We start from the raw sequence: 55,595 nt of genomic DNA, 5'->3' as shown, positions 1-55,595 counted from the left end.
CGTCACGTATGGGGTAAAAGAAAATGGCGGCTATACAGAAGAACAGTTTGACACCTTCTGGTTTGATCAAAAGGACACGATCGAAAAAACGTATTTATACAACGCAATTGCACTTTTTATTCTTGTCGATAATGTAGAGCAAGTGACACTCAAGATGAACTCTAACGACGAACCGTCCGTCACGTTTAAAAGAAAACAGCTAGAAAAAGAGCTCCCTCACCCTTTTAAAAAGTACAAAGATGATACAGCGGTTTGGCAAAAGGAACTGGTTGATGGAGTTGTGAAGTCAAAAGAGAAACGCCAAGATGTATACAAAGCGTTTCCAATGCAGAAATAAACAAACAGAGGGCGATATCCCTCTGTTTGTTTATAATTATGTAGTGAAAGCCTGAATCAAACGTTGTCGAAAGTTTTGATCCACTGCTGCAGTAAGCATAAATTCGTTGAATACTACAGATGGATTATAAAAAATGACTAATAGTCATTTCAAATTAGATCACTACTCTTTTCTAAAAAAACTGTTTCTTCATATTTATCTCATGTTCTATTTGCTCAAAGTTATTTATTTCATTTTTCAAATTTTGCGCATACTTTTCCTTTCCAGTTCTCATAAGTGAATAATACAAAATGAATTTGTCTTCATCGCTTAATATATACGAAATTTCATTTAACAGTTGGATTATTTTATCGTATTCTTCTGTCTCATAAAAAATAACCCAACTATATTCGATATAAATTTGTTGTAGTTCAACTTCACTTTTTTCCATCTCAAAAATCCGACTCAAATATTTGTATTTTTCCTTGATATTTTTCGTTGAGTATAAAGCAAAATACTTAATTTGCTCTACAAAACGAATGTTACTCCCATAACTTTCGCTATATTTCTTTGTTAATATTAACAAGTCGTCTTTTTCATCTAAATAAAAATGAATAATTATTTGCTTTAATAATAAAGACTCTGAAAAATCTCCGTTTCTTTGAATACTAAAGTTAAGTTTATTTTCCACTAACCAATCTAAATCATCTTTTTTCTTCTCAATTATGTAGAGTAAGCTGTTATCTTGTATCTCTTTTTTTAAATCTTTGAAAGAAGATAAGAGTCGTTCAAAAGAAAAAAAGATAGCTAAAATTGACAGAATAAACCCTATAACATTACCTTCGAACTTTTGTTGGCTAATGGTAATAATTATTATTAAAGAGAACACAACTATTTTTCTTAAATTCCCCTCAAATTTATCTTTATACGTATTCATAAAAATAAAGAGCAATATTGCTATATAAATTAATATGACCAAATAAACTGTCACTTGAGGAATTAATATCTTAAAGAATAGAGCGAATGGAGCCATGGGCAAAATAGCTCTTAATATAAACTTATAGATGTTAAAATTTAAAGATACTGGTTTATATGCACTTTCTAAAAAACTTCCATATTCAATTAAACTAAAATATCTACCACTCCCCAAAGGTATGAAATAGAATAAGATAGTCATGATTACAGCTACAAGTAAAATAACTGGGATGGTTTCACTGAAAAATATAAAACTTAAAGTTACCTGAAATAGCATAGAAAGAATAAGGTGAGTCATTCTTTTTAGAGAAAATAAATCACTAATAAATTTTAAAAAAAAGATTAAAGAAACAGTAAAAATTGCATAAATGAGAATTTTGAATTCCGTAAACAAATCAAAGTTCAAATACGGTAAACTTGTAATAATTATTACATCACTACTGTTACCCTGCAAATACTCACTAATACTAAATATACTTTCTAATAGTATAGAAATTATTTTGAATAAATAATTGAAAATATCGCTATTTTTAATTATTGATAACAATCCAGCTATAACTATTGAAGCATAGAGTAAAAATATCACAGCCATTAAGTCTTTATTTTTATTTTTACCTTCACTATAGAAATCAATACCTAAACGGATTTTATTAAAAATAACTTTTCACCTTCTTTAAGAACTCTTTCATTCATCTTTTACTCCTAGTTATACTGCGATTTAAATCTTCTGCAGTTAAAAAGTGTTTTCAAAAATTCTTAGTAATAAACAACCCCCACAATCAACAGGATTGTGGGGGTTGAATTTTGAACAAAATTAACGTTTTGAGAACTGAGGTGCGCGACGTGCGCCTTTAAGACCGTATTTCTTACGCTCTTTCATACGAGAGTCACGAGTAAGAAGTCCAGCACGTTTAAGTGGTGTACGGTACTCAGGATCTACTTCTAGAAGAGCACGAGAGATACCGTGACGAATTGCTCCAGCTTGACCAGAGAATCCACCACCGTGAACATTTACAAGAACATCGTAGCTGTTAGCTGTTTCTGTGATGTTCAAAGGCTGTTTCACGTCTTCGATTAAAGCAGCGAATGGAATGTATTCAGTAATTTCACGATTATTAACGACGATACGGCCTTCACCTGGAACTAAGCGAACGCGCGCTACAGAACTTTTACGACGACCTGTACCGTAATATTGAACCTGTGCCAAATTGTTAACCTCCCTTATAATTAACCGCGAAGTTCGTAAACTTCAGGTTGTTGTGCTTGATGTGGATGCTCAGAACCACGGTACACATTTAATTTTTTGAACATTTGACGACCTAGTGGACCCTTTGGAAGCATACCTTTGATAGCAAGCTCCAACATTTTTTCAGGGTAGTTTGTACGCATCTCAAGAGCAGTTCTTTGTTTCAAACCACCTGGGTGCATAGTGTGACGGTAGTAAATTTTGTCCGTCAATTTCTTACCAGTTAATTCGATTTTCTCAGCATTGATGATGATGACGTGATCACCTGTATCAACGTGTGGTGTATAAGTTGGTTTGTGCTTACCGCGCAAAAGTGATGCTACTTCAGTAGAAAGACGACCTAGAGTCTTGCCTGCCGCATCAACAACTAGCCATTTGCGCTCAATTGTGCTTGCGTTCGCCATTGGTGTTGTACGCATGAGTTTCCCTCCTAAATAAATCAATGAATTTTCCTTGAATCAAATGCTACGTTCTATTTCAAAACACAGATAAGTCTTCCGGGGCTTATTTGTGGGGTTGAAATACATACCATATGATATCTTATAACTTTCTGCTTCCTGTGTCAAGAACATGTTACACCTGGTTTAGTTGTCATAGAAAACTTCCCATAAATACAGTCCGTGACTAGGCGCAGTCTTGCCTGCCGCTTCGCGATTTCGGGCGGCAAGCATGGCTTTTATCTCCTCAGGGTGAAATTTACCAGAACCGATTTCAAGTAACGTTCCAGCGATAATCCGCACCATGTTGTATAAAAAGCCATTCCCTCTCACGCGCATTTCAAGCCCGTCTGAGACGTTTTTCCACTCGAGGGCGTAAATAACCCTCACCTTGTCCTGAACCTCTGTATTGGCCGCACAAAAGCTTGTAAAGTCATGTGTCCCAATCAGGTGCTCAGCGGCTTCTCTCATTTTTTCGATATTCAGCCGGTAAGGATAGTGGCAGGCATACTGTCTCGTGAACACATTTTGGTGTGTTTCCGTTGAGACCTTGTAACGGTACTCCTTCGAAACAACACCAAATCTGGCATGAAACGAATCATCAACTTCCTCGGCCTTTAGAACACGGATATCATCCGGCAGCAGGCTGTTGAGGGCAAAAGGCCATCTCTCCATCGGAATCGAGAGCGGAGTGTCAAAATGGATGACCTGTCCCTTTGCATGAACACCGCTGTCTGTCCGGCCGGAAGCCACAATCGGAATCAGTTCATCCTGTTTGTGCATTCTTGCAAGGGCAGACTCAATCTCCGTCTGAACGGTTCGCTGCCCTGGCTGCACCTGATAGCCTTTAAAATGTGTTCCATCATAGGATACGGTACATTTGACCTTCATCTAGAAATCACCTAATTTCTAAAAAGCACAAGGAGTGCTGTTAACAGGATGAATAGAAGCAGCGTGAACGTGTCCTTCATGCCCCAGACAAGCTGACGGTATTTCGTCCGCCCTTCTCCCCCGCGGTAGCCTCTCGCTTCCATCGCGGTCGCCAGTTCCTCTGCACGCTTAAACGCACTGACGAAAAGCGGAACAAGCAAAGGAACGATGGCTTTCATGCGATCCTTTAGAGGTCCGCTTGTAAAATCAACGCCTCGTGCCATTTGAGCCTTCATGATTTTGTCCGTCTCTTCTAATAAAGTCGGAATAAACCGAAGAGAGATAGACATCATGAGAGCAAGCTCATGAACAGGCAGTTTGATTTTACGGAATGGGTGCAGCAGTTTCTCCATCCCGTCTGTCACTTCTATAGGCGTTGTAGTTAACGTAAGAAGTGTCGTCATCATAATGAGATAGACAAAACGGAGTGATATGAATATCCCCTGCTTTAAACCTTCTTCATAAATATTCAGAAAACCAAAGTGGAGTAGCAAGGCGCCTTCCTTTGTCATGAAAATATGAAGAATAAAGGTAAACAGGACAATCCATAGGATCGGCTTCATTCCTTTGAGAATAAAGTATAGAGGCACCTGAGAAACCATTAACACAAGGATGGTAAAGACACCCAAAAGCCCGTAAGTGATGTAATTATTAGCAAAAAAGACAATAAAGACAAAAAAGAAAATTGATAACAGCTTTGTCCTTGGATCAAGACGATGGACAAAGGATGAACCTGGCACATACTTGCCGATAATCATACTATCCATCATGATGTCGTGTCCTCCTGATAAAGAGCTGTTAAGGCTTCTGCCATTTCATCCATGGTCAGAAGCGGCCTTGGAAACGTAATACCCAGTTTTTCTTCTACAGTCTGCTGGAATTTAATCGTTTCTGGGAGGTCGAGACCAAATGAAGACATGTCTGTACGATTGGCAAACAATTCTCTCGGCGTACCTGTCGCCTTCACTGTTCCTTTATGCATCACAATCATTTGATCCGCATAATGAGCGGCATCCTCCATACTGTGAGTGACAAGGATCGTGGTGAGGTTTGCCTTTTCGTGAAGCTCATAGAACATGTCCATGATTTCCTTCCGCCCGCGTGGATCCAGCCCAGCAGTCGGCTCATCCAGCACAAGCACTTCTGGCTCCATCGCTAGAACACCTGCAATCGCCACACGTCTCATTTGACCGCCGCTTAGTTCAAAGGGAGATCGAGATAATAGGGATTCAGGAAGACCAACCAGCTTCAGCATCTCCTTCGCCTTCGCTTCTGCCTTCTCTTGAGGAACGCCGAAATTCATCGGACCAAAACAGATATCCTTGAGGATCGTTTCCTCAAAGAGCTGATGCTCAGGAAACTGAAACACGATGCCTACCTTTTTCCGGAGGGATTTCAAATCCTTCTGCTTTTTATTGGCTTGTAATACTGTCTCTCCAAGCGCAATGCTCCCCTTCGTTGGTTTGAGCAATCCATTTAAATGCTGCAGCAATGTAGACTTGCCAGAGCCCGTATGACCAATGACAGCGACATAGCTGCCCTCTTTGATGGAAGCATTGACATCATACAAAGCAAGACGTTCAAACGGCGTTTTCATTTGATAACGATGCTCTAATTCTTTGATCGTAATGTCCATAGCTCTTTCACCAATCCTTCTTGTGTCAAATGGGCATTTGCAAGCGGCACACCTTGCTGCTTCAATTGCTTGCTCAACCGATAGGAGAATGGCAGATCAAGTCCAATCTGAACCAGCTGTTCATCTAGTTCAAATACTTCCTCTGGCGTTCCCTCAGCAAATTTCTTCCCGCCATTCATCACAATGACGCGGTCTGCCTTGGCCGCCTCGTCTAAATCATGTGTGATGGAAATGACTGTGACCGTTCCTTGTTCCTTCAGTAGTCTAACAGTCTCTAACACTTCTTCTCGGCCAATCGGATCAAGCATCGATGTTGCTTCATCCAAGATCATGATGTCAGGGCTTGCGGCAAGCACACCTGCAATGGCGACTCTCTGCTTCTGCCCGCCTGATAGATGGTGCGGCTCTTGATCAAGAAATTCCTGCATATTGACCTGTTTGACAGCCCAATCTACACGTTCTATCATCAATTCCCGCTCAACCCCGTTATTTTCTAAACCAAAAGCCACATCATCACGAACCGTTGAGCCAACAAATTGGTTATCTGGGTTTTGAAAGACCATTCCAACCTTTTTGCGAATATCCCAAACAGTCTCTTCTTTAAGCTCAATCTCTCCAACCTTGACCGTTCCAGCATCCGGTAAAATGAGCCCATTCAGCACACGGGCAAGTGTGGATTTACCTGAACCGTTATGACCAACAATGGCGAGCCATTCATTTTGATTCACATGCAATGACACTTGATCTAAAGCGGGCTTGTCCGCATCCTTGTGATAACGAAATACAATGTCTTTTACGTCAATTAAAGTCTTCCCCATCTCTACCGGACCTCCTCTCAGCTCAACCTCTTCTTTGCTTATTACTAAAAAGCCGTAGTATCTAAAAAAGGGCATAGATCCAGTTATGAACTGTCCCGCCCTTTCTTAGATACACGCTATGTGATTAAACTAATTCAATGACAGCCATTGGTGCGCCATCGCCGCGACGAGGTCCAAGCTTCATGATACGAGTGTATCCACCTTGGCGATCTTCGTAGCGAGTTGCAACGTCAGCGAATAATTTTTGAAGTGCATCTTGGTTTGTTTCAGCGTTAGCTACTTCATTACGAATGTAAGCTGCAGCTTGACGGCGAGCATGAAGATCTCCGCGTTTGCCAAGAGTGATCATTTTTTCAACTACAGAGCGAAGTTCTTTCGCACGTGTTTCAGTTGTTTCGATGCGTTCGTTGATGATCAAATCAGTCGTTAGGTCACGAAGCATTGCTTTACGTTGTGCACTAGTGCGTCCTAGCTTTCTGTATGCCATGTGATGTCCCCTCCTTAATTAGAGATGCTGTATGAATAAAAAACACACGAAAATCCTAGTTCACAATGAAACTAGTCAATCGTCTTTACGAAGACCCAGTCCAAGTTCTTCTAGTTTCGCTTTCACTTCTTCAAGAGATTTACGTCCAAGGTTACGAACTTTCATCATATCCTCTTCTGTCTTGTTAGCAAGCTCTTGAACAGTGTTAATACCCGCACGCTTCAAACAGTTGTAAGAACGAACAGAAAGATCAAGCTCTTCAATTGTCATTTCAAGCACTTTTTCTTTTTGGTCTTCTTCTTTCTCAACCATGATTTCAGCATGCTGAGCTTCGTCAGTTAACCCAACGAAAATATTTAGGTGTTCAGTTAAAATCTTAGAACCTAGAGCGATCGCTTCTTTCGGTCCTGTGCTTCCATCAGTCCATACATCTAGTGTTAGTTTATCATAGTTTGTGATTTGCCCAACACGGGTGTTCTCCACTTGATAAGTCACACGAGATACAGGTGTATAGATTGAGTCGATCGGAATCACACCGATTGGCTGATCGTCTCTTTTGTTTGCATCAGCAGGATTATACCCGCGACCTCTTTGTGCAGTTAAGCGAACACGGAAGCTCGCATTCTTGCCAAGAGTTGCGATGTGAAGATCTGGATTTAAGATTTCAATATCGCTGTCGTGTGTAATATCAGCAGCTGTTACAGTACCTTCATCTTGTACATCAATTTCAAGCGTCTTCTCTTCTTCAGAGTAGATTTTGAGTGCAAGCTTTTTAATGTTTAAGATAATCGTTGTAACATCTTCAACCACGCCTTCGATCGTTGAGAATTCGTGTAAGACACCATCTATCTGGATCGATGTTACAGCTGCACCAGGAAGTGAGGATAAAAGGATACGACGAAGGGAGTTCCCTAAAGTGGTACCATATCCACGCTCAAGTGGCTCTACGACAAACTTGCCATACTTGGCATCGTCGCTGATTTCAACCGTTTCGATTTTTGGTTTTTCAATTTCGATCATCTAATAAAACCCTCCTTCAAAACGTCGAAACCTCGAATAGAATCATATGAGATTCCATCCGAAATTCCTCATTGTTTAGTCCCGTATGTGCTCAGGCAACGAGTCGTGTATTCGTCTCATAAATAACTGTATCATAACCCATTATTGACAGGGACACAAAATCTATACAAACAAATTACACGCGGCGACGTTTTGGTGGACGGCATCCGTTATGAGGAACTGGAGTTACGTCTCTGATTGCAGTAACTTCAAGACCTGCAGCTTGAAGCGCACGAATTGCAGCTTCACGACCAGAACCAGGACCTTTAACAGTTACTTCAAGTGTTTTAAGACCATGTTCGATAGAACCTTTAGCAGCAGTTTCAGCAGCCATTTGTGCAGCGAAAGGAGTAGATTTACGAGAACCTCTGAATCCTAATGCACCAGCACTTGACCAAGAAATTGCGTTTCCATGAACATCAGTAATCGTTACAATCGTGTTGTTGAAAGTGGAACGGATATGAGCGATTCCAGCTTCAATATTCTTTTTCACGCGACGTTTACGCGTATTTGATTTACGAGCAGCAGCCATTCTTTAACTACCTCCTTTACTTATTTTTTCTTGTTAGCTACAGTACGACGCGGACCTTTACGAGTACGCGCGTTGTTTTTTGTGTTTTGTCCACGAACAGGAAGTCCTCTACGATGACGGATTCCGCGGTAGCTTCCGATTTCAATTAGACGCTTAATGTTAAGTGAAACTTCACGACGAAGGTCACCTTCTACTTTAAGTTTGTCAATGATATCACGGATTTTACCAAGTTCGTCTTCAGTTAGATCGCGAACGCGAGTGTCTTCAGAAACACCTGCTTCTTTAAGGACTTGTTGCGCAGTCGTACGACCAATTCCAAAAACATATGTTAAAGAAATGACAACACGCTTATCACGTGGAATATCTACACCAGCAATACGAGCCATGATTTGGGCACCTCCTTGTTATTAGCCTTGTTTTTGTTTATGTTTTGGGTTTTCACAGATCACCATTACTTTTCCTTTTCTGCGAATAACTTTACATTTTTCACAGATAGGTTTAACAGATGGTCTCACTTTCATGTGTTTCCAACCTCCTTCTTCCGGAGTTGCTTTATTTGTAACGGTACGTAATTCTACCACGAGTTAAGTCATATGGAGATAATTCTACCGTAACTTTGTCTCCAGGTAAAATGCGAATGAAGTGCATACGGATTTTTCCTGATACATGAGCCAAAACTGTATGACCATTCTCTAGTTCAACTTTGAACATTGCATTTGGCAAAGTTTCTGCTACAGTACCTTCCACTTCAATTACATCGTCTTTCGCCATTCAAGTGTTCTCCCTTCTTCAAATCAGTAACTTGCTCTCTGACAAATGTTCAAATGAGAATCTCTCAATTGTTCATCTATCACCCGACCTGTTTTGAATATACTGTTCTGAACTTCCGGAGATACGCAATCATAAAAGGTTATATGATTGATATTTTTTCTTAGGAGAATGAAATTTACGCTTTTCTCCGTCTGCGATTAGTACATGGCAGCCAACGGACATGCCGATGACACCTGTATACTGATCTTGTTCTTTCTTTGGACTATACAGACAACCTGCCCGATTTGGGCCTGAAAGGCTTCAGTGAAGACCTAAATCTTAGTCAGTATATCAAAACCTGTATCTGTAATCGCAATCGTATGCTCATAATGAGCACACTTTTTCCCATCAACCGTTACAACCGTCCAGTTATCAGCCAATGTTTTCACATATCGGCTGCCTGCGTTCACCATCGGTTCGATGGCCAACACCATTCCAGGTTTTAGCCGCGGGCCTTTGTTGGGCGGACCATAATGAGGAATTTGAGGGTCCTCATGAAGATCCTGTCCGACCCCATGTCCAACATATTCTCTAACAACTGAAAAATTCTCATTTTCAACATACGTTTGTATGGCATGGGAAATGTTCGACAGACGTTCGCCTGGCTTTGCTTCCTGTAAGCCTTTATATAGAGATTCCTCTGTGACTTCCAGTAGTTTGCGGTCTTCATCACTGATTACCCCAACTGGATAAGTCCAAGCAGAGTCACCATGATAGCCATTTAACTTTGCGCCAATATCGATACTAATGATGTCACCATCACGTAAAACCCGTTTACCAGGAATACCGTGAACGAGTTCTTCATTCACCGAAACGCAAATGCTCCCGCGAAAACCATTATACCCTTTAAAAGATGGGATTGCACCCTGCTTTGTAATAAAACGTTCGGCAATTTGATCCAATTCTTTTGTCGAAATACCTGGTTTTATATGTTTCTTCAGCTCTTCATGAGTCAGTGCGACAATACGTCCAGCTTCTCTCATAATCTCAAGCTCGCGAGGAGTTTTACAGATAATCATTTATTTAATCCTCCAAGCAGGTCCTTGATATCTGCATATACATCGTTAATGTGCTTTGCACCATCAATGTTTGCGAGATATCCTTTTTCTGAATAGAAGTTCAGTAAAGGTTCAGTCTGCTTTAAGTTTACTTCAAGTCTAGTCGAAACGGTTTCTGCATTATCATCTGCACGTTGATAAAGCTCGCCTCCACACTTGTCGCAAACATTTTCTTTCGCAGGTGGATTGAATACTAAATGATATGTTGCTCCGCAATTTTTGCAAATTCTTCGGCCAGTCAGACGCTCCATCAAAGCATCTTTATCGACTTTAATATTAATGACATAATCAATCGTTCTGCCAAGGTCCTTTAGAATTTCTTCTAAAGCTTCAGCCTGAGCGACTGTTCGCGGAAATCCGTCCAGAAGAAAACCTTGTTCACAATCATTTTTGCCAAGTCTCTCTCTAACAATACCGATTGTGACCTCATCAGGAACAAGCTCTCCTTTATCGATAAAGGATTTTGCTTCGAGCCCAAGTTGTGTCTCCTCTTTCATAGCAGCGCGGAACATATCTCCTGTTGAGATATGAGGGATCCCATAATCATCAACAATTCGTTCTGCCTGAGTGCCTTTACCAGCACCCGGAAGCCCCATTAAGACTAAGTTCATTTCGGATTTCCCCTTCCTTACTTAGAGAGGTTGGGCAGCTGCCCAGCCCTCTGTTTTATTTCATAAATCCACGGTAATTTCGTTTCACTAATTGGCTTTCAAGCTGTTTCATCGTTTCAAGTGCAACACCTACAACAATGAGAAGACTTGTGCCGCCAATTTGTGCAGCGGAAGGTAATCCAGCGAATTGAATGAAAAAGATAGGAAGTATTGAAATCACGGCTAAGAAAATGGCGCCCACAAACGTGAGTCGGTACAAAATGCTCGTAATTCTATCTTGAGTCATTTTCCCTGGACGAACTCCCGGGATATAGCCACCCTGCTTTTGCAGATTTTCAGCCATTTGTTCAGGATTGACTTGGACAAAGGCATAAAAATATGTGAAAGCAACAATCAGTGCTACATAAATCGTCATACCGATTGGCTTAGTATAGTCAAAGTTGTTGGTTATCCAAGTTGTCACATTATTGGTTCCGAAGAACGATGCGATCGTCTGCGGAGTAATAATGAAAGAAACGGCAAAGATGACTGGAATCACCCCTGCTGGATTCACTTTCAATGGAAGGTGCGTTGCTTGACTAGCAGACATTTGTGCACGGCCAGTTCCTTTTGAATATTGAATTGCAATCTTTCTCACTGCCATTTGAATGTAAATAACACCGATAACAATGACAAGAATGGCAATTACAATAAGGGCAATTTTAAGGATTTGCATGAACAGCTGTCCATCTCCACCTACAAATTGTTGAGCGTACACTTGTTTTAATGTTTGAGGGATACCAGCGATGATACCAGAAAAGATAATAATCGAAATCCCGTTACCAACACCGTGAGCAGTAATCTGCTCACCCAGCCACATTAAAAATGCTGTTCCCGCAGTGAGTACGACCGCAATTAAGAGGTACGTTGATACACCAGGGTTTTCAATCAGCATGCCTCCTGCCATATTGTTGAATCCATATGACATTCCTAACGCCTGGATAAATCCTAGAACAATTGTAAAATACCTTGTGAATTGTGCTAATTTTCGGCGGCCAACCTCTCCTTGCTTTGACCACTCAGTAAACTTCGGAACAACATCCATCTGCAAGAGCTGAATGATGATCGAAGCAGTGATATACGGCATAATCCCCATTGCTAGAATGGAGAATTGGAAAAGTGCCCCGCCCCCAAACGTGTTGAGGATTCCGAAAACACTCATTTGATCCTGTGCCTGGAGAACTTCGGCGTTCACATTAGGCACAGGGATGAAAGCACCTATACGAAAGACGACTAACATTAAAAGTGTGAATATAATCTTATTCCGTATATCTTTCACGCGCATAAAATTGGAGATTGTCTTAAACAAGTTAGATCACCTCGGCTGTACCGCCAGCAGCTTCAATCGCTTCTTTCGCAGAAGCAGAGAATTTATTGGCTTTTACAGTTAATTTTTTTTCTAATTTACCGTTGCCAAGAATTTTTACTCCTGCTTTTAACTTGCTTATTGCACCAGTCTCTAGAAGAAGTTCAGGAGTTACTTCCGTTCCTTCGTCAAAACTGTTTAATCTGTCTAAGTTGATTACCGCGTAATCTTTACGGTTGATGTTTGTAAAACCACGTTTTGGAAGGCGTTGGAATAAAGGCATCTGACCACCTTCGAAACCAGGGCGTACACCGCCGCCAGAACGAGCGTTTTGACCTTTATGACCTTTACCAGAAGTTTTACCGTTACCTGATCCGATACCACGACCAACACGGTTGCGTACTTTACGTGAACCTTCTGAAGGCTTCAATTCATGAAGTTTCATTTGGGCACCTCCTTATCGATTAAAAATGTTTTATTGTTCTTTAACAGAAACTAAATGAGACACCTTGTTAATCATGCCGCGGATCGCTGCATTGTCTTCATGTACGACTGTTTGGTTTGTTTTCTTAAGACCAAGAGTACGAACAGTGACACGCTGATCTTCAGGGCGACCGATTACACTGCGTTTGAGGGTAATTTCTAATTTATTTGCCATTATTGTTCCCTCCTTATCCTAACAGGTCTTCTACAGATTTTCCACGAAGCTTCGCTACGTCTTCAGCACGTTTAAGTTCACTTAAACCTTGAAGTGTTGCGCGGATCATGTTGATCGGTGTATTAGAACCTAGAGATTTAGAAAGGATATCAGCTAGACCAGCAAGCTCAAGTACCGCACGCACTGGGCCTCCAGCGATAACTCCTGTACCTTCTGAAGCAGGCTTCAATAGAACGTTTCCTGCACCGAATCGACCGATGATTTCATGTGGAATTGTAGTTCCAACCATTGGTACTTCAATTAAATTCTTTTTCGCATCTTCAACAGCTTTGCGGATCGCTTCTGGTACTTCTTGTGCTTTACCAGTACCGAAACCTACATGACCGTTTTTGTCACCGACAACAACTAAAGCTGCAAAACGGAAACGACGTCCACCTTTAACAACTTTCGCTACGCGGTTAACCGTAACTAAGCGTTCTTCTAACTCTAATTTGCTTGGGTCAATACGACTCATTCGGATGTGTCCCTCCTTCTTTTATTAAAATTTAAGTCCAGCCTCACGAGCAGCTTCAGCTAGAGCTTTTACACGTCCATGATATAGGTATCCTCCGCGGTCAAATACCACGTTAGAGATTCCTTTTTCAACAGCACGTTTTGCAACAAGTTCGCCAACTTTAGTAGCAGCTGCAGTGTCAGAACTATTCTCGATCTTAAACTCTTTATCAAGAGTAGAAGCACTTACAAGTGTTACACCGTTAACATCATCAATTACTTGAGCGTAGATATTCTTGTTAGAACGGAAAACGTTAAGGCGAGGTCTTTCAGCAGTACCTGAAAGTTTCGCACGAACACGAGCATGTCTTTTAAGACGAGTAGCGTTTTTGCTAGTTTTCGTAATCATCCGAGTCACTCCTTTCTTCACTTTAAGCGATCTTACTTACCAGTTTTACCTTCTTTACGGCGAACGAATTCACCTTCGTAACGAATTCCTTTACCTTTGTAAGGCTCTGGAGCACGGACAGCGCGGATGTTAGAAGCTAGAGCTCCTACACGCTCTTTATCGATACCTTTAACGATTACTTTCGTTTGAGATGGAACTTCTACTTCAACTCCAGCCTCAGGAACGATTTCAACTGGGTGAGAGTATCCAACGTTAAGAACAAGTTTGTTTCCAGATTTAGCTGCACGGTAACCGACACCGATAAGTTCTAAACCTCTTTCGAAACCTTTAGATACACCTTCAACCATGTTTGCAATCAAGCTACGTGTTGTACCATGTAATGCACGGTGTTCTTTATTTTCAGACGGACGGCTTACAGTTAAGACGTTGTCCTCAATTTTAATTTCCATATCAGGGTGAAATGTACGAGTTAGTTCACCTTTTGGTCCCTTTACTGTCACTGTGTTATCGTTGTTTGTCACAGTTACTCCTGAAGGGATCTCGATTAGTTTTTTACCTATACGAGACATACCAAGCACCTCCATTCATCTTAAACTTTTTTTACCATACGTAAGCAAGTACTTCTCCACCAGCTTGTTTAGCACGGGCTTCTTTGTCCGATAAAACACCTTGTGATGTTGAAATAATTGCGATTCCAAGTCCGTTAAGTACACGTGGTACTTCATTTGATTTCGCATATACGCGTAAACCAGGTTTACTGATTCTTTTAAGACCAGTGATAACACGTTCGTTGTTTTGGCCGTATTTAAGGAACAAACGGATAATTCCTTGTTTGCTGTCTTCGACGTACTCAACGTCACGGATAAAACCTTCACGCTTTAAAATTTCAGCAATTTCTCTTTTGATTTTTGAAGCCGGTACTTCTAGCTTCTCATGACGTACCATGTTCGCATTGCGAATACGAGTCAGCAAATCTGCAATCGGATCTGTCATAACCATTATTTAATAACCTCCTTCCCATTTATGGGGATTACCAGCTGGCTTTTTTAACGCCAGGAATTTGTCCTTTATATGCAAGTTCGCGGAAACAAATACGGCAAAGTTTAAACTTACGAATAACTGAATGTGGACGTCCACAACGTTCGCAGCGCGTATACTCTTGAACTTTAAACTTTTGTTTGCGTTGTTGTTTCGCAATCATAGACTTTTTAGCCACGATTTCGCCTCCCTTTCATTGATTATTTCTGGAACGGCATACCTACTTGAGTTAATAGCTCACGTGCTTCTTCGTCCGTATTGGCAGTAGTAACGATAACGATATCCATACCGCGGACCTTTGTTACTTTATCGTAATCAATTTCTGGGAAGATTAACTGTTCTTTAATACCAAGCGTGTAGTTTCCACGACCGTCGAAAGATTTCTTAGAAATCCCGCGGAAGTCACGTACACGTGGTAAAGACACAGAAATAAGTTTATCAAGGAAATCATACATGCGCTCTCCGCGAAGTGTTACTTTCGCACCGATTGGCATTCCTTCACGTAGACGGAATCCAGCAATAGACTTCTTCGCACGAGTAACGACAGGTTTTTGACCAGCGATAAACGTTAATTCTTCAACAGCAGTATCGATTGCTTTAGCGTTTTGAACGGCGTCACCAACACCCATGTTGATCACGATTTTTTCGATTTTTGGCACTTGCATTACTGAAGTGTATTCAAACTTAGAAACTAATGCAGGTGTAATTTCTTTTACATACTTTTCTTTAAGGCGGTTCATGAGAAAGACCTCCCTTCCTTATTTACTATTTATCTAGAACTTGCCCAGATTTTTTCGCTACACGGACTTTCTTTCCGTCCTCAACTTTATACCCAACACGTGTCACTTCACCCGTTTTAGGATCAAGCGGCATTACGTTTGATACGTGGATCGGCGCTTCTTGTTCAGAAATTCCGCCTTGAGGGTTAGCTTGAGTTGGTTTAGAGTGTTTTTTCACAAGGTTAATACCTTCTACTAAAACACGTTCCTTTTTAGGGAAAGCAGCAAGGATGACACCTTGTTTACCTTTATCTTTACCAGAGATAACCACTACTTTATCGCCCTTTTTAACATGCATTTAATCGCACCTCCTTGAGTCGCGGATTGTATTCTTAAAGTACTTCTGGTGCTAGAGAAACAATTTTCATATAGTTGTTTTCACGAAGTTCACGTGCTACTGGTCCGAAGATACGAGTTCCACGTGGGCTCTTGTCGTCACGGATGATGACACATGCATTTTCGTCGAAACTGATGTAAGATCCATCGTTTCTGCGAGCTCCGCTCTTAGTACGAACGATAACTGCTTTTACAACTTCACCTTTTTTGACAACGCCTCCAGGTGTTGCTTGTTTAACCGTACAAACAATGACATCACCGATGTTAGCCGTCTTACGTCCAGAGCCACCAAGAACTTTAATCGTTAGTACTTCGCGTGCGCCAGAGTTGTCAGCTACTTTTAAACGAGTCTCCTGTTGAATCATTAATGTTACCTCCTTTCGGAAAAAGAAATCCGAACTTTATTAGATAATAACGGCTTCTTCGACAACTTCAACTAGACGAAAGCGTTTAGTCGCAGATAAAGGACGAGTTTCCATGACCTTTACGATGTCTCCGATTTTTGCTTGGTTGTTTTCATCATGTGCTTTGAACTTTTTAGAGTATCTTACACGTTTGCCATAAAGTGAATGTTTTTTGTATGTTTCAACTACAACAGTGATGGTTTTATCCATTTTGTCAGAAACAACACGACCTTGATACACTTTACGTTGGTTACGTTCGCTCATGTTTGCGGGGCCTCCCCTCTAATTATTATTTATTAGCAGCGATTTCTCTTTGACGAATCACAGTTTTCATGCGTGCGATTGATTTACGCACTTCACGAATGCGAGCAGTATTTTCAAGCTGCCCAGTCGCTAATTGGAAACGAAGATTGAAAAGTTCTTCTTTAAGAGACTTTACTTTTTGTTCAATTTCAGCAGTGGTAAGGTCACGAATTTCATTAGCTTTCATTTGATTCACCACCAATTTCTTCACGTTTTACGAACTTCGTTTTAATTGGCAATTTGTGAGATGCAAGACGAAGAGCTTCACGAGCAACTTCTTCAGACACACCAGAAATTTCAAATAAAACTTTGCCCGGTTTTACTACAGCTACCCATCCTTCTGGAGCACCTTTACCGGAACCCATGCGGACCTCTAGAGGTTTAGCTGTGTATGGCTTAGAAGGGAAAATTTTAATCCAAACTTTACCGCCACGTTTCATGTAACGAGTCATAGCAATACGAGCAGCTTCGATTTGACGGTTAGTGATCCAAGAAGCTTCAAGAGCTTGGATACCATACTCACCGAAATGTACTTCAGTACCGCCTTTTGCACGACCACGCATTTTTCCACGATGTTCTCTGCGATACTTCACGCGTTTTGGCAATAACATATTATTTTCCTCCTTCCGCAGTATTCTTCTTAGTTGGAAGGACTTCTCCACGATAGATCCATACTTTTACGCCAAGCTTACCATAAGTAGTGTCAGCTTCAGCAGTAGCATAGTCGATGTCAGCACGAAGTGTGTGCAATGGAACAGTACCTTCACTGTAATATTCAGAACGAGCAATATCTGCACCGCCAAGACGACCAGAAACCATTGTTTTGATTCCTTGTGCTCCAGCACGCATTGTGCGTTGGATTGTTTGTTTTTGTGCACGACGGAATGAAATACGATTTTCAAGTTGACGAGCGATGTTTTCAGCAACTAGCTGAGCATCAAGATCTGCTCTCTTGATTTCAAGAATGTTGATGTGTACACGTTTGCCAGTTAGGCTGTTAAGAGCTTTACGAAGTGCTTCAACTTCAGATCCGCCTTTACCAATTACCATACCTGGTTTAGCCGTGTGGATTGTGATATTTACTCGGTTTGCAGCACGTTCGATTTCTACTTTAGAAACAGACGCGTCAGACAAACGCTTGCTGATGAATTCACGGATTTTCAAGTCTTCATGTAAGAAATCAGCGTAATCTTTTCCTGCGAACCATTTAGATTCCCAATCACGAATGACGCCAATACGAAGACCTACTGGATTTACCTTTTGACCCACGGATTATCCCTCCTTCTTTTCTGATACAACGATTGTAATGTGGCTAGTACGTTTGTTAATTGCGCTCGCACGACCCATAGCACGTGGACGGAATCTCTTAAGTGTTGGACCTTCGTCAACGAATGCTTGAGTAATCACTAGGCTGTTAGCGTCCAACTCGTAGTTGTGCTCAGCGTTTGCGATAGCAGATTTTAATACTTTTTCAATAATCGGTGAAGCAGCCTTAGGTGTAAGGTTTAAGATGGAAACTGCTTCTCCTACTTGCTTACCTCGGATCAGGTCCATTACTAGACGTGCTTTACGAGGAGCAATTCGGACTGTTCTTGCGACAGCTTTAGCTTGCATTTAAAAGCCTCCTCTCATTAGCGTCTTGTTTTTTTATCGTCACTAGCATGACCTTTGTAAGTACGGCTTGGTGCGAATTCGCCCAATTTGTGACCTACCATATCTTCAGAAATGAAAACAGGTACATGTTTGCGTCCGTCATAGACAGCGATTGTGTGACCGATGAATTGTGGGAAAATTGTAGAACGACGAGACCAAGTTTTTACGACTTGCTTTTTGTCAGTTTCATTCAATTTCTCGACTTTAGCCATCAAATGATCATCAACAAATGGTCCTTTTTTTAAGCTGCGAGCCATTGTGGAACCTCCCTTCGTGATTGAACTACGGTCCTAAATGAACCGTAGACAACCCCGTTACTTGTTTTTACGACGACGTACAATGAATTTATCAGACTTGTTGGTTTTCTTACGAGTCTTGAATCCAAGAGTCGGTTTACCCCATGGAGACATTGGTGATTTACGTCCGATTGGAGCGCGTCCTTCACCACCACCGTGTGGGTGATCGTTAGGGTTCATTACAGAACCACGAACTGTTGGGCGTACGCCTTTCCAGCGAGAACGTCCAGCTTTACCGATGTTAATTAATTCGTGTTGCTCGTTTCCAACTTGACCGATAGTCGCACGGCAAGCAGAAAGAATCATGCGAACTTCTCCTGAGTTCAAACGTACAAGAACGTATTTACCTTCTTTACCAAGAACTTGAGCAGAAGTACCAGCAGAACGAACTAATTGTCCACCTTTACCTGGTTTTAATTCAATGTTATGCACAACTGTACCAACTGGGATGTTGATAAGTGGAAGAGCATTACCTGGTTTGATGTCAGCTTCTGGTCCAGAAGTAACTTCAGTACCAACTTGGATTCCTTTCGGAGCAAGAATGTAACGTTTCTCACCATCTGCATAGTTTACAAGAGCGATGTTCGCTGAACGGTTTGGATCATACTCGATTGTAGCAACGCGTCCAGGTATACCGTCTTTATCACGCTTAAAGTCGATGATACGGTATTGACGTTTGTGACCGCCACCTTGATGACGAACAGTCAATCTACCTTGGTTGTTACGTCCGCCTTTTTTGTGTAGCGGTGCAAGCAACGATTTTTCTGGTTTGTCAGTCGTGATTTCAGCAAAATCTGAAGTAGTCATGCCACGACGACCATTACTGGTTGGTTTATACTTTTTAATCGCCATTTTGAATTTCCCTCCTTCTTTTTAAGATTTACGCTTCAAAAATTTCGATTTCTTTGCTGTCAGCAGTTAATTTCACGATCGCTTTTCTGCGACGGCTAGTCATACCAGTGTAGCGTCCAACGCGTTTAGATTTTCCTTTGTAGTTTTGAACGTTGACTTTCTCAACTTTCACTCCAAAGATTTCTTCAACAGCGTCTTTCACTTCTGTTTTGTTAGCTCTGACATCAACTTCGAACGTGTACTTCTTCTCTGTCATTAGATCAGCAGAACGTTCAGTAATGATAGGGCGCTTTAGAACATCACGAGGATCTTTCATTATGCAAGTCCCTCCTCTACTTTTTCAACCGCTGCTTTAGTGATCAGAAGTTTGTCGTGGTTGACAACGTCAAGAACGTTGATACCGTTAGCTTCAACAACTGTTACTCCAGGGATGTTACGAGCAGATAAAGCAACTGTTTCGTTTGCATCCGCAGTGACGATCAACGCTTTCTTCTCAACAGATAATCCTTTAAGGATGCCTGCGAATTCTTTCGTTTTCACTGCATCAAGAGTCAGATCTTCAAGAACGATGATGTTGTTGTCGATTACTTTAGAAGACAATACTGACTTGATAGCCAAGCGGCGAACTTTTTTAGGTAATTTATAAGAATAGCTGCGTGGTGTTGGACCGAATACGATACCGCCTCCGCGCCATTGTGGTGAACGGATAGAACCTTGACGAGCACGACCTGTACCCTTCTGTCTCCAAGGCTTACGACCTCCGCCACGTACTTCAGAACGAGTTTTTACTTTGTGAGTTCCTTGACGTAAGGAAGCTCTTTGCATAAGAATAGCATCGAATACTACGCTTTCGTTTGGCTCGATTCCAAACACAGAAGCGTTTAATTCGATTTCACCGTTAGTAGAACCGTTTTGGTTAAATAATGCTACTTTTGGCATGACTTGTTTCCTCCTTTCCTAAGAGAGTTATTTAGATTTAACTGCACTCTTTACAGTTACTAGAGATTTTTTAGCTCCTGGTACGTTTCCTTTGATCAATAGAAGATTGCGTTCTGCATCAACTTTAACGATCTCAAGGTTTTGGACAGTGATTTGCTCTCCGCCCATACGACCTGGAAGAAGTTTACCTTTGAATACACGGTTTGGATCAACAGGTCCCATTGAACCAGGACGACGGTGGTAACGTGAACCGTGAGTCATTGGTCCGCGTGATTGTCCGTGGCGTTTGATAGCCCCTTGGAATCCTTTACCTTTTGATGTTCCTGTTACATCTACGATATCTCCATTTGCGAAAATATCAACTTTGACTTCCTGACCAACTTCATACGCATCTAACTCCGCACCGCGTAATTCTTTTACGAAGCGCTTAGGAGCAGTTTCCGCTTTAGCAACGTGGCCTTTCTCTGGTTTGTTAGAAAGCTTTTCACGTTTGTCATCAAAACCGATTTGGATTGCTTCATAGCCATCCGTGTCAACAGTCTTCTTTTGAAGAACAACGTTAGCAGCAGCCTCAACAACAGTTACAGGGATAAGATCACCGTTTTCTGCGAATACTTGCGTCATACCAATTTTTCTACCTAAGATTCCTTTGGTCATTAGTCACACCTCCTATAATATGTGTTTTCTATTTGAATTAAAGTTTGATTTCGATATCTACACCAGATGGTAAATCTAAACGCATAAGTGCATCAACTGTTTGTGGAGTTGGATTCACGATGTCGATTAGACGTTTGTGAGTACGCATCTCGAATTGCTCACGAGAATCTTTGTACTTATGCACCGCACGAAGGATTGTGTAAACTGATTTTTCAGTTGGAAGCGGGATTGGACCAGATACACTAGCACCAGAACGCTTAGCCGTTTCAACAATCTTCTCAGCAGATTGATCAAGAATTCTATGATCATATGCTTTTAAACGAATACGAATTTTTTGTTTTGCCATTATTTTCCCTCCTTTTCGCCTACTTACGTTAGACAGTTCTCCGTGAGAAAAACCTGATCACCTCGCCATGGCAAAGCGGCCGGGTGTGTCAGCAACCTCTCACTTCATCGCAGTCAAAGACCAACATGCACTATTGTACCAAATTGGCCTGCGTGTTGCAATAATAAATCGGATAAATTTATGATTTGCACACTTTTCATATTATACAGGGATTCAGCCTATAAATCAAGCTTTCCCTGAAGATGATGTATAGCAGTCTTTTTTATAATACGAATAAATTCAGCGGGCTCCTCGATATGTGGGGAGTGTGCAGATTCTTTAAAGGTGAACCACTCTTTGATTGGCGCTTTTAGTTGATCAACATAAGGTTTTGATACAGCAGCTGGTGTAATCATATCGTGATCGCCAATGAGAAAGTAGCACGGTATTAATATAGAAGAAACTCGGTGTTGAATGCTCTCACTCATCAGTTCATTCCATAGCTTGTCTTGACTAAACTTCTGCCCTTTAAGGAACTTCCATTTATCTTTCAACTGATATTGCTTACTAAAAATAAACCCTTTGAGCATTTGAAAAATCGGTTTCCATCTATGTGTGAGACCTACACTTGCAAACTCTTTATATAGAGAGAACAAAGCATGAGCTGATGTTCGTTTCCATGGAGGAGGCGTCAGTAATCGCAAACACCCAGTAAACAGGCGGCTGCGATGATATTTCTTCAAAAGGAGCTCGTACGATACGGTATCCTCCTTTAATACATCCACCACCTGACTAATTCCATAATATGCATGGTATAGGTCTGGACGTTTATGTACTGCTTGTATGGCAATTAATGATCCCCACGAGTATCCTGCGATGTACAATTTTGAATGACCTAGATAAGAAAGGATCTTCTCTGTCAGTTCAATCGTGTCTTCAATAAACTGTTGAATGGTCATCGATGCAGCAGGCAGATTCTCTTGATAGGAAAGCCCCGCACCCCTTTGATCCCATTGAACAACTGTAAAGTCTTGATCAAGTTCCTCGTGAAAGGAATCAATATAACCAATTTGAGCCGAACCGGGCCCACCATGTAAAAATAAAAGTACAGGCTTCGTTTCACTCGACTCGTCTTCTTTCATCATAATCCATTGGTCAACCCCGCCGATCAACCATTTTTTCAAATATGTCTTAGCCATTCCAGTGATCCTCTCGGTTCCATTTAGATTCTATAGCTTATAGTAGCCGTTCTGATCTGGAAAAGCAAAAAAAGAGACCCTTTTGCAAGGAGTCTCTTTTATATGTTAATTACTTAATGATAGTTGAAACGACGCCAGAACCTACAGTACGTCCACCCTCACGGATAGAGAAACGAGTTCCTTCTTCGATAGCGATAGTAGAGATAAGTTCAACTTCCATCTCAGTGTTATCGCCAGGCATTACCATTTCAGTACCTTCTGGAAGATGTACGATACCAGTTACGTCAGTTGTACGGAAGTAGAACTGCGGACGGTAGTTAGCGAAGAATGGAGTATGACGTCCACCCTCTTCTTTAGAAAGTACATAAACTTCAGCTTTGAAACGGCTATGTGGAGTGATTGTACCTGGTTTAGCAAGTACTTGACCACGTTGGATATCTTCACGAGATACACCACGAAGTAGTGCACCGATGTTGTCACCAGCTTCAGCATAGTCAAGAAGTTTACGGAACATTTCAACACCTGTAACAGTTGTTTTACCGTTTTCTTCTTGAAGACCGATGATTTCAACTTCGTCACCGACTTTAACTTGTCCACGTTCAACACGACCAGTAGCAACTGTTCCACGACCAGTGATTGAGAATACGTCCTCAACTGGCATCATGAATGGCTTCTCAGTGTCACGCTCTGGAGTTGGGATGTACTCATCAACCGCATCCATAAGTTCAAAGATTTTTGCTTCGTATTCAGCATCTCCTTCAAGAGCTTTAAGAGCAGAACCTTTGATAACTGGTACATCGTCACCAGGGAAGTCATAGTCAGAAAGAAGGTCACGAACTTCCATTTCAACAAGTTCAAGTAACTCTTCATCGTCAACCATGTCACATTTGTTAAGGAATACTACGATGTAAGGTACACCTACGTTACGAGAAAGTAGGATGTGCTCACGTGTTTGTGGCATTGGACCGTCAGCAGCAGATACTACTAAGATCGCGCCATCCATTTGAGCAGCACCAGTGATCATGTTTTTAACATAGTCAGCGTGTCCTGGGCAGTCTACGTGTGCATAGTGACGAGATTCAGTTTCATACTCAACGTGTGCAGTTGAGATTGTGATTCCACGTTCGCGCTCTTCTGGAGCACCATCGATTTGGTCATAAGCCATAGCTGTACCTTTACCAGATTTCTTATGAAGAACTGTTGAGATAGCAGCAGTTAGAGTTGTTTTACCATGGTCAACGTGTCCAATTGTACCAATGTTAGCATGCGATTTGGAACGGTCGAATTTTTCTTTAGCCATTCTAAAAATCCTCCTTAAAGGTTCATTGTATTTGGTATAGAGTGATAGAAAGTGAAGAGTTACCTCTCACTTTCTGATCTTCAATAGTAGTTATACTTTAGTTTAAAGGCAAAATCAATTATTCACCTTTATTTTTTTTGATGATTTCTTCACTGATGCTCTTAGGCACTTCTTCGTAGTGATCCATGTGCATAGTGAAAGTACCGCGTCCTTGTGTGTTAGAACGGAGTGCAGTTGCATATCCGAACATTTCAGAAAGTGGAACCATAGCGCGAACAACTTGAGCGTTACCGCGAGCTTCCATACCTTCTACACGTCCACGACGAGATGTGATATCACCCATGATGTCTCCCATGTATTCTTCAGGGATAACGACTTCTACTTTCATCATTGGTTCAAGTAGAACTGGGTTACATTTGCTGACAGCATTTTTCAATGCCATAGATGCAGCAATTTTGAACGCCATTTCGTTAGAGTCAACATCGTGGTAAGATCCATCAAATAATTTTGCTTTGATGTCGATTAATGGGAATCCAGCTAATACACCATTTTCAAGTGAATCTTCAAGACCTGCTTGAATTGCTGGAATGTATTCACGTGGAACAACCCCACCGACAATTGCATTTTCAAATTCGAAGCCTGCGCCTTCTTCGTTTGGTTCGAATTCGATCCAAACGTGTCCGAACTGACCGCGTCCACCAGACTGACGTACGAATTTACCTTCAACTTTTGCACCAGAACGGAATGTTTCACGGTACGCAACTTGAGGAGCACCTACGTTAGCTTCAACCTTGAACTCACGCTTCATACGGTCAACAATGATATCAAGGTGAAGCTCACCCATACCAGAGATGATCGTTTGACCAGTTTCAGGGTTTGTTTGTGTACGGAATGTTGGATCCTCTTCAGCTAGTTTAGCTAAAGCGATACCCATTTTATCTTGGTCAGCCTTTGATTTAGGCTCGATAGCTACATCGATAACTGGCTCTGGGAATTCCATAGACTCAAGGATAACAAGATCTTTCTCGTCACAAAGAGTGTCACCAGTAGATGTATCTTTAAGACCTACAGCTGCTGCGATATCCCCTGCGTATACAGTAGAGATTTCTTCACGGCTGTTTGCGTGCATTTGAAGGATACGTCCAACACGCTCACGCTTGTTCTTAGAAGAGTTCTTCACGTATGAACCAGAATCAAGTGTTCCAGAGTATACGCGGAAGAAAGTTAGTTTCCCAACATAAGGGTCAGTCATAACTTTAAATGCAAGAGCTGCGAATGGTGCGTCATCAGTAGACTCACGAACAACCTCTTCATTTGAATCTGGCAGGATACCTTTGATTGCAGCAACATCAGTTGGTGCAGGAAGGTAGTCAAGCACAGCGTCAAGTACAAGCTGAACACCTTTGTTTTTGAAAGCAGATCCAACAAGAACTGGGTAGAATTCAACATTCAACGTTCCTTTACGGATTGCAGCTTTCAATTCAGGAATTGTGATTTCTTCACCCTCAAGGTATTTTTCCATAAGCTCTTCATCAAGCTCAGCGACAGCTTCAATAAGGCTGCTGCGAAGCTCTTCAGCTTTGTCTTTATACTCAGCAGGGATTTCTTTTGCATCAGAGCGAGTTCCAAGGTCATCTTCGTAGAAGTATGCTACGTTATCTACAAGATCGATGATTCCTTCGAATTGATCTTCAGCGCCGATCGGCAATTGAATTGCATGAGCGTTCGCTTGAAGACGATCTCTTAATGTGCTTACAGAGTAAAGGAAGTCCGCACCGGTTTTATCCATTTTGTTAACGAATACGATACGAGGTACTCCGTAAGTTGTTGCTTGGCGCCAAACTGTTTCAGTTTGTGGCTCTACACCTGATTGTGCATCAAGAACAGCAACCGCACCATCAAGTACACGTAAAGAACGTTCAACTTCAACAGTGAAGTCTACGTGTCCTGGTGTATCGATGATGTTTACACGGTAACCTTTCCATTGTGCTGTAGTAGCAGCAGAAGTGATTGTAATACCACGTTCTTGCTCCTGCTCCATCCAGTCCATTTGTGAAGCTCCTTCGTGAGTTTCACCAATTTTATGGATACGACCAGTGTAGTACAAGATACGCTCAGTCGTTGTCGTTTTACCAGCATCGATGTGAGCCATGATACCAATATTACGAGTTTTGTCTAAGGAGAACTCTCTTGCCATTGGGTAATTTCTCCTTCCTTATTAGGGAATAGTTTTTTTAGTTTGGTATAAATCCTACCAGCGGTAGTGAGCGAATGCTTTGTTCGCTTCTGCCATTTTGTGTGTATCTTCACGTTTCTTAACAGCAGCACCAGTGTTGTTAGCTGCGTCAAGGATTTCGTTAGCAAGACGCTCTTCCATCGTTTTTTCTCCACGAAGACGAGCGTAGTTTACTAACCAGCGAAGACCTAAAGTAGTACGACGGTCTGGGCGAACTTCTACAGGAACTTGGTAGTTAGCTCCACCTACACGACGTGCTTTAACTTCAAGAACTGGCATGATGTTTTTCAAGGCTTGTTCGAAAACCTCCATCGCTTCATTACCAGTACGTTCTTTGATGATATCAAATGACTTGTAGAGGATTGTTTGTGACTTCCCTCTTTTACCGTCGATCATCATTTTGTTGATCAAACGAGATACAAGTTTAGAATTGTAAATTGGATCTGGCAAAACGTCTCTTTTTGCTACAGGACCTTTACGTGGCATCTGAATAGCCTCCCTTCTCTTTTAAAAGGATTTCTATCTGTCTTTCATCTCAGTTTCATTGTCAGCCTGCTGACTCCACTAATCTGACATCAACTTCTAAAAACCCTTATGTTTGTTTATATTATTTGCTTTGCTTAGGGCGTTTTGTTCCGTATTTAGAACGTCCTTGCATACGACCGTCAACTCCGGCAGTATCAAGCGCACCACGAACGATGTGGTAACGTACACCCGGTAAGTCTTTTACACGTCCGCCACGGATAAGTACTACACTGTGCTCTTGTAGGTTATGTCCGATACCAGGAATGTAAGCTGTAACTTCAATCAGGTTAGACAAACGTACACGAGCATATTTACGTAGTGCTGAGTTTGGTTTTTTCGGTGTCATTGTACCGACACGAGTACAAACCCCGCGCTTCTGTGGAGATGTTACGTTAGTGTGCTCTTTTTTGAAACTGTTGTATCCTTTGTTAAGTGCTGGAGACTTTGAGTTTTCAACTTTACTCACGCGTCCTTTGCGTATTAGCTGATTAATTGTAGGCATGTTGTTATTCCTCCCTTCATTACTTTTTTTATAACCCACATACCCAGGTGGTTCATCAAAAGGCAAAAAACAATGCTTTTGCATTTTAAGCATGCAAAAACAAAACAAGTACGCTATAACATAATGGCAACAGCTGCTGCCCCAACTTCAATTCCGCAGGCCTTGCCGAGCTTTTTCATGGAATCTACCACTAAAATGTCTACACCCTTCTCTTGCGCTAGTTTCATTACACTAGCGGTTAAAGCAGGATCAGCATCTTTCGCTACGACGACTTCCTTTACTGAATCTCGTTTCAGAGCTTTTACTGTTTGCTTCGTACCAATAATAATGGATTGAGCCTGTGATACTTTATCATAAGACATCGAATATCCTCCAAAGTAACAGGTTTTATTTTGAGCACCTTGGTTATATTATCATCATGGCAGAAGGATGTCAATATCGTTTGACAGATTATCTTGACATCCTTCACCATTTTTTGATGATTTTATAGGAATCTCACGAGAAAGATTACTCTACAGGAACCATGTCGTCAGACGGCTGCACTTGCGAAACCGGCTTAACTTTACGGTAGTTCGGCATTCCCGTTCCAGCAGGAACAAGTTTACCGATGATTACATTCTCTTTCAAGCCAAGCAGTTCATCACGTTTTCCTTTGATCGCCGCATCTGTTAGGACACGAGTCGTTTCTTGGAAGGATGCTGCAGACAAGAATGAGTCTGTTTCAAGTGAAGCTTTAGTAATACCAAGAAGAACCGGACGGCCTGTTGCAGGACGTTTGCCTTCGAATAGTACTTTTTTGTTCGCTTCAGTGAATTGGTGTACATCAAGAAGTGTGCCTGGTAATACGTCTGTATCTCCAGCATCAGCGACACGCACTTTACGAAGCATTTGGCGAACCATTACCTCTACGTGCTTATCTCCGATTTCTACCCCTTGCATACGGTATACTTTTTGTACTTCATGAAGCAGATATTCTTGAACAGCTGTCATGTCAGTCACTTTAAGAAGCTCTTTCGGATCGATCGAACCTTCTGTTAGTACTTGACCACGAGTGACTGTGTCACCTTCAACAACTTTCAGACGTGCATTGTAAGGAGCTGTGTAAGAGCGACTTTCAACTTCGCCTTGAACCACAATTTCCTGCTGCTTGTCACGAACATCGTTAATTTCAGCAACGACACCATCAATTTCAGAGATTGTCGCTTGCCCTTTCGGATTACGCGCTTCAAATAGCTCTTGGATACGAGGTAGACCTTGTGTGATATCGTCCCCTGCTACCCCACCGGTGTGGAACGTACGCATTGTAAGCTGTGTTCCTGGCTCACCGATTGATTGCGCAGCGATGATTCCAACTGCTTCACCAACTTCAACGTCAGTACCAGTTGCAAGGTTACGGCCGTAGCATCGTTTACATACACCATGAGGCGTGTTACATGTAAATGCAGAACGGATCCATACTTCCTCGATTCCTGCTTCAACTACTTCAAGTGCTTTATCTTCATCAATTAGTTCGTTTTCGCCAACAATGACTTCGCCCGTTTCAGGATGAACAATTGGTTTTCTTGCAAAACGTCCGATAAGACGTTCTTCAAGTTTCTCAATAATTTCATTTCCTTCTTTAATGGACTTCGCCAAGATTCCACGGTCTGTACCGCAATCTGTTTCACGGATGATAACATCCTGTGCAACGTCAACGAGACGACGCGTAAGGTAACCTGAGTCAGCTGTTTTAAGAGCTGTATCGGCAAGACCTTTACGCGCTCCGTGAGTGGAAATAAAGTATTCCAATACTGTTAAACCTTCACGGAAACTAGATTTAATCGGAAGTTCAATGATACGTCCAGCCGGGTTGGCCATCAGACCACGCATACCCGCCAGCTGAGTGAAGTTAGATGCGTTACCACGCGCTCCAGAGTCACTCATCATGTAGATTGGGTTGACTTCATCAAGGGACTTCATCAGTTTACCTTGGATGACATCTTTAGAAGAACTCCAGATCGAGATGACTCTCTCGTAACGCTCTTCTTCCGTAATCAAACCACGTCTGAATTGCTTCATGACGTTATCTACTTTCGCTTGTGCTTCTTCAAGGATTTGCTGCTTATCATCTAATACGACGATATCAGACACACCAACCGTAATACCGGCTTTAGTAGAGTATCTGAAACCAAGATTTTTCATGCGGTCAAGCATTTTAGATGTCTCAGTGATATGGAATCTCTTAAAGATTTCCGCAATGATTTTACCTAAAATACCTTTTTTGAACGGCGCATTGATTTCTTGTTTCTCGATTGCAGCTTTTACGTCCTCACCTTTTTCAAGGAAGAAACGATCAGGCGTTTTTTCTTCAATATTGCTCTTTGTCGGCTCATTCATGTATGGGAATGATTCCGGTAAGATTTCGTTAAAGATCAGTTTTCCAACTGTTGTAATCAACAATTTAGAACGCTGTTCATCAGTGAATGTGACATTCTTCAACGAGCTAGCTGCAACAGCTACACGTGTATGAAGATGCACATAACCATTTTGATAAGCTAGAAGGGCTTCGTCAGTATCTTTGAAGACCATACCTTCTCCGATAGCACCTTTGCGCTCAAGTGTAAGGTAGTAGTTACCAAGCACCATATCCTGAGATGGCGTAACAACAGGTTTTCCATCTTTCGGGTTCAAAATGTTCTGAGCAGCAAGCATTAAGATACGAGCTTCAGCTTGAGCTTCAGCAGATAATGGTACGTGAACCGCCATTTGGTCACCGTCAAAGTCAGCGTTGTAGGCTGTACATACAAGTGGATGCAGACGAATTGCGCGTCCTTCCACAAGTGTAGGTTCAAACGCTTGAATACCAAGTCTGTGAAGAGTCGGTGCACGGTTTAGTAAGACTGGATGTTCACGAATAACTGATTCTAAAACATCCCATACTTCCGGCTGCACGCGCTCAATTTTACGCTTCGCACTCTTGATGTTGTGAGCTAATCCTTTTTCAACAAGCTCCTTCATCACGAATGGTTTGAATAATTCAAGAGCCATTTCTTTCGGAAGTCCACATTGATACATTTTCAGATGTGGTCCAACGACGATAACGGAACGTCCAGAATAGTCAACACGTTTACCAAGCAAGTTTTGACGGAAACGTCCTTGTTTCCCTTTCAGCATGTGAGAAAGAGATTTCAATGGTCTATTTCCTGGTCCTGTTACTGGTCGGCCTCTACGTCCATTATCAATCAAGGCATCGACAGCTTCTTGAAGCATACGCTTCTCGTTCTGAACGATGATGCTTGGCGCGCCAAGATCTAATAAACGTTTCAGACGATTGTTACGGTTGATGACACGACGATAAAGGTCGTTCAAGTCAGAAGTAGCAAAACGTCCACCATCAAGCTGAACCATTGGACGTAATTCTGGCGGAATCACCGGAAGTACATCAAGAATCATCCAAGATGGTTTGTTTCCTGAGTTACGGAAGGCTTCTAACACTTCAAGGCGTTTGATCGCACGTGTACGACGCTGTCCTTGAGCAGTTTTCAGCTCTTCTTTCAGTGTATCTACTTCTTTTACAAGATCGATATCTTGAAGAAGTTTGTTAATTGCTTCTGCACCCATAGCTGCTTGGAATGTATTACCGTATTTATCTAAATAAGCACGGAATTCTTTCTCAGATAGAAGTTGTTTCTTCTCAAGCGGTGTGTTGCCCGGATCTGTCACGACGTAAGAAGCGAAGTAGATCACTTCTTCTAACGCACGTGGTGACATATCAAGAACAAGACCCATACGGCTTGGGATACCTTTGAAATACCAAATGTGGGAAACTGGGGCAGCCAGTTCGATATGCCCCATTCTCTCACGACGGACTTTTGCCCGTGTTACTTCTACACCACAACGGTCACATACAACACCCTTATAACGAACGCGTTTATACTTCCCACAATGACATTCCCAGTCTTTTTGCGGTCCGAAGATACGTTCACAAAAGAGACCATCTTTTTCAGGTTTCAGTGTACGATAGTTAATCGTTTCAGGCTTTTTCACTTCACCAAAAGACCAAGAACGGATTTTATCAGGTGATGCGAGACCGATGTTCATATACTCAAAATTGTTCACATCTAGCAAGGGGCCTACCTCCCTTTTAATCTTCGGGTTATACCCTAGTCACTTGCTCTAATCGTTTCTGCTATTCTTTTGTGACTGCGTCACGTTCAAGATCGACAGGTGCGAGGTCTGCAGCATCTTCGTCATTAGATAACGCTAATCCGTCTGCTTTCTTCGTTTCCTCATCGTCTTCTAAATCTCTCATTTCTATCTCTTCTTCATCGCCAGATAGGATTTTGACATCCATACCTAAACTTTGAAGTTCTTTGATTAACACTTTGAATGATTCAGGGACACCTGGTTCAGGTACGTTATCCCCTTTGACGATGGCTTCGTATGTTTTCACACGACCCACAACGTCATCCGATTTAACTGTTAAGATCTCTTGAAGTGTATATGCTGCACCGTAAGCTTCAAGTGCCCATACTTCCATCTCTCCGAAACGCTGACCACCGAACTGTGCTTTACCGCCAAGTGGCTGCTGCGTAACAAGTGAGTATGGTCCAGTTGAACGGGCGTGAAGTTTATCGTCAACCATGTGAGCCAGTTTGATCATGTACATGATTCCGACAGATACACGGTTGTCGAACGGTTCACCAGTTCGACCGTCATAAAGGACTGTTTTCGCATCACGAGACATACCTGCTTCTTCAAGCGTTTCCCATACATCTTCCTCACGTGCACCATCAAATACTGGTGACGCAATGTGAATGCCAAGGTAACGTGCAGCCATACCCATATGAAGCTCAAGTACCTGACCGATGTTCATACGAGATGGTACCCCTAGAGGGTTTAACATGATGTCAATCGGTGTTCCGTCTGGAAGATACGGCATATCTTCTTCTGGAAGGATTTTAGAGATAACCCCTTTGTTACCATGTCGTCCGGCCATTTTGTCACCTTCAGAAATTTTACGCTTCTGAACGATGTATACGCGGACTAACTGGTTTACACCTGGAGGTAATTCATCTCCATCTTCACGGTTAAAGACTTTTACATCGTGGATAATTCCGCCGCCGCCGTGTGGAACACGTAGAGACGTATCACGCACTTCACGAGCTTTTTCACCGAAGATTGCATGTAATAGACGTTCTTCAGCTGTTAGTTCTGTTACACCTTTAGGCGTTACTTTCCCTACAAGAAGATCTCCGTCTTTTACTTCTGCACCAATACGGATGATTCCGCGCTCGTCAAGGTTGCGTAAAGCATCTTCCCCAACGTTTGGAATATCACGAGTGATTTCTTCTGGTCCAAGCTTTGTATCACGAGCTTCTGATTCATATTCTTCAATATGAATAGACGTGTAGACGTCATCTTTTACAAGGCGCTCACTCATGATGATCGCATCCTCGTAGTTGTAACCGTCCCAAGTCATGAAGCCGACCATGACGTTACGTCCTAGAGCCAATTCACCTTTTTCCATAGAAGGACCGTCTGCAAGGATTTCTCCTTTTACGACTTCATCTCCAACACTTACGATAGGACGCTGGTTGTAGCAAGTCCCTTGGTTAGAGCGGACAAATTTCAGCAAGCTGTATTTGTCTAGGTTTCCTTTGACTTGTTGTCCGTCAACATCTTCATAGCGGCGAACCCAAATATTTTTTGCTTCTACACGTTCTACAACACCTGGGTAACGGCAGATAACAGCAGCACCAGAGTCTTTACCTGATACGTACTCCATACCAGTACCAACAATCGGTGATTCCGGCTGCATCAAAGGCACAGCCTGACGTTGCATGTTCGCTCCCATTAGAGCACGGTTAGAGTCATCGTTTTCTAAGAATGGGATACATGCTGTCGCTGCAGAAACAACCTGCTTTGGCGAAACGTCCATGTAGTCAACGCGGTTTCGAGGAACAACGGTGTTTTCCCCTCTGAAACGAGCAATGATATTATCATCGATAAACGAACCATCTTCACCTAATATAGCGTTCGCTTGTGCTACTACGTAGTTATCCTCTTCATCAGCAGTTAAGTAATCGATTCTCGGTGTCACTTTACCAGTTTCAGGATCAACCCGGCGGTAAGGTGTTTCGATAAATCCGAAGCGATTCACTTTTGCAAATGAAGATAGAGAGTTGATCAAACCAATGTTTGGACCCTCTGGTGTTTCAATCGGACACATACGACCATAGTGAGAGTAGTGAACGTCACGAACTTCCATTCCTGCACGCTCACGTGTCAAACCACCCGGTCCAAGCGCTGACAGACGACGTTTGTGCGTCAATTCAGCAAGCGGGTTTGTTTGATCCATGAACTGAGAAAGCTGAGAGCTACCAAAGAACTCTTTGATAGAAGCGATCACAGGACGAATGTTGATCAGCTGCTGAGGTGTAATCGTGTTTGTGTCTTGGATCGACATTCTTTCACGAACAACACGCTCCATTCTGCTTAAACCAATACGGAATTGGTTTTGCAGAAGTTCACCAACAGAACGCAGACGACGGTTACCAAGGTGGTCGATATCATCTGTGTCACCTACACCATGTAGAAGGTTGAAGAAGTAACTGATTGATGCAATGATGTCAGAAGGCGTGATATTTTTCACAGCTTCCTCTACATATGCATTCCCAATAACGTTGATCACTTGCTCGCCTTCTTGATCAGTCGGTGCATAAATCTTAATAGATTGAAGTTCTACTTCATCTTCTACTACGCCACCATTTGGATAAAGCTTTCTAAATCCGATGCCGTTTTCTAAGTATGGAAGAACTTTATCAAGAACTCTTCTGTCTAAAATTTGACCTTTTTCTGCTAGAATTTCACCTGTTTCAGGGTCAACTAACGTTTCAGCCAATTTTTGATTGAACAGTCTATTTTTAATATGAAGCTTCTTATTAATCTTGTAGCGTCCAACATTTGCTAGGTCATATCTCTTCGGATCGAAGAAGCGAGAGTCTAGCAAGCTTTTCGCATTTTCAACTGTTGGCGGCTCTCCAGGACGGAGGCGCTCGTAGATTTCGAGAAGTGCTTTATCCGCATTCTCTGTATTGTCTTTTTCCAGCGTGTTGCGTAAGTATTCATTCTCGCCGATGAGGTCAAGAATCTCTTGATCAGAGCTGAAGCCGAGAGCACGCAAAAGAACCGTAACCGGCAACTTACGTGTGCGATCGATGCGTACATAGACTACATCCTTCGCATCAGTTTCGTATTCTAACCATGCGCCACGGTTTGGAATGACAGTCGCAGTAAAACCTTTTTTACCGTTTTTGTCTACTTTACCACTGAAATATACACTTGGAGAACGCACTAACTGAGAAACGATTACACGTTCCGCACCGTTAATGATAAAAGTACCTGTGTCTGTCATGATTGGGAAATCACCCATGAACACATCTTGGTCTTTTACTTCTCCAGTTTCTTTGTTAATTAAACGAACTTTTACTCTTAGTGGAGCAGAGTAAGTTACATCACGTTCTTTTGATTCTGCTACAGGATACTTAGGATCCCCTAGGCTGTAATCAATGAATTCAAGAGAAAGGTTACCAGTAAAATCCTCAATTGGGGATATATCTTGAAACATCTCTCTAAGACCCTCATCAAGAAACCACTGATAAGAAGAGGTTTGAATTTCAATGAGATTTGGTAATTCTAACACTTCGCTTATGCGTGCGTAGCTTCTGCGCTGGCGGTGTCGTCCATACTGAACTAGTTGACCTGTCAACTGATTCACCCCTCAAATCATGCGTATTATATGTGTAAAAAGTATTTCTGTCTTTCAAATATCAGTAAAGAAATACTTTTACAAGACAAAAGAAAAAAGGGTTTCTAAAATAAGAAAACCACATCCAAAAACAAATACCGATTTTATTAGTTTTCCCAAGTATGCATAATTTATACAAAATAGTTGTTTTTTAAGCCTATCAAGCAAAATATACACATTGGCATTTTATAATGTTAACACAGCTAGGAAACTGCGTCAAACTTTTTTAGCTTTGATAATATAGTAGCCCTTTTTTTTCAACACGACCTCGACTTCTCCAAAGAGCTGCTCTAATTTCTCAATTGCAGATGGTCCACCTTGCTTTTTCTGAATAACCACCCACAACTCACCTTCCGGCAATAAATGATCAGCACTTTTTTCAAAGATCGCATGTACAACTTTCTTCCCTGCCCGTATCGGGGGATTGGTCAGTATAGAGGCAAAAGCAGCTGATGAATGAACATTCGAGAACAAATCACTTTGATAAATGCGGACATTATCAATGCGATTATGTTTAGCGTTTTCCTTTGAAAGTTCGACTGCTCTTTCGTTCACGTCAATCATATGAATGGTACGGCTAGTCATTTCGTTTGCTAACGATAAGCCGATCGGTCCATAACCGCAACCGACATCTAAGACATCGCCATCCAAGTCAGGTTCTTTGAAAGCTTCAATTAAAAGCCTTGAACCAAAGTCGACTTCTTTCTTAGAAAACACTCCACTGTCACTTGTAAAAGTAAAGGTACGGTTTCTCAAGGTGAAGTCCCATGTCTGTTTATTGCTTTTCACTGATGGCTTTTCCGTATAATAGTGGTCACTCATGATGAATGGACCTCCTCTGGATTCAATCGTTTCAGGAGATTAGAAAAGAAAAAGCCCGCCAGTAAAAGCGAGCTTTCCCAAAAGATTAGGCGAAGATTACTTAACTTCTACAGAAGCGCCAACTTCTTCAAGCTTAGCTTTAAGTTCTTCAGCTTCTTCTTTAGCAATACCTTCTTTAAGTGGTTTTGGAGTGTTGTCAACAAGTTCTTTAGCTTCTTTCAAGCCAAGACCAGTGATTTCACGAACCACTTTGATAACTTTGATTTTTTGGTCTCCAGCACCAGCAAGTACTAGATCAAAATCAGTTTTTTCTTCAGCAGCAGCACCGCCACCAGCAGCTACAGCTACAGGAGCAGCAGCAGTTACGCCAAATTCTTCTTCGATTGCTTTTACTAAGTCGTTTAACTCAAGTACAGTTGCTTCTTTAACTGAAGCAATGATTTCTTCGATATTTAAAGCCATTTGTAATTCCTCCATTTTAAGTTTTTTTACGTCAAGTACGCATTAAGCGCCTTGTTCTTCTTTTTGATCTGCAACTGCTTTAGTAGCAAGAGCAAGGTTACGAACTGGAGCTTGAAGAACGCTAAGCAACATAGATAGTAAGCCTTCGCGAGACGGAAGTTCCGCAAGAGCCTTCACTTCTTCTACAGTCGCTACGTTTCCTTCGATAACACCAGCTTTGATTTCTAAAGCTTCGTGGCTTTTCGCAAATTCGTTGATGATTTTCGCAGGTGCGATAACATCTTCGTTACTGAATGCGATAGCATTTGGACCTGTTAAGAAATCGTTTAAACCCGTTAATTCAACTTGTTCAACTGCACGGCGAGTCAAAGTGTTTTTGTAAACTTTGAATTCTACGCCAGCTTCACGAAGCTGTTTACGAAGTTCAGTTACTTCAGAAACTGAAAGACCACGGTAATCTACAATTACAGTAGACATACTGTCTTTAAATTTAGAAGTAATTTCATCAACGACAACTTTTTTAGTATCGATTGCATTGCTCATGGTTACACCTCCTGTACATTGTTTGTGTAACACTTATACCGATCAGGCCATCACGTTCCTAACGAACGGTTCTCCATATAAAAAGCCTCCATCAAGACATGGAGGCTGTATATACAAGCATACGTTAACGTAAGACTGTGACATATACACCTCGGCGGGTTAATTAAGCCATAAGGCCCCTGCTGTCTACGGTATAAATGATTATTCTATTTTACAACATTTTGATGTTATCAAAATGATTGTGATAAGTCAAGAATTATTTTGCAGAGAAAGAAGATGGATCCACTTTCACGCCAGGGCCCATAGTAGATGTAACAGAAACGTTTTTCACGTATACACCTTTAGCCGCTGCAGGTTTTGCTTTAAGGATTGTGTCATAGATTGTTGCAAAGTTCTCAACAAGCTTTTCGTCCTCGAAAGAAACCTTTCCGATTGGCGCGTGGATGTTACCAGCTTTATCAACGCGGTATTCTACTTTACCAGCTTTGATTTCATTGATTGCTTTTTCAACTTCGAAAGTTACAGTTCCTGTTTTAGGGTTTGGCATAAGACCTTTTGGTCCAAGTACACGACCGATCTTACCAACTTCACCCATCATGTCAGGTGTCGCAACGATTACATCGAATTCGAACCAACCTTGTTGGATTTTAGTGATGTAATCAGAATCTCCAACGTAGTCTGCTCCAGCAGCTTCTGCTTCTTTTGCTTTTTCGCCTTTAGCGAACACAAGAACGCGTTGAGTTTTACCAGTTCCGTTAGGAAGCACAACTGCACCGCGGATTTGTTGATCGTTTTTACGAGGGTCTACGCCCAAACGAAAAGCAACTTCTACAGTCGCATCAAATTTCGCTGTATTTGCTTTTTTTGTAAGAGAAACAGCTTCAGCTACATCATACGCTTTAGTACGTTCGATCAGCTTAGCAGCTTCTACATACTTTTTACCTTTTTTAGCCATTATAAAAATCCTCCTTATGTGGTTTTAGCGGAATAACCTCCCACGAATAAGGGTTGCGAACTTGTCAAAACCAAACTCGCAACCCAACAAGACAAAAAATTAATCTTCGATGACAATACCCATACTGCGTGCAGTACCTTCAACCATGCGCATAGCTGATTCAACGCTAGCAGCGTTTAAGTCAGGCATTTTTGTTTCCGCGATTTCGCGTACTTTATCACGCTTAACAGTTGCCACTTTATTACGGTTAGGTTCACCAGAACCAGACTCAATACCAGCTGCTTTTTTAAGTAAAACTGCAGCAGGTGGAGTTTTAGTAATAAATGTAAATGAACGGTCTTCAAAAACCGAAATTTCAACAGGAATGATAAGACCAGCTTGGTCAGCTGTACGAGCGTTAAACTCCTTACAGAATCCCATGATATTAACACCGGCTTGACCTAGTGCAGGTCCAACTGGTGGAGCTGGGTTAGCTTTTCCAGCAGGAATTTGCAATTTAACAACTTTAACTACTTTTTTAGCCACGAGACACACCTCCTTAAAGTCCGTGATGTGGTAATAGGGGAATCCCCCTCCCACTCAACAACTTCATTCTTTATATGAATGACGAAATAACTAGCTAGCGATCTTGAGCGAACTCAAGACGTACCTTTGCTATATTACCACTTCTATACACTCATTTCAAGCTCTTTTAAATTACAATTTATCGATCTGCGTGAACTCAAGTTCAACTGGTGTTTCTCTACCAAACATATTAACGAATACTTTGACTTTGCTTTTATCGTAATCAATCTCTTCGATAGAGCCTGTGAAGTTAGCAAATGGTCCGTCGATCACCTTAACTGTTTCTTTCAGTTCAAAGTCGATTTCTGTTTTGCGTTCTTCTAGACCCATTCTCTTCAGAATGGTTTCAGCTTCGCCTGGCAGCAGCGCAGTCGGCTTTGAGCCTGATCCGGCTGATCCAACGAATCCAGTGACACCTGGCGTATTACGAACGACATACCAAGAATCGTCAGTCATCACGATTTCCACTAGGACATACCCCGGGAACACTTTCTTTTTGACGACTTTTTTCTTACCATTTTTAATATCCGTTTCTTCTTCTTCTGGTACAACTACGCGGAAGATTTTATCCTGCATGCCCATTGATTCAACACGTTTTTCCAGGTTCGCTTTTACTTTGTTTTCATAGCCAGAGTACGTATGCACAACATACCAATTCTTTTCCATTTTCGTTCAGGACTATTTAGTCCTTCCCTCCCCACATTTCATAATGTCTATTTGACGAATCTCGAGTAACGGTAAATATTTTCAAGCAATTGAAAAAACCCGTAAAACGGGTTTTTTGGCAAGTCATATTATGATCTATTATAGCACGTTCAGCAGATCATTATTCAAGTATTAATGAATTAATTCAATTAATTGTGAGATTCCTATATCAAGAAAAGAGAAAAAGATTGCAAAGAATACGACTGTTAAAATAACAGTGATTGTGTAGCGGACCATTTCGTTTTTCTTTGGCCAGCTGACCTTTTTCATTTCTTTCCCGACACTTTTTAAGAAACTGATAATACGCATGTAAAAGACCTCCACAGATTAAAGAACGCAAATCTTACTTCGTTTCTAAATGTGTTTTATGTGAATTACAAGTCTTGCAATATTTCTTCACTTCTAATCTTTCAGCTGCTGAAGCAACACTTTTCATTGTCGTATAATTGCGGCTTCCGCAGTCTTTACAGGCTAGAGTAATCTTTTTCCTCATATTTACACCTATTTTCTCGACATCATTTCCTTAGTACCTTATCACAGTGTCGAAAAAGCTGTCAATATAGGTTTGATTAGAGACTAATCTCCCGAAGCTCTAAATATTTCTCTAATTTTCTCTTTACTCTTTGGAGTGCGTTATCAATTGATTTCACATGACGGTTTAAATCTTCAGAAATCTCTTGATAGGATCTGCCATCAAGATAAAGCACAAGTACCTTTCTTTCCAGCTCACTTAGCAGTTCACCCATCTTCATTTCAATATCATCAAATTCTTCTTTGCTAATGATTAAATCTTCTGGGTTAAGCGCTTTAGCACCGGAAATGACATCCAATAATGTTCTGTCCGATTCTTCATCGTATATCGGCTTGTCTAATGATACATAGGAATTTAACGGGATATGTTTTTGGCGAGTAGCTGTTTTAATTGCGGTGATAATTTGGCGGGTAATACATAATTCTGCAAAAGCCTTAAATGAAGTAAGCTTGTCCTCTCTGAAATCGCGGATAGACTTATAAAGTCCGATCATTCCCTCCTGGACAATGTCCTCTCGATCCGCTCCTATCAAGAAATAAGATCTTGCTTTCGCACGTACAAAATTGCGGTATTTCGTTATTAAATAATCTAGCGCATCACTATCTCCGACATGAACCCTTTCAATGACTTGTTCATCTTCCAACTGGCAAAATTGCTCTCTGATGGATTTACCCTTGCTGTTGTTTAGATTCACTTCGATCCCCCCGACCGCACCTAGATAGAAATATTATACATTAATGGTTGAAATATCGTCAAGCTATTCCAGATTCCCACGCCGCCATTTTTCAAACGTTTTCAATACATCTTCTGACAATTCGATCTTAGATGCCGGTTTATCAGAAGTGATATTTTTCACTCTCGTTTCAATCTTTCGTTCTATCACTTCAATCTCTCTTAAAAGCTCTCGAGCCGATTTCCGAAGAGCTCCTTGTCCAAAAATGGCCCATTGTTCCGTAAAATCTGAGGTCGCCACATGAATTTGTGTGCGAATATTATTCAAATCTTGCGCCAGCTTTTCAATCCGCTCATCAGCCGTTTCATTCTCTCTCGTAAAGATGACCTCTACCCGGTGGTTGGTCCGCTTTTTTTCGATTCCCTTAACCATATGGGCATCGAATACAACAATGACTCGATACCCTGTGTATGCTTGATATTCTGCTAAATATTGAATCAGCACGTCTCTGGCTTCTTCAAAGCTGTTTTCCTTTAAGTGCTGCAGCCGAGGCCATGCACCTATCATGTTGTATCCATCGACTAAGAGGATGTCCATCTCTATTCTCCTAACGGATAACGTTTTCGATACACTTCATACATCAATAGACTAGCGGCAACTGATGCGTTTAAAGAAGTGACCTTTCCGGCCATAGGCAATTTAATCAGAAAATCACATTTTTCCTTAATCAATCGTCCGATTCCTTTTCCTTCACTGCCAATCACAAGTGCTAGCGGCATTGTGCCATCAAATTGTCTATAATCCTGTTTAGCTGAAGCATCTGTTCCCGCGACCCAGATTCCTCTTTCTTTCATCTCATCAAGGGCTCTTGAAAGGTTGGTCACTTTTGCAACTGGAATATGCTCGATTGCCCCAGTGGATGCCTTGGCAACAGTTGTTGTTAAGCCGACCGCTCTCCTTTTCGGAATGACAATTCCATGTGCACCTACAGCATCTGCCGTACGCATAATAGACCCTAAATTATGTGGATCTTCAATTTCATCTAAAATAAGAAAAAATGGCTGTTCATTCCGCTTTTCAGCGATTTGGTACAGATCGTCCAGTTCTGCATATTCATATGCTGCTACTTGTGCAACGATTCCCTGGTGCTGACCTGTTACCATCTGATCAAGCTTTTTCCTCGGAACATACTGAATGGTGATATTTTGCTTTTTAGCGAGTTCAATGACCTGCTGGGCTTGTCCTTTTACAGTGTTTTCTGCCATCCAGAGCTTGTATAACTCCCGATCTGACTTCAATGTCTCAATCACTGCATTTTTCCCAATCACATAATCATGTTGCTGACTCATTTGTCTTCCTCCCTGACGTTCCGATTTCAATCGCCTGACTAATCAGCTCTTCTAAGCGTTCGTCCTGCTTTTCAATAAATAAATAACCCATGAGCGCTTCAAACGCTGTACTATAACGATACGTTTGAACGTCTGTGTTTTTAGGCACTGTGCCTGATTTTGCATTTCTTCCTCTTTTCAGTACCGCTTCTTCCGCTTCGGTGAAAAAACCTTGCTGTTGAAGCGTAAATAAAATAGCAGCCTGAGATTTAGCTGAAACAATTTTACTTGCCCTTTTGTGCAGCTCATTTGGTTTTGTCGCCCCCGTTTGGAGGAGGTGATGCCTCACATATACCTCAAAAATGGCATCACCCATATAAGCAAGCGCAAGTCCGTTCAGCTGTTTACCATCTTTCAGCTTTTCAAAATTCAACATGACCTATTCTCCTCTTTTCCAGCGAGTACCTTGAGGAGTGTCTTCCAACACAATATTCATGTTCTTTAATTGATCACGAATTTGGTCAGATAGTGCGAAGTCACGATTTCTTCTAGCTTCATTGCGTTTTTCAATTAACGCTTCTACCTCTTCGTCAAGCGTGTGCTTTTCTTCTAATGAGAAGCCAAGAACAGACGTAATTTCTTGGAACAAGCCGATAAATGCATTGATTACTTCCTCTGAGGTATGATCGTTTTCCATATAATAATTCGCCTGTTTCGCTAATTCAAATAAAACAGAGATCGCATTTGCTGTATTGAAGTCATCATTCATTTCAGAAATAAATGTCGCACGCTGGTCCTCAATTTTTGCCAGCCATTCAGCATTATCTTCCGTGATATTCGTGCTGCTCTCAAGGCGATGGTGTAAATTCGCATACGATGTTTTGAGTCGGTTAAACGCACTCTTTGTACTTTCTAATAAATCCATTGAATAGTTAATTGGGTGGCGATAGTGAACCGACAACATAAAGAAGCGGAGCACATCAGGATCTTGTTCTTTCACAATATCATGCACCAGCACAAAGTTGCCTAGTGATTTTGACATTTTTTCATTATCAATATTAATATATCCGTTATGCATCCAATACTTCGCAAAAGGCTTCCCTGTCAAAGCCTCAGATTGAGCAATCTCATTCTCATGGTGAGGGAATGTTAAATCCTGTCCGCCAGCATGAATATCGATCGTATCGCCTAAATATTTTTTAACCATGGCCGAGCATTCGATATGCCAGCCTGGACGTCCTTCGCCCCACGGGCTATCCCAAGAGATCTCCTGATCCTTTGCTGCCTTCCAAAGAGCAAAGTCCAGTGCATCTCGTTTCTTTTCACCTACACGAATACGGGCACCTGTTTTCAGTTCATCAATCGATTGATGAGAAAGCTTTCCATAGCCTTCAAATGAGCGTGTGCTGTAATACACGTCGCCACCAGCTTCATAGGCGTAACCTTTTTCAATCAATGTCGCAATAAACGCAATGATATCATCCATATTTTCCGTCACTCGCGGGTGAAGGTCTGCTTTTTTGCAGCCTAGTGCACTGACGTCTTCGAAGTAAGCTTGGATAAACCGGTCAGCAATTGTCGGCACATCTTCTCCAAGTTCATTGGCTGCTTTGATAAGTTTATCATCCACATCTGTAAAGTTTGATACAAAGTTCACATCGTAACCGCTGTATTCTAAATACTTACGTACAGTGTCATAAACAATAGCAGGTCTAGCATTCCCGATATGAATGTAGTTATAAACAGTTGGTCCGCACACATACATCTTGACCTTTCCTGGCTCAAGCGGGACAAATTCTTCCTTCTTACGAGTTAATGTATTATAAATATTGATTGTCATGATTGTTCTTCCTTTCTGCTCAATAAAGCCAGCTCACCTTTTAGCTTTTCCATTTCTCGTTCCAATTCTTTAAAACGATCGGAAACTGGATCTGGCAAATCTTGATGATTGAGATCACGATTGATTTTCTTTCCATTTTGAACGACCACTCGTCCAGGTATACCTACAACAGTGGAATGGTCTGGGACGTCCTTTAACACAACCGACCCTGCACCAATTTTGGACCCTTTTCCAACTGTAATAGAACCAAGCACCTTGGCACCTGTCGCAATGAGAGCATCGTCTAAAATAGTCGGATGCCGCTTTCCCTTTTCTTTCCCTGTTCCCCCTAATGTCACGCCTTGGAAAACAGTGACGTTGTCTCCAATTTCACATGTTTCCCCGATCACAACGCCCATGCCGTGATCAATAAAGAATCGCCTGCCGATGGTTGCCGCTGGGTGAATCTCCACCCCTGTGAAAAACCGGCTGACCTGAGAAATGATCCGCGCAATAAAATACAGCTTACGCTTATAAAATGCGTGCGCAATACGGTGAGCCCAAATCGCATGAAGCCCTGAATAGGTTAGCACTACTTCAATATAGCTTCTAGCAGCAGGATCTTGATCAAACACAGTATCAATATCTTCTTTCAGCATTTTGAAAAACACATGCTCCCCCCGTTCTTCCCAATCAATCTCTCCTAGAACTTGCTCTCTTTTTTTGGACAAATAAAAAACGCCTCTGCCATATGACAGAGACGTTTTGAAAACGCGGTTCCACTCTGTTTAGAAAGCCACTTATCTTGCAGCCTTCTCAACTTAATCCCATAACGGAGGGTACCGCCCTTGCATACTAACGTACGTGTTCCTCAAGGGTCTTGAGGGTGCATTTCCAACGTCTGCCCATAAGTCTCTTTCAGCCGGTGGAGACTCTTTCTGTGATGGACGAGTACATTGTACTTCTCCCTCGCAACGATTTCCTTATATTTGTTTGATGCGGTTTAATACCGTTTCTTTACCTAATAATTCAATACTTTGCGGAAGTTCTGGGCCATGCGTTTGTCCTGTGACAGCCACACGAATCGGCATGAATAGTTTCTTGCCTTTATGCCCTGTTTCTTTTTGTACCGCTTTAATAGCAGCCTTGATTTCATCAGGAGTGAAAGACTCAAGCTGTTCAAGCTGACCTGCAAAGGATGCCATGACTTCTGGCACTTGCTCCTCTGATAGAACTTCCTTCGCCTCTTGATTATACTCAATTTGCTCCTTAAAGAACAACTCTGTTAACTCAACAATTTCTGCTCCGTAGCTTAATTGTTCATGATACAGAGAAATCAGCTTGCGTACCCACGTGTTTTCTTCTTCTGTCAGCTGCTCACTTACTTTGCCTGCCTTTTGAAGATGCGGAAGTGTTAGTGCCACAACTTGATTAAGATCAAGTGCCTTCACGTATTGGTTATTCACCCATTTCAGTTTATGCATATCAAATAGAGCTGGTGACTTAGAAAGTCGGTTCACATCGAAAATATCGATGAATTGCTCTTTTGTAAACAGTTCCTCTTCGCCTACTGGAGACCATCCAAGTAATGCAATGAAGTTAAACAGGGCTTCTGGCAAATAGCCTAAATTCTTATATTGCTCGATGAATTGAATAATCGATTCATCACGTTTACTTAATTTCTTACGGTTCTCGTTCACAATCAACGTCATGTGTCCGAATAGCGGAACATCCCAGCCAAATGCATTAAAAATCATGATTTGTTTAGGGGTATTTGAAATATGATCCTCTCCGCGAAGAACGTGAGTCATTTTCATTAAATAATCATCCACGGCTACAGCGAAGTTATAAGTTGGCGTGCCATCTTTTTTCACAATGACAAAGTCACCGATGCCATCTGTTTCAAATGAAATATCGCCTTTGACCATATCGTCAAATTTGATGATTTCTCCTTTCGGCACTCGGAAGCGGATACTTGGCTCTCTTCCTTCAGCAACCAGCTTGTCCTCTTCTTCTTTTGATAAATGACTGCATTTACCAGAATATCGAGGCATTTCACTGCGGGCGATTTGTGCTTCACGCTCTGCCTCTAGCTCTTCAGCCGTACAATAGCACTTATACGCCAGGTCTTTCTCTAATAGCTCGTCATAATATTTCTTGTAAATATCATTACGCTCTGATTGTCTGTAAGGACCGTAACCGCCGTCTTTATCAATACTCTCATCCCAATCAATACCGAGCCATTGCAGATGGCGAAGCTGGCTTTCTTCACCGCCTTCTACATTACGCTTTTGATCCGTATCCTCGATTCGAATAATAAATTTGCCGCCTTGGCTGCGTGCGAACAAATAGTTGAAAAGAGCCGTTCTAGCATTCCCAATATGTAAATGACCAGTTGGACTCGGTGCATAACGAACGCGCACTTCATTTCCCATGAGTTTAACTTCCTTTCATTTGCATCATGTTGTCTGACACCAATTTTTTATAAACGTATTTTATCATCAAAACCCATTCTCATCAAAACGGATTTTACTTTTTCTGAAGAAGCACTGTTGCTTGAGAGGCAATTCCTTCGCCTCTACCTGTAAATCCCAGTTTCTCCGTGGTTGTTGCTTTGACATTCACTTGTGTGACATCTGCCTCAAGCGCTTCTGCGATTTTCTCACACATTGGTTGAATGTAAGGCGCCATTTTTGGCTTTTGCGCCATGATAGTACAGTCAATATTCACAAGTGTGTAGCCTTTTTCTTTCACTAGTGCCCACACATGCTGCAGTAATTTAAAAGAGTCTGCATCCTTGAACTCAGGATCCGTGTCTGGGAAATGTCGGCCGATATCTCCTTCAGCAATCGCACCTAGACAGGCATCTGCCACTGTGTGAAGCAGCACATCAGCGTCTGAATGCCCGAGCAGTCCCTTTTCATAGGGGATGGTAACCCCGCCGATAATGAGAGGTCTTCCCTCTGTTAATTGATGTACATCAAAGCCTTGTCCTATTCTCAACATGATCTAGTACCCTCTTTCCGCATCCATAATTGCTTTGGCAACCAATAAATCATCCGGTGTTGTCAGCTTAATATTGGTATAGTCTCCTTGGACAATATACACATTCTCACCATGTAATTGTTCAACAAGGCTGGCGTCGTCTGTTCCAAGAAAGCCTGTCCGCTCAGCATACTCATGCGCCTCTTTTAAAATAGAATGACGAAAAGCTTGTGGGGTCTGGACTGCCCACAAGCTCTGACGTTCAATGGTTTGTTCCACTTTGCCTTCTTGAACGCGTTTGATTGTGTCTTTCACTGGTACCGCTACAACTGCGGAGCCTTTTTCAATCGCTGCTTTAACGAGCAAGTCAATCTGTGTATGCTTAATAAAAGGCCTTGCCCCATCATGAACAAGCACGATGTCCGCATCTTTCACAGCCTTTAATCCTTCGTATACACTTTGCTGACGTTCTTCACCGCCAGTGACAAGTGAAACAGGCGTTTGAAAAGCGTGTACCTTGAGTAGCCTTTCAAAGTCTTGACGCTCCTCTTCATTGATCGCTAGGATCATGCGTTTGCATTGTGAATGAGCGTCAAACACCTTTAGTGTATGAATAATGACCGGCATTCTTTTCAGCTCAATAAAGAGCTTATTGCGGCCGGCCTTCATTCGTTTCCCCTGCCCCGCAGCCGGAATAACTACTTCATAATACATGTTCGTTCTCCCTTTAGAGCGCCTTCTCCAGAAGTTTTGGCTTCGCAAAAATCATTCTTCCAGCAGCAGTCTGCAGTACACTTGTGACGAGCACATCGATGTCTTTTCCAATGTAATTGCGTCCTTCTTCGACCACAATCATCGTACCGTCATCTAAGTAAGCAACACCTTGGTTATGCTCTTTTCCATCTTTGATGACCTGTACCTTCATTTCTTCCCCAGGCAGTACAACCGGTTTTACCGCATTGGCTAAATCATTGATGTTTAACACTGCTACTTTTTGAAGTTCGCATACTTTATTTAAGTTAAAATCATTTGTCACAACAACACCAGAAGTTAATTTAGCGAGCTTCACAAGCTTGCTATCAACCTCTTGAATGTCTTCGAAGTCACCTTCGTAAATTTCAACTTTGATATCTAATTCTTTTTGAATACGATTTAAAATATCAAGACCTCTTCGGCCTCTATTTCTCTTTAATACATCAGAAGAGTCTGCAATATGCTGTAATTCCTCGAGCACAAATTGAGGAATGACCATAACACCTTCTAAGAATCCAGTTTGACAAATATCTGCGATTCTTCCATCAATGATAACACTTGTGTCTAAAATTTTCAGCTTTTTATCTTCTATTTCAGGTTCATCATCAGCTGCTCCTTTTTTCTTACTGACCTTTGCAGATCGGGAGAACAGCCCCATCATTTCATCCTTCTTCTTAAACCCTACCTGAAACCCAAGGTATCCTAAAAAGAAAGCCAGGAAAATCGGAATAATGGTACCAAAAATATGATATGGGATATTGTTTAGCGGGATCACGTTTACAATAAGATATGCTAGAATAAGTCCAAATACTAATCCGAAACTTCCAGATATAAGATCAGGAAGAGGTGCCTTCAATAGAGAATCCTCGATCCATTTCACCCAATTAACCACATAACCTGTGCACCATTTGCCGATGATCAAGAACACAGCGGCTCCTATTAGTGCTGAAGAGTAAGCATTTGTTACGAAAGGTATGTCCTTTACATTTAAAAGCAGAAATAACTCTGGAATGATAAAAATCCCCACAACTGCACCAAAAATGATAAAAAACGCCTGAACGATTCTTTTTAACATACCTTCACCTCCTTTATTTTTCATCTGTCAATCCACCTTCATCTGACATTGATATATGTTTAAGTTTCCTATCAAATCAACAGAAAACAAAACCATCATTATGATACCCATATTCATCCATTTTTAACCGTAATAGAAAAAAATTTCTCTTCTTAAAGCTGACGGTCAATATAATGTTTTTCTTGCAGCCTTTTTAATCCTTTTTTTATCTTTTTCGCTCTTACTTCTCCAATTCCTTCTACTTCATCCAATTCTTGTACATCCGCTTCCATAATTCGATCTAGCACACCGAATGCTTCAACCACGTTTTCGACGATTGGCATTGGCAGTCTAGGGATTTTGTGGAGTAATCTATATCCTCTTGTGTACACATATTCGTCAATATTTGTAGAAGCTGGATATCCGAGTAACTTGTACAGAATGGAATCATCTAAAAGCTCGAAGCTCGACATATCTTGGAGCTGTTTAAGCAGAACATACGGATCTTTGATTTTTTCTTTCACGTAATCTTTAATAAATAAAGCTGCTTCCTGCTCCATATCGGTAATGAGCTCATTGACTTGCAGACGAATCAAGTGTCCCTCTGTTCCGAGCTCTTTGATATACATATTGATTTCATTTTTAATTCTGAGCACCATTTCGTAGCGATGCAGCACGGATAATACATCACCAAAGGTCACAAGCTCTTCAAATTCTAGGGCGCTTAACGCAGAAATGGCATGATCTAAAATGGTTTTATATTTCTCAAGTGTTTGAATGGCTTGATTGGCCTTGGTTAAAATAAAGCCAATATCTTTCAGCGTATAACGACGATTTCCTTGATATAAGGTAATGACGTTCCTCCGTTCAGAAATGGCAATGATTAAACAGCCTGTCTGCTTCGCTACACGTTCAGCCGTACGGTGCCTCATGCCTGTTTCTGAGGAATGGATCGTTGCATCTGGCATCAGCTGTGTATTCGCATACAAGATTTTTTGACCAGAATCACTTAAAATAATGGCCCCATCCATTTTGGCCAATTCATATAAATGTGCTGGTGAGAAGGCAGAATTAATGTGAAATCCTCCATCTACCACACTCTTTACTTTGTCGTTATAACCAACAACAATGAGCCCGCCCGTATTGGCTCTCAGGACGTTTTCAATCCCAGCCCGCAGAGGTGTTCCTGGTGCAACAAACTGTACAATATCTAAGAGATCGAGTTCTCTCGCTCCTTTTTTCTCTTTTTCCATTTCTATGATCCCCCTAGTGAAATTCGAAGTGCCTCCGCTACATTTTCTACACCAACTAACTCAATCCCTCTTGGCTTTTTCCATCCATCTATATTCGCCTGAGGAATAAACATTCGCTTAAACCCTAGTTTCGCAGCTTCCTGCACTCGCTGTTCAATTCTTGATACTCTTCTGACTTCTCCCGTCAGACCGACCTCGCCTATAAAGCAATCCGCTTGATGCGGCGCTGCGTCTTTAAAGCTTGATGCAATACTGACAGCAATGGCCAAGTCAATCGCTGGTTCGTCAAGTTTCACACCGCCTGCGACCTTTAAATACGCATCTTGATTTTGCAGCAGCAGACCAACGCGTTTTTCTAAAACCGCCATGAGCAGTGATACTCGATTATGATCAAGGCCAGTGGCCATTCTTCGTGGATTTCCAAAGCTTGTCGGGGAAATTAAAGCTTGTATCTCGACAAGAACGGGTCTTGTTCCTTCCATTGAGGCAACAACACACGATCCTGATACACCTGCCGACCGCTCTTCTAAGAAAATTTCTGATGGGTTTAATACTTCCGTGAGCCCTTCCTCTCTCATTTCGAAAATCCCTAATTCATTCGTTGAACCAAATCGATTTTTCACCGCCCGCAAGATACGAAACGTATGGTGACGCTCGCCTTCAAAATAAAGAACGGTGTCTACCATATGCTCTAAAAGGCGTGGTCCTGCGATCGAACCTTCTTTGGTCACATGACCAACGATAAAAATAGGAATCCCATTTGTCTTTGCAATTTTCATCAGCTGCGCTGTACATTCTCTTACTTGAGATACAGAACCGGGAGCTGACGTGATATCGCTTTGATAAACGGTTTGAATCGAATCCACCACAACAAAAGCAGGTCTCATCTCTTGTATAGCAGACGTTATATACTCCATATCGGTTTCAGCCAAAACATGTAAAGAGGCGCTTTCAATGCCGAGGCGGTCCGCTCTTAGCTTCGTTTGTTTTATGGACTCCTCACCAGATATGTATAACACATTCTGATTTTGGTCTGAGAGCTGTGCTGATACTTGTAATAATAATGTGGACTTCCCAATCCCAGGATCTCCGCCAATGAGAACAAGAGAGCCTTTGACAATTCCACTTCCTAATACTCGGTTAAATTCTTCTAAATTCGTTTTGATTCGGGGTTCTTCGGATGTTTCAATTGCAGATATAGGTGAAGGTTTTTGAATGGTTTGAACAGAATGATTGAAAGCACTTCGACGGTTTGCCGGCTCTTTGCGAACGACCTCTTCTGTCATACTGTTCCATGTGCCGCAGCCTGGACATTTCCCCATCCATTTGGCTGACTCATAACCGCACGATTGGCATATAAATTTTGATTTTGTCTTAGCCATAGATTGAAGAATACAACTCCTTATACTGGTCAGAAAATAAGTAAAGGGAGGCATACATCTAACTGGTATGCCTCACACTTTGATCTTACTATATTAGTTCGTAGCAGCCGTCGCTTTTACGACAATTTCTCCATCTTCCACATCTAATACGATATGTTGACCTTTTTCAATATTGCCCTTCAGCAGCTCCTCAGACAGTCGATCCTCCACATGCTTTTGAATCGCTCTTCTTAATGGACGCGCACCGTACTCAAGATCTACACCTTCGTCGGCAATCTTCGCTTGAGCGGCTTCCGTCAATTCGATTGAAAGGTCTTGTTCCTTTAATCGTTTTGTTAATTGATCAGACATGAGAGACACGATCTCTTTTAGATGTTTCTTCTCAAGCGAGTGGAAGACAATGATTTCATCAATACGGTTGATAAATTCAGGTCTAAACGCACGTTTCAACTCGCCCATCACTTTGCCTTTCATATCCTTGTAATTTTGACTTTCATCCTGCACGTTAAAGCCAACATATTTATTGCGCTTCAGCTCACTAGCCCCAACGTTTGATGTCATAATCAAAATCGTATTTCTAAAGTCAACGGTACGCCCTTTAGAATCAGTCAGACGACCATCTTCTAACACTTGCAGTAAGATATTAAATACATCTGGATGCGCCTTTTCAATCTCATCTAAAAGCACAACAGAATAAGGTTTTCTTCTTACTTTTTCCGTTAACTGTCCGCCTTCATCATAGCCGACATAGCCTGGAGGTGACCCAACAAGTCTAGATGTAGAGTGCTTCTCCATGTATTCAGACATATCAATACGGATCATTGCTTCTTCATCACCGAAAATAGACTCAGCGAGTGCTCTTGCAAGCTCCGTTTTACCAACCCCTGTTGGTCCTAAGAAGATAAAGGAACCGATTGGACGTTTTGGATCTTTCAGACCTGCACGCGCACGTCTCACAGCTTTCGCTACAGCGACAACGGCTTCATCCTGCCCGATCACACGAGAGTGAAGCAATTGTTCCATATTTAGAAGCTTATCTGTCTCCGTTTGAGCAATTTTTGATACAGGTACTCCCGTCCAGCTAGACACAACCATTGCGATATCATCTACAGATACCTCTGAATTCTCTTGTCCCTGCTTTTCTTTCCATGATTTCTTTGTCACTTCTACTTTTTCACGCAAACGCTGCTCTGTATCACGAAGAGAAGCTGCCTTTTCAAATTCTTGACTTTGAACAGCCGCATCCTTTTCCTTGCGTACTTCATCCAGCTTTTGCTCTAGTTCTTTTAGGTTAGGCGGTGTTGTGAAAGAACGCAGACGGACTTTCGAACCAGCCTCATCAATTAAATCAATCGCCTTATCTGGAAGGAAACGATCAGAAATATAACGGTCAGACAGCTTCACCGCCGCCTCAATCGCTTCATCTGTAATGGACACACGGTGATGTGCCTCATACCGATCTCTAAGTCCTCTTAAGATTTGAATACTTTCATCAACAGATGGCTGATCCACTTGAATTGGCTGGAAACGTCGTTCAAGCGCAGCATCCTTTTCAATATATTTACGGTACTCATCTAGCGTTGTCGCACCGATACACTGAAGCTCTCCACGTGCTAAAGATGGCTTCAAGATATTAGACGCATCAATCGCTCCCTCTGCTCCACCAGCACCAATGAGTGTATGAAGTTCATCGATGAAGAGAATGATGTTTCCAGCCTGACGAATTTCGTCCATGACTTTTTTCAAACGATCCTCGAATTCACCACGATATTTCGTTCCCGCTACTACGGTTCCCATATCCAGTGTCATCACTCGTTTATCGCGCAGGATTTCAGGTACTTCGTTATGAATAATTTGCTGTGCAAGACCTTCTGCGATGGCTGTTTTACCAACACCAGGCTCACCAATCAGCACAGGGTTATTTTTTGTTCTTCTACTTAGGACCTCAATGACACGTTGAATTTCTTTGCTTCGGCCAATCACAGGGTCCAAGCTGTCCTCTTTTGCAATAGCTGTTAAATCTCTTGCCAAGCTATCTAGCGTCGGCGTATTTGCATTGCTATTAGAGCCTGCTGCAGATGCACCTGTTTCATTGCTTCCAAGCAGCTGCAGAACTTGCTGACGTGCTTTATTTAAGCTCACTCCGAGGTTATTTAAGACACGGGCAGCGACACCCTCACCCTCACGAATAAGACCTAATAGAATATGTTCTGTTCCTACATAGGAATGACCTAGCTTTCTTGCTTCATCCATTGAAAGCTCAGTGACCTTCTTCGCTCTAGGCGTATAATGAGGAATAGCTTGAGACACCTCTTGCCCTCTTCCAATCAAGCTTTCGACTTCTTTTTGGATTTTATCTGAAACAAGGCCCAGTGCTTCTAATGCTTTGGCAGCGATGCCCTCACCTTCACGTACAAGACCAAGTAAAATGTGTTCAGTACCAATGTTCTTATGGCCTAGGCGAATGGCTTCTTCTTGTGCAAGTGCTAATACCTTTTGAGCTCTTTCAGTGAATCTTCCAAACATCATATCGTTTCATCCTCCTGTCCATTCCTATGCATTTCTAAGCGCAGCCTTTCTCTAATAATCGCTGCTCGTTTTATATCTCGTTTATTTGGCTCCAAGGCCCCTCCTGAATATTGTTGAAGGAAGCCAGGCTGAGTCAAAATCATGAGTTCATTCAGTATATTACTTGAAAGCCCCTTAATGATACCTAAATCAATTCCAAGCCGCACATCTGACAAACACTTTGCAGTTTCCTTTGATTCAATCATACGACAATTGGCCAAAATTCCTAAGGATCGGTACACTCTGTCCTCAAGTTCAATTTTAGATGTTTGATATAATGCTTTTCGTGCAGAGCGCTCTTGTTCAATGAGCTGCGCAGTTACACTATTCAAATCATCCACTATATCTTCTTCTGATTGACCAAGTGTCATTTGATTTGAAATTTGAAAGATGTTCCCTATTGCTTCGCTGCCCTCACCATAAATTCCTCTGACCACAAGACCTAATTGATTAATTGCCGGAATAATCCGATTCATTTGTCTTGTAAGGGCTAATGCTGGCAGATGCATCATGACCGAAGCCCTAATACCTGTACCTACATTAGTCGGACAGCTTGTTAAATATCCCCGTTTTTCAGAAAACGCGTAATCCACTTGCTCTTCAATCCAGTCATCTACCTGATTAGCCGCTTTTAGTGCATTGGCTAGTTGAAAACCTGGGAATAAGCATTGGATCCGAATATGATCTTCTTCATTCAGCATCACACTAACTTCTTCATTTTCAGAAAGCAAACAGCCGCCAAATCTTGATTCTGCTAAGTTTGGGCTGATCAAATGCTTTTCAACAAGTACCCTCTTTTCTAAAGGCTGCGTTTCATTCATCCGGATCAGAACAAAATTGCCAATGTCCTTCACTTCCTGGCTAGCAAACTTCTGCTCGAATTGCTGGAGAACAGCTTCAGCCTCTTCTTGAGAAAACTGAGTTGGGAAACGAACATGCTCTAGATTGCGTGCTAGCCGGATACGACTGCTTAGAACAATGTCACTTTCTGGTCCTTTTTGTTTCATCCACTGACTTAAAGCGTCTTGAATAAAATGCTGGAGCGACATGTCGTTAATCTCCCTCCCTCTGCTGAGATTGCTCATGCTCTAATGCACGAATTTGATCTCGAACTTCCGCTGCTTTTTCGAACTCTTCCTGTTCAATCAACTGCTTCAGCTCTTGCTGCATTAACTCAAGTTTCCGGCGGACATGCAGACTGCCTGCAATTCGTTTAGGGACTTTTCCATTATGGACTGTATTTCCACTATGGACTTTCCGCAAAACAGGGTTTAAATACTGATCAAAGGTTTGATAACATTCTGCACAGCCAAAACGGCCTGTTTTTCTGAACTGTTGAAAGGTTAAGCCACACTTAGGACACTGATCCACTTCTCTCGCTTCTTGAAATATGGATGACCCCTTATTAGCACTTGTGGTGAAGCTAGGATCGATATTCAATAAGCCTGATAATAAGTTGTGAATCGAGAAACCTTGGTTTCCACTCATAGCATATGAATCACTGTTTTCTTTTGCACATTGTTCACATATATGCATTTCTTGTTTTTCTCCATTTATAACTTTCGTAAAGTGAAAAGTGGCTGGTCTCTCATGACATTCTTGACAAATCAATCTTTTCACCCGCTTTACTTTAATTTTAAAGCATTTAACATCGCTATCATCATCCGAGCCCGCAGTTCATCTCGTTCAGGTAAATCAATATGCAATACAGAACGGTCCATGACACTAATCATCATCTTAGCTTCTCTTTCAGATAAAATATTATTTTCAACAAGGCGCATGATGATATGATCAGATGCAGCCTGTGATAAACGATGATATATTTGGGAAATAATGTTGTTCAATAAGTCGACTTCATCATTCATCTTGACTTTAATGATACGTATATAGCCACCGCCGCCACGCTTACTTTCAACGATATAACCTCTCTCGCTCGTAAAGCGTGTATTGATAACATAGTTAATTTGTGAAGGTACGCATTGAAATTTATCTGCAATTTCATTGCGCTTAATTTCTAATATTTCTCGACCGTTCTGATCCAAGACTTCCTTCAAATACTGCTCGATGATATCAGAAATATTTTGTGCCACTCCGCCTCCTCCTCCATTGACTTTGACTATATTTGACTTTAATCTTACTATAAATTTTTTCGATCGATTTTTCAAGACAATCGCTCAACTAACAATATTATTTCCACATTTATATGGTGTCAAACCTCTTAAAAACACAAAAAAGACCAGTTCCG

General features: G+C 41.7%; 70 protein-coding genes, 2 pseudogenes and 2 other annotated features (1 of these 74 running past the window's edge). Of the genes and pseudogenes, 2 read left to right on the top strand and 70 right to left on the bottom strand.

Annotation, left to right across the window (positions count from 1 at the left end):
• Nucleotides 1–121, top strand: a pseudogene (locus AKG37_RS19345) (DUF4825 domain-containing protein) (its annotated part extends 59 nt beyond the left edge of the window); the annotation flags it as partial.
• Between the two features lie 33 nt (nt 122–154).
• Nucleotides 155–337: a hypothetical protein gene (locus AKG37_RS19145; RefSeq protein WP_237697636.1), complete on the top strand. Its 183-nt coding sequence runs from the start codon at nt 155–157 to the stop codon at nt 335–337.
• Between the two features lie 172 nt (nt 338–509).
• Here AKG37_RS19145 and AKG37_RS05195 read toward each other — a convergent pair whose 3' ends face one another.
• The 70 genes and pseudogenes from AKG37_RS05195 to AKG37_RS04860 form a co-directional block, all read right to left on the bottom strand.
• On the bottom strand, nt 510–1,883 hold the full coding sequence (locus AKG37_RS05195; protein ID WP_060697853.1) for a hypothetical protein: 1,374 nt from the start codon (nt 1,881–1,883) through the stop codon (nt 510–512).
• Between the two features lie 222 nt (nt 1,884–2,105).
• A complete protein-coding gene (gene rpsI, locus AKG37_RS05190; protein WP_007496354.1) occupies nt 2,106–2,498 on the bottom strand; it encodes a 30S ribosomal protein S9 in 393 nt (130 codons plus the stop codon).
• 20 nt (nt 2,499–2,518) lie between these two features.
• On the bottom strand, nt 2,519–2,956 hold the full coding sequence (rplM, locus tag AKG37_RS05185; protein ID WP_003217042.1) for a 50S ribosomal protein L13: 438 nt from the start codon (nt 2,954–2,956) through the stop codon (nt 2,519–2,521).
• 165 nt (nt 2,957–3,121) lie between these two features.
• Nucleotides 3,122–3,865 carry a tRNA pseudouridine(38-40) synthase TruA gene (gene truA, locus AKG37_RS05180; protein ID WP_060697852.1) on the bottom strand — a complete coding sequence of 248 codons (744 nt, stop codon included), beginning with the start codon at nt 3,863–3,865 and terminating at the stop codon, nt 3,122–3,124.
• An 11-nt stretch (nt 3,866–3,876) separates the two neighbouring features.
• Nucleotides 3,877–4,674: an energy-coupling factor transporter transmembrane component T family protein gene (locus tag AKG37_RS05175; protein WP_060697851.1), complete on the bottom strand. Its 798-nt coding sequence runs from the start codon at nt 4,672–4,674 to the stop codon at nt 3,877–3,879.
• Entirely contained in the window at nt 4,671–5,540 is an 870-nt protein-coding gene (locus tag AKG37_RS05170) for an energy-coupling factor ABC transporter ATP-binding protein (RefSeq protein ID WP_060697850.1), read from the bottom strand. The genes AKG37_RS05175 and AKG37_RS05170 overlap by 4 nt, the downstream gene beginning before the upstream one ends.
• Nucleotides 5,516–6,358: an energy-coupling factor ABC transporter ATP-binding protein gene (locus AKG37_RS05165; protein WP_060697849.1), complete on the bottom strand. Its 843-nt coding sequence runs from the start codon at nt 6,356–6,358 to the stop codon at nt 5,516–5,518. The genes AKG37_RS05170 and AKG37_RS05165 overlap by 25 nt, the downstream gene beginning before the upstream one ends.
• 124 nt (nt 6,359–6,482) lie before the next feature.
• The gene (gene rplQ, locus AKG37_RS05160) at nt 6,483–6,845 is read right to left on the bottom strand and encodes a 50S ribosomal protein L17 (RefSeq protein ID WP_003216944.1); all 363 of its coding nucleotides are present in this window, start codon (nt 6,843–6,845) and stop codon (nt 6,483–6,485) included.
• Between the two features lie 75 nt (nt 6,846–6,920).
• Entirely contained in the window at nt 6,921–7,865 is a 945-nt protein-coding gene (locus AKG37_RS05155) for a DNA-directed RNA polymerase subunit alpha (RefSeq protein WP_003217009.1), read from the bottom strand.
• 175 nt (nt 7,866–8,040) lie between these two features.
• The gene (gene rpsK, locus AKG37_RS05150; RefSeq protein ID WP_008356548.1) at nt 8,041–8,436 is read right to left on the bottom strand and encodes a 30S ribosomal protein S11; all 396 of its coding nucleotides are present in this window, start codon (nt 8,434–8,436) and stop codon (nt 8,041–8,043) included.
• Nucleotides 8,437–8,456: 20 nt separating this feature from the next.
• Complete coding sequence (rpsM, locus tag AKG37_RS05145) at nt 8,457–8,822, bottom strand: 30S ribosomal protein S13 (RefSeq protein ID WP_003217023.1); 366 nt, start codon at nt 8,820–8,822, stop codon at nt 8,457–8,459.
• Between the two features lie 21 nt (nt 8,823–8,843).
• A complete protein-coding gene (gene rpmJ, locus AKG37_RS05140; RefSeq protein WP_003156543.1) occupies nt 8,844–8,957 on the bottom strand; it encodes a 50S ribosomal protein L36 in 114 nt (37 codons plus the stop codon).
• Nucleotides 8,958–8,988: 31 nt separating this feature from the next.
• Nucleotides 8,989–9,207 (bottom strand): translation initiation factor IF-1, encoded by a 219-nt coding sequence (infA, locus tag AKG37_RS05135; RefSeq protein ID WP_003217190.1) that lies wholly within the window; start codon nt 9,205–9,207, stop codon nt 8,989–8,991.
• Nucleotides 9,185–9,491 (bottom strand): annotated as a pseudogene (locus AKG37_RS19355) (KOW domain-containing RNA-binding protein). The gene infA and the pseudogene AKG37_RS19355 overlap by 23 nt, the downstream one beginning before the upstream one ends.
• 27 nt (nt 9,492–9,518) lie before the next feature.
• Nucleotides 9,519–10,265 (bottom strand): type I methionyl aminopeptidase, encoded by a 747-nt coding sequence (gene map / locus AKG37_RS05130; protein ID WP_060697848.1) that lies wholly within the window; start codon nt 10,263–10,265, stop codon nt 9,519–9,521.
• Nucleotides 10,262–10,915, bottom strand: a complete 654-nt coding sequence (locus tag AKG37_RS05125; protein ID WP_024425604.1) for an adenylate kinase — start codon at nt 10,913–10,915, stop codon at nt 10,262–10,264. Before AKG37_RS05125 ends, map begins: the two co-directional genes overlap by 4 nt.
• A 55-nt stretch (nt 10,916–10,970) precedes the next feature.
• Complete coding sequence (gene secY / locus AKG37_RS05120) at nt 10,971–12,263, bottom strand: preprotein translocase subunit SecY (protein ID WP_047203799.1); 1,293 nt, start codon at nt 12,261–12,263, stop codon at nt 10,971–10,973.
• A gap of 1 nt (nt 12,264) precedes the next feature.
• Complete coding sequence (gene rplO, locus AKG37_RS05115; protein ID WP_003216888.1) at nt 12,265–12,705, bottom strand: 50S ribosomal protein L15; 441 nt, start codon at nt 12,703–12,705, stop codon at nt 12,265–12,267.
• 30 nt (nt 12,706–12,735) lie between these two features.
• Nucleotides 12,736–12,918: a 50S ribosomal protein L30 gene (gene rpmD / locus AKG37_RS05110; protein ID WP_003217067.1), complete on the bottom strand. Its 183-nt coding sequence runs from the start codon at nt 12,916–12,918 to the stop codon at nt 12,736–12,738.
• 13 nt (nt 12,919–12,931) lie between these two features.
• Nucleotides 12,932–13,432 (bottom strand): 30S ribosomal protein S5, encoded by a 501-nt coding sequence (gene rpsE, locus AKG37_RS05105; RefSeq protein ID WP_007496332.1) that lies wholly within the window; start codon nt 13,430–13,432, stop codon nt 12,932–12,934.
• 24 nt (nt 13,433–13,456) lie between these two features.
• Nucleotides 13,457–13,819, bottom strand: a complete 363-nt coding sequence (gene rplR, locus AKG37_RS05100; RefSeq protein ID WP_060697847.1) for a 50S ribosomal protein L18 — start codon at nt 13,817–13,819, stop codon at nt 13,457–13,459.
• Between the two features lie 32 nt (nt 13,820–13,851).
• Entirely contained in the window at nt 13,852–14,388 is a 537-nt protein-coding gene (rplF, locus tag AKG37_RS05095) for a 50S ribosomal protein L6 (protein WP_060697846.1), read from the bottom strand.
• 31 nt (nt 14,389–14,419) lie between these two features.
• Entirely contained in the window at nt 14,420–14,818 is a 399-nt protein-coding gene (rpsH, locus tag AKG37_RS05090; protein ID WP_007496327.1) for a 30S ribosomal protein S8, read from the bottom strand.
• A 31-nt stretch (nt 14,819–14,849) separates the two neighbouring features.
• Nucleotides 14,850–15,035, bottom strand: a complete 186-nt coding sequence (gene rpsN / locus AKG37_RS05085; RefSeq protein ID WP_008356542.1) for a 30S ribosomal protein S14 — start codon at nt 15,033–15,035, stop codon at nt 14,850–14,852.
• Nucleotides 15,036–15,057: 22 nt separating this feature from the next.
• Nucleotides 15,058–15,597: a 50S ribosomal protein L5 gene (gene rplE, locus AKG37_RS05080; RefSeq protein ID WP_024425600.1), complete on the bottom strand. Its 540-nt coding sequence runs from the start codon at nt 15,595–15,597 to the stop codon at nt 15,058–15,060.
• Nucleotides 15,598–15,622: 25 nt separating this feature from the next.
• Nucleotides 15,623–15,934, bottom strand: a complete 312-nt coding sequence (rplX, locus tag AKG37_RS05075) for a 50S ribosomal protein L24 (protein WP_008356538.1) — start codon at nt 15,932–15,934, stop codon at nt 15,623–15,625.
• Nucleotides 15,935–15,968: 34 nt separating this feature from the next.
• Nucleotides 15,969–16,337, bottom strand: coding sequence for a 50S ribosomal protein L14 (gene rplN, locus AKG37_RS05070; protein ID WP_003216882.1), 369 nt, complete (start codon nt 16,335–16,337; stop codon nt 15,969–15,971).
• Between the two features lie 39 nt (nt 16,338–16,376).
• Nucleotides 16,377–16,640, bottom strand: coding sequence for a 30S ribosomal protein S17 (rpsQ, locus tag AKG37_RS05065; RefSeq protein WP_003216906.1), 264 nt, complete (start codon nt 16,638–16,640; stop codon nt 16,377–16,379).
• A 25-nt stretch (nt 16,641–16,665) separates the two neighbouring features.
• Nucleotides 16,666–16,866, bottom strand: a complete 201-nt coding sequence (rpmC, locus tag AKG37_RS05060) for a 50S ribosomal protein L29 (RefSeq protein WP_003217155.1) — start codon at nt 16,864–16,866, stop codon at nt 16,666–16,668.
• Nucleotides 16,856–17,290, bottom strand: a complete 435-nt coding sequence (gene rplP / locus AKG37_RS05055) for a 50S ribosomal protein L16 (RefSeq protein WP_003156478.1) — start codon at nt 17,288–17,290, stop codon at nt 16,856–16,858. The genes rpmC and rplP overlap by 11 nt, the downstream gene beginning before the upstream one ends.
• A gap of 1 nt (nt 17,291) precedes the next feature.
• A complete protein-coding gene (gene rpsC / locus AKG37_RS05050; protein WP_003217241.1) occupies nt 17,292–17,948 on the bottom strand; it encodes a 30S ribosomal protein S3 in 657 nt (218 codons plus the stop codon).
• Nucleotides 17,949–17,951: 3 nt separating this feature from the next.
• Nucleotides 17,952–18,293 (bottom strand): 50S ribosomal protein L22, encoded by a 342-nt coding sequence (rplV, locus tag AKG37_RS05045; protein WP_007496316.1) that lies wholly within the window; start codon nt 18,291–18,293, stop codon nt 17,952–17,954.
• A 17-nt stretch (nt 18,294–18,310) separates the two neighbouring features.
• Nucleotides 18,311–18,589: a 30S ribosomal protein S19 gene (gene rpsS, locus AKG37_RS05040; RefSeq protein ID WP_003216920.1), complete on the bottom strand. Its 279-nt coding sequence runs from the start codon at nt 18,587–18,589 to the stop codon at nt 18,311–18,313.
• A 57-nt stretch (nt 18,590–18,646) separates the two neighbouring features.
• Nucleotides 18,647–19,480 carry a 50S ribosomal protein L2 gene (gene rplB, locus AKG37_RS05035; RefSeq protein ID WP_024425599.1) on the bottom strand — a complete coding sequence of 278 codons (834 nt, stop codon included), beginning with the start codon at nt 19,478–19,480 and terminating at the stop codon, nt 18,647–18,649.
• A gap of 28 nt (nt 19,481–19,508) precedes the next feature.
• Nucleotides 19,509–19,796: a 50S ribosomal protein L23 gene (rplW, locus tag AKG37_RS05030; RefSeq protein ID WP_003217016.1), complete on the bottom strand. Its 288-nt coding sequence runs from the start codon at nt 19,794–19,796 to the stop codon at nt 19,509–19,511.
• Nucleotides 19,796–20,419 (bottom strand): 50S ribosomal protein L4, encoded by a 624-nt coding sequence (rplD, locus tag AKG37_RS05025; protein WP_007496312.1) that lies wholly within the window; start codon nt 20,417–20,419, stop codon nt 19,796–19,798. Before rplD ends, rplW begins: the two co-directional genes overlap by 1 nt.
• Before the next feature lie 27 nt (nt 20,420–20,446).
• Entirely contained in the window at nt 20,447–21,076 is a 630-nt protein-coding gene (gene rplC, locus AKG37_RS05020; protein WP_024425597.1) for a 50S ribosomal protein L3, read from the bottom strand.
• 37 nt (nt 21,077–21,113) lie between these two features.
• Entirely contained in the window at nt 21,114–21,422 is a 309-nt protein-coding gene (rpsJ, locus tag AKG37_RS05015; RefSeq protein ID WP_003156464.1) for a 30S ribosomal protein S10, read from the bottom strand.
• 218 nt (nt 21,423–21,640) lie between these two features.
• Nucleotides 21,641–22,600, bottom strand: coding sequence for an alpha/beta fold hydrolase (locus AKG37_RS05010; RefSeq protein WP_060697845.1), 960 nt, complete (start codon nt 22,598–22,600; stop codon nt 21,641–21,643).
• A 109-nt stretch (nt 22,601–22,709) separates the two neighbouring features.
• Nucleotides 22,710–23,900 (bottom strand): elongation factor Tu, encoded by a 1,191-nt coding sequence (tuf, locus tag AKG37_RS05005; protein ID WP_060697844.1) that lies wholly within the window; start codon nt 23,898–23,900, stop codon nt 22,710–22,712.
• A 118-nt stretch (nt 23,901–24,018) separates the two neighbouring features.
• Nucleotides 24,019–26,097 (bottom strand): elongation factor G, encoded by a 2,079-nt coding sequence (gene fusA, locus AKG37_RS05000; RefSeq protein WP_060697843.1) that lies wholly within the window; start codon nt 26,095–26,097, stop codon nt 24,019–24,021.
• 54 nt (nt 26,098–26,151) lie between these two features.
• The gene (gene rpsG / locus AKG37_RS04995) at nt 26,152–26,622 is read right to left on the bottom strand and encodes a 30S ribosomal protein S7 (protein ID WP_003216884.1); all 471 of its coding nucleotides are present in this window, start codon (nt 26,620–26,622) and stop codon (nt 26,152–26,154) included.
• A 121-nt stretch (nt 26,623–26,743) separates the two neighbouring features.
• The gene (gene rpsL, locus AKG37_RS04990; protein ID WP_003216962.1) at nt 26,744–27,163 is read right to left on the bottom strand and encodes a 30S ribosomal protein S12; all 420 of its coding nucleotides are present in this window, start codon (nt 27,161–27,163) and stop codon (nt 26,744–26,746) included.
• Between the two features lie 113 nt (nt 27,164–27,276).
• On the bottom strand, nt 27,277–27,525 hold the full coding sequence (locus AKG37_RS04985; protein WP_060697842.1) for a 50S ribosomal protein L7ae-like protein: 249 nt from the start codon (nt 27,523–27,525) through the stop codon (nt 27,277–27,279).
• Nucleotides 27,526–27,670: 145 nt separating this feature from the next.
• Entirely contained in the window at nt 27,671–31,270 is a 3,600-nt protein-coding gene (rpoC, locus tag AKG37_RS04980; RefSeq protein WP_060697841.1) for a DNA-directed RNA polymerase subunit beta', read from the bottom strand.
• 61 nt (nt 31,271–31,331) lie between these two features.
• Complete coding sequence (gene rpoB, locus AKG37_RS04975) at nt 31,332–34,913, bottom strand: DNA-directed RNA polymerase subunit beta (protein WP_007496297.1); 3,582 nt, start codon at nt 34,911–34,913, stop codon at nt 31,332–31,334.
• Nucleotides 34,914–35,168: 255 nt separating this feature from the next.
• Nucleotides 35,169–35,774, bottom strand: a complete 606-nt coding sequence (locus tag AKG37_RS04970) for a class I SAM-dependent methyltransferase (protein WP_060697840.1) — start codon at nt 35,772–35,774, stop codon at nt 35,169–35,171.
• Nucleotides 35,775–35,870: 96 nt separating this feature from the next.
• Nucleotides 35,871–36,236, bottom strand: a complete 366-nt coding sequence (rplL, locus tag AKG37_RS04965; protein WP_008345418.1) for a 50S ribosomal protein L7/L12 — start codon at nt 36,234–36,236, stop codon at nt 35,871–35,873.
• A gap of 42 nt (nt 36,237–36,278) precedes the next feature.
• Nucleotides 36,279–36,779, bottom strand: coding sequence for a 50S ribosomal protein L10 (rplJ, locus tag AKG37_RS04960; RefSeq protein WP_024425590.1), 501 nt, complete (start codon nt 36,777–36,779; stop codon nt 36,279–36,281).
• Between the two features lie 69 nt (nt 36,780–36,848).
• Nucleotides 36,849–36,989: a sequence feature (ribosomal protein L10 leader region), on the bottom strand.
• Between the two features lie 46 nt (nt 36,990–37,035).
• Complete coding sequence (rplA, locus tag AKG37_RS04955) at nt 37,036–37,734, bottom strand: 50S ribosomal protein L1 (protein ID WP_007496292.1); 699 nt, start codon at nt 37,732–37,734, stop codon at nt 37,036–37,038.
• A gap of 99 nt (nt 37,735–37,833) precedes the next feature.
• A complete protein-coding gene (gene rplK / locus AKG37_RS04950; protein WP_003216956.1) occupies nt 37,834–38,259 on the bottom strand; it encodes a 50S ribosomal protein L11 in 426 nt (141 codons plus the stop codon).
• 171 nt (nt 38,260–38,430) lie between these two features.
• On the bottom strand, nt 38,431–38,964 hold the full coding sequence (nusG, locus tag AKG37_RS04945; protein WP_003217197.1) for a transcription termination/antitermination protein NusG: 534 nt from the start codon (nt 38,962–38,964) through the stop codon (nt 38,431–38,433).
• 171 nt (nt 38,965–39,135) lie between these two features.
• Entirely contained in the window at nt 39,136–39,312 is a 177-nt protein-coding gene (secE, locus tag AKG37_RS04940) for a preprotein translocase subunit SecE (protein WP_008345422.1), read from the bottom strand.
• 34 nt (nt 39,313–39,346) lie between these two features.
• Nucleotides 39,347–39,496: a 50S ribosomal protein L33 gene (gene rpmG / locus AKG37_RS18450; RefSeq protein WP_008356502.1), complete on the bottom strand. Its 150-nt coding sequence runs from the start codon at nt 39,494–39,496 to the stop codon at nt 39,347–39,349.
• A 76-nt stretch (nt 39,497–39,572) separates the two neighbouring features.
• On the bottom strand, nt 39,573–40,229 hold the full coding sequence (gene sigH / locus AKG37_RS04935) for an RNA polymerase sporulation sigma factor SigH (RefSeq protein WP_008345424.1): 657 nt from the start codon (nt 40,227–40,229) through the stop codon (nt 39,573–39,575).
• A gap of 63 nt (nt 40,230–40,292) precedes the next feature.
• Nucleotides 40,293–40,805 (bottom strand): ribosome-dependent mRNA decay endonuclease Rae1/YacP, encoded by a 513-nt coding sequence (rae1, locus tag AKG37_RS04930; RefSeq protein WP_060697839.1) that lies wholly within the window; start codon nt 40,803–40,805, stop codon nt 40,293–40,295.
• A 2-nt stretch (nt 40,806–40,807) separates the two neighbouring features.
• Nucleotides 40,808–41,557, bottom strand: a complete 750-nt coding sequence (gene rlmB / locus AKG37_RS04925) for a 23S rRNA (guanosine(2251)-2'-O)-methyltransferase RlmB (RefSeq protein WP_034665632.1) — start codon at nt 41,555–41,557, stop codon at nt 40,808–40,810.
• Nucleotides 41,541–41,972 carry a Mini-ribonuclease 3 gene (locus tag AKG37_RS04920; protein WP_003217007.1) on the bottom strand — a complete coding sequence of 144 codons (432 nt, stop codon included), beginning with the start codon at nt 41,970–41,972 and terminating at the stop codon, nt 41,541–41,543. Before AKG37_RS04920 ends, rlmB begins: the two co-directional genes overlap by 17 nt.
• A 3-nt stretch (nt 41,973–41,975) precedes the next feature.
• Nucleotides 41,976–43,376 carry a cysteine--tRNA ligase gene (cysS, locus tag AKG37_RS04915; protein ID WP_060697838.1) on the bottom strand — a complete coding sequence of 467 codons (1,401 nt, stop codon included), beginning with the start codon at nt 43,374–43,376 and terminating at the stop codon, nt 41,976–41,978.
• Entirely contained in the window at nt 43,373–44,026 is a 654-nt protein-coding gene (gene cysE / locus AKG37_RS04910) for a serine O-acetyltransferase (protein WP_060697859.1), read from the bottom strand. Before cysE ends, cysS begins: the two co-directional genes overlap by 4 nt.
• Before the next feature lie 82 nt (nt 44,027–44,108).
• Nucleotides 44,109–44,339: a binding site (T-box leader), on the bottom strand.
• Nucleotides 44,339–45,790 carry a glutamate--tRNA ligase gene (gene gltX / locus AKG37_RS04905; protein WP_060697837.1) on the bottom strand — a complete coding sequence of 484 codons (1,452 nt, stop codon included), beginning with the start codon at nt 45,788–45,790 and terminating at the stop codon, nt 44,339–44,341. It overlaps the preceding feature by 1 nt.
• 94 nt (nt 45,791–45,884) lie before the next feature.
• Nucleotides 45,885–46,361, bottom strand: coding sequence for a 2-C-methyl-D-erythritol 2,4-cyclodiphosphate synthase (gene ispF / locus AKG37_RS04900; RefSeq protein ID WP_003216928.1), 477 nt, complete (start codon nt 46,359–46,361; stop codon nt 45,885–45,887).
• 3 nt (nt 46,362–46,364) lie between these two features.
• Complete coding sequence (gene ispD, locus AKG37_RS04895) at nt 46,365–47,054, bottom strand: 2-C-methyl-D-erythritol 4-phosphate cytidylyltransferase (RefSeq protein ID WP_034665643.1); 690 nt, start codon at nt 47,052–47,054, stop codon at nt 46,365–46,367.
• 13 nt (nt 47,055–47,067) lie between these two features.
• Complete coding sequence (locus tag AKG37_RS04890; protein WP_060697858.1) at nt 47,068–48,168, bottom strand: PIN/TRAM domain-containing protein; 1,101 nt, start codon at nt 48,166–48,168, stop codon at nt 47,068–47,070.
• A gap of 152 nt (nt 48,169–48,320) precedes the next feature.
• The gene (disA, locus tag AKG37_RS04885; protein WP_024425581.1) at nt 48,321–49,400 is read right to left on the bottom strand and encodes a DNA integrity scanning diadenylate cyclase DisA; all 1,080 of its coding nucleotides are present in this window, start codon (nt 49,398–49,400) and stop codon (nt 48,321–48,323) included.
• Nucleotides 49,401–49,402: 2 nt separating this feature from the next.
• Nucleotides 49,403–50,782, bottom strand: coding sequence for a DNA repair protein RadA (gene radA / locus AKG37_RS04880; protein WP_060697836.1), 1,380 nt, complete (start codon nt 50,780–50,782; stop codon nt 49,403–49,405).
• Between the two features lie 93 nt (nt 50,783–50,875).
• Nucleotides 50,876–53,311 (bottom strand): ATP-dependent protease ATP-binding subunit ClpC, encoded by a 2,436-nt coding sequence (gene clpC, locus AKG37_RS04875; protein ID WP_060697835.1) that lies wholly within the window; start codon nt 53,309–53,311, stop codon nt 50,876–50,878.
• Nucleotides 53,308–54,399: a protein-arginine kinase McsB gene (locus tag AKG37_RS04870; RefSeq protein WP_060697834.1), complete on the bottom strand. Its 1,092-nt coding sequence runs from the start codon at nt 54,397–54,399 to the stop codon at nt 53,308–53,310. Before AKG37_RS04870 ends, clpC begins: the two co-directional genes overlap by 4 nt.
• Nucleotides 54,400–54,403: 4 nt before the next feature.
• Complete coding sequence (locus AKG37_RS04865) at nt 54,404–54,961, bottom strand: protein-arginine kinase activator protein McsA (RefSeq protein WP_060697833.1); 558 nt, start codon at nt 54,959–54,961, stop codon at nt 54,404–54,406.
• Nucleotides 54,962–54,975: 14 nt separating this feature from the next.
• Nucleotides 54,976–55,440 carry a CtsR family transcriptional regulator gene (locus tag AKG37_RS04860; RefSeq protein WP_060697832.1) on the bottom strand — a complete coding sequence of 155 codons (465 nt, stop codon included), beginning with the start codon at nt 55,438–55,440 and terminating at the stop codon, nt 54,976–54,978.
• Nucleotides 55,441–55,595 lie beyond the last annotated feature (155 nt).

It is taken from the genome of Bacillus australimaris (genome assembly GCF_001307105.1).
Lineage (GTDB): Bacteria > Bacillota > Bacilli > Bacillales > Bacillaceae > Bacillus > Bacillus australimaris.
Note: the sequence above shows the minus strand (reverse complement) of the source record. Positions and strands in the feature narration are given on the sequence as shown.

Bases quoted from the DNA above. Each gene is read 5' to 3' on its own strand.
- rplX (WP_008356538.1), bottom strand. From the start codon at position 15,934: ATGCATGTTAAAAAGGGCGATAAAGTAGTGGTTATCTCTGGTAAAGAT.
- rplJ (WP_024425590.1), bottom strand. From the start codon at position 36,779: ATGAGCAATGCAATCGATACTAAAAAAGTTGTCGTTGATGAAATTACT.
- AKG37_RS05195 (WP_060697853.1), bottom strand. From the start codon at position 1,883: ATGGCTGTGATATTTTTACTCTATGCTTCAATAGTTATAGCTGGATTG.
- rplD (WP_007496312.1), bottom strand. From the start codon at position 20,419: ATGCCAAAAGTAGCATTATTTAACCAAAACGGTTCTACTAACGGTGAA.
- rplO (WP_003216888.1), bottom strand. From the start codon at position 12,705: ATGAAACTTCATGAATTGAAGCCTTCAGAAGGTTCACGTAAAGTACGC.
- rplA (WP_007496292.1), bottom strand. From the start codon at position 37,734: ATGGCTAAAAAAGGTAAAAAGTATGTAGAAGCTGCTAAGCTGATCGAA.
- rplL (WP_008345418.1), bottom strand. From the start codon at position 36,236: ATGGCTTTAAATATCGAAGAAATCATTGCTTCAGTTAAAGAAGCAACT.
- rpsM (WP_003217023.1), bottom strand. From the start codon at position 8,822: ATGGCTCGTATTGCTGGTGTAGATATTCCACGTGATAAGCGTGTTGTC.
- infA (WP_003217190.1), bottom strand. From the start codon at position 9,207: ATGGCGAAAGACGATGTAATTGAAGTGGAAGGTACTGTAGCAGAAACT.
- rpmG (WP_008356502.1), bottom strand. From the start codon at position 39,496: ATGAGGAAAAAGATTACTCTAGCCTGTAAAGACTGCGGAAGCCGCAAT.
- AKG37_RS04920 (WP_003217007.1), bottom strand. From the start codon at position 41,972: ATGTTGAATTTTGAAAAGCTGAAAGATGGTAAACAGCTGAACGGACTT.
- cysS (WP_060697838.1), bottom strand. From the start codon at position 43,376: ATGACAATCAATATTTATAATACATTAACTCGTAAGAAGGAAGAATTT.
- nusG (WP_003217197.1), bottom strand. From the start codon at position 38,964: ATGGAAAAGAATTGGTATGTTGTGCATACGTACTCTGGCTATGAAAAC.
- AKG37_RS04970 (WP_060697840.1), bottom strand. From the start codon at position 35,774: ATGAGTGACCACTATTATACGGAAAAGCCATCAGTGAAAAGCAATAAA.
- rplB (WP_024425599.1), bottom strand. From the start codon at position 19,480: ATGGCGATTAAAAAGTATAAACCAACCAGTAATGGTCGTCGTGGCATG.
- AKG37_RS05010 (WP_060697845.1), bottom strand. From the start codon at position 22,600: ATGGCTAAGACATATTTGAAAAAATGGTTGATCGGCGGGGTTGACCAA.
- rpsK (WP_008356548.1), bottom strand. From the start codon at position 8,436: ATGGCTGCTGCTCGTAAATCAAATACGCGTAAACGTCGCGTGAAAAAG.
- rpsS (WP_003216920.1), bottom strand. From the start codon at position 18,589: ATGGCTCGCAGCTTAAAAAAAGGACCATTTGTTGATGATCATTTGATG.
- map (WP_060697848.1), bottom strand. From the start codon at position 10,265: ATGATTATCTGTAAAACTCCTCGCGAGCTTGAGATTATGAGAGAAGCT.
- fusA (WP_060697843.1), bottom strand. From the start codon at position 26,097: ATGGCAAGAGAGTTCTCCTTAGACAAAACTCGTAATATTGGTATCATG.
- secE (WP_008345422.1), bottom strand. From the start codon at position 39,312: ATGCGTATTATCAGTTTCTTAAAAAGTGTCGGGAAAGAAATGAAAAAG.
- tuf (WP_060697844.1), bottom strand. From the start codon at position 23,900: ATGGCTAAAGAAAAATTCGACCGTTCCAAATCGCATGCTAACATTGGT.
- AKG37_RS05125 (WP_024425604.1), bottom strand. From the start codon at position 10,915: ATGAACTTAGTCTTAATGGGGCTTCCGGGTGCTGGTAAAGGCACTCAG.
- rpsG (WP_003216884.1), bottom strand. From the start codon at position 26,622: ATGCCACGTAAAGGTCCTGTAGCAAAAAGAGACGTTTTGCCAGATCCA.
- AKG37_RS05155 (WP_003217009.1), bottom strand. From the start codon at position 7,865: ATGATCGAAATTGAAAAACCAAAAATCGAAACGGTTGAAATCAGCGAC.
- AKG37_RS04870 (WP_060697834.1), bottom strand. From the start codon at position 54,399: ATGTCGCTCCAGCATTTTATTCAAGACGCTTTAAGTCAGTGGATGAAA.
- rplN (WP_003216882.1), bottom strand. From the start codon at position 16,337: ATGATTCAACAGGAGACTCGTTTAAAAGTAGCTGACAACTCTGGCGCA.
- AKG37_RS04985 (WP_060697842.1), bottom strand. From the start codon at position 27,525: ATGTCTTATGATAAAGTATCACAGGCTCAATCCATTATTATTGGTACG.
- rae1 (WP_060697839.1), bottom strand. From the start codon at position 40,805: ATGGACATCCTCTTAGTCGATGGATACAACATGATAGGTGCATGGCCT.
- rlmB (WP_034665632.1), bottom strand. From the start codon at position 41,557: ATGAGTCAGCAACATGATTATGTGATTGGGAAAAATGCAGTGATTGAG.
- rpmD (WP_003217067.1), bottom strand. From the start codon at position 12,918: ATGGCAAATAAATTAGAAATTACCCTCAAACGCAGTGTAATCGGTCGC.
- rplP (WP_003156478.1), bottom strand. From the start codon at position 17,290: ATGTTATTGCCAAAACGCGTGAAGTATCGCAGAGAACATCGTGGAAAA.
- ispF (WP_003216928.1), bottom strand. From the start codon at position 46,361: ATGTTGAGAATAGGACAAGGCTTTGATGTACATCAATTAACAGAGGGA.
- rplC (WP_024425597.1), bottom strand. From the start codon at position 21,076: ATGACCAAAGGAATCTTAGGTAGAAAAATTGGTATGACGCAAGTATTC.
- clpC (WP_060697835.1), bottom strand. From the start codon at position 53,311: ATGATGTTTGGAAGATTCACTGAAAGAGCTCAAAAGGTATTAGCACTT.
- rpsJ (WP_003156464.1), bottom strand. From the start codon at position 21,422: ATGGCAAAACAAAAAATTCGTATTCGTTTAAAAGCATATGATCATAGA.
- AKG37_RS19145 (WP_237697636.1), top strand. From the start codon at position 155: ATGAACTCTAACGACGAACCGTCCGTCACGTTTAAAAGAAAACAGCTA.
- rplR (WP_060697847.1), bottom strand. From the start codon at position 13,819: ATGATTACGAAAACTAGCAAAAACGCTACTCGTCTTAAAAGACATGCT.
- radA (WP_060697836.1), bottom strand. From the start codon at position 50,782: ATGGCTAAGACAAAATCAAAATTTATATGCCAATCGTGCGGTTATGAG.
- truA (WP_060697852.1), bottom strand. From the start codon at position 3,865: ATGAAGGTCAAATGTACCGTATCCTATGATGGAACACATTTTAAAGGC.
- rpsH (WP_007496327.1), bottom strand. From the start codon at position 14,818: ATGGTTATGACAGATCCGATTGCAGATTTGCTGACTCGTATTCGCAAT.
- rpmC (WP_003217155.1), bottom strand. From the start codon at position 16,866: ATGAAAGCTAATGAAATTCGTGACCTTACCACTGCTGAAATTGAACAA.
- rplE (WP_024425600.1), bottom strand. From the start codon at position 15,597: ATGAACCGCCTTAAAGAAAAGTATGTAAAAGAAATTACACCTGCATTA.
- ispD (WP_034665643.1), bottom strand. From the start codon at position 47,054: ATGTATTATGAAGTAGTTATTCCGGCTGCGGGGCAGGGGAAACGAATG.
- rplM (WP_003217042.1), bottom strand. From the start codon at position 2,956: ATGCGTACAACACCAATGGCGAACGCAAGCACAATTGAGCGCAAATGG.
- disA (WP_024425581.1), bottom strand. From the start codon at position 49,400: ATGGAAAAAGAGAAAAAAGGAGCGAGAGAACTCGATCTCTTAGATATT.
- rplW (WP_003217016.1), bottom strand. From the start codon at position 19,796: ATGAAAGATCCTCGTGATGTTCTAAAGCGCCCTATCATTACTGAACGT.
- rpsL (WP_003216962.1), bottom strand. From the start codon at position 27,163: ATGCCTACAATTAATCAGCTAATACGCAAAGGACGCGTGAGTAAAGTT.
- rplF (WP_060697846.1), bottom strand. From the start codon at position 14,388: ATGTCTCGTATAGGTAAAAAACTAATCGAGATCCCTTCAGGAGTAACT.
- rplQ (WP_003216944.1), bottom strand. From the start codon at position 6,845: ATGGCATACAGAAAGCTAGGACGCACTAGTGCACAACGTAAAGCAATG.
- AKG37_RS04890 (WP_060697858.1), bottom strand. From the start codon at position 48,168: ATGTTAAAAAGAATCGTTCAGGCGTTTTTTATCATTTTTGGTGCAGTT.
- rpsE (WP_007496332.1), bottom strand. From the start codon at position 13,432: ATGAGTCGTATTGACCCAAGCAAATTAGAGTTAGAAGAACGCTTAGTT.
- AKG37_RS05175 (WP_060697851.1), bottom strand. From the start codon at position 4,674: ATGATGGATAGTATGATTATCGGCAAGTATGTGCCAGGTTCATCCTTT.
- AKG37_RS05165 (WP_060697849.1), bottom strand. From the start codon at position 6,358: ATGGGGAAGACTTTAATTGACGTAAAAGACATTGTATTTCGTTATCAC.
- AKG37_RS05170 (WP_060697850.1), bottom strand. From the start codon at position 5,540: ATGGACATTACGATCAAAGAATTAGAGCATCGTTATCAAATGAAAACG.
- rplV (WP_007496316.1), bottom strand. From the start codon at position 18,293: ATGCAAGCTAAAGCTGTCGCAAGAACAGTCCGAATTGCTCCTCGTAAA.
- rpsQ (WP_003216906.1), bottom strand. From the start codon at position 16,640: ATGAGCGAACGTAACCAACGTAAAGTGTATCAAGGTCGTGTTGTTTCT.
- gltX (WP_060697837.1), bottom strand. From the start codon at position 45,790: ATGGGAAATGAAGTGCGCGTTCGTTATGCACCGAGTCCAACTGGTCAT.
- rpmJ (WP_003156543.1), bottom strand. From the start codon at position 8,957: ATGAAAGTGAGACCATCTGTTAAACCTATCTGTGAAAAATGTAAAGTT.